The organism is Terrabacter sp. AAH1 (assembly GCF_054456855.1).
Window position 1 is genome coordinate 110,797 of the sequence record NZ_JBTJJV010000010.1, and the last position, 44,690, is coordinate 155,486.

The window sequence follows — 44,690 nt, forward strand, 5'->3', positions numbered from 1 at the left end:
GAGCAGGTCGGCCACGGCCTCGACGGGCGGGGTGCGCAGCCGCACGTGGCGCGAGCGCGAGCGGATGGTGACGATGACGTCCTCGAGACTCGGCGCGCAGAGCATCCAGACAGTGCGGGGCGTCGGCTCCTCGAGCGCCTTGAGCAGCGCGTCGGCGGGGGCGTCGGTGTAGGCGGTGAGGCGGTCGGCGTCCTCGATGATGATGATGCGCCAGCGGCCGACCGACGGGCGCAGCGCCGCCTCCTGCACGAGCGCCCGGGCCTCGGCGACCTTGATCGACAGACCCTCGGTCGCGACGACCTTGACGTCGGCGTGGCTGCCGTCGAGCGCGGTGCGGCACTCGCGGCACTCGCCGCAACCGCCCTGCGGGCACTGGAGCGCGGCGGCGAAGGCCCGCGCAGCGGTGGACCGACCCGACCCGGGCGGGCCGGTGAAGAGCCACGCGTGCGTCATCGCCGACTCGTCGGAGACGGCGCGCGAGAGCGTCTCGATGGTCGGCTCCTGGCCGACGAGGTCGGCCCAGACGGTCATGCTCGCCCCGAGGTGACGCGGTCGATGCCGTCGACCACCGCCGCGTGCAGGTGCTCGACGGGCTTGCTCGCGTCGAGCACGAGGTAGCGCTCCGGGTCCTGCGCCGCGAGCTCGAGGTAGCCCCGGCGGACCGCCGCGTGGAAGGCGTCGGCCTCGGACTCGAGCCGGTCGTGAACGTCGCCGCGCCGCTCGCGGCCGACCTCGGGCGAGACGTCGAGGACGATCGTGAGGTCGGGCAGCAGTCCGCCGACGGCCCAGTGCTGCAGGGCCGTGATCTCGTCGGCCCCCAGCTCGCGACCCGCGCCCTGGTAGGTGATCGAGCTGTCGACGTAGCGGTCGGTGATGACGACCTTGCCGTCGGCGAGCGCCGGCTTGATGAGCTGGTCGACGTGGTGCGCCTTGTCGGCGGCGAAGAGCAGCGCCTCGGCCCGGGCCGACACGTGGTCGCCGTGCAGCACGAGCTCGCGGATCTGCGCACCGAGGGGCGTTCCGCCGGGCTGGCGCGTCACGACCACCTCGCGGCCCTGCTGCTCGAGCACGTCGGTGAGCAGGCGCACCTGGGTGGACTTGCCCGCGCCGTCACCACCCTCGAAGCACACGAAGAGCCCGGGGGCGGTGTCGACTCGATGGGTCGCGGCCGCGAGGTTCTCCGTCACGTCCCGAGCCTATGCGACCCCGACGACACGAGGCCCCCCGTCCTCTCAGGCGCGACGGCGGGCGACGAGCTCCTCGGCGATCTGGACCGCGTTGAGCGCCGCGCCCTTGCGCAGGTTGTCGCCGACGACGAAGAGCACGAGGCCCTTGCCCTCGGGGGCGGCCTGGTCGGCGCGCACGCGGCCGACGAACACCTCGTCGCGGCCGGCGGCCTCGAGCGGGTTGGGCACGTCGGTGACGACGACGCCGGGCGCGTTCTTGAGCAGGTCCAGCGCCTCGTCGGGGGTGATGTCGCGCTCGAACTCCGCGTGGATCGCGAGGCTGTGCCCGGTGAAGACGGGCACGCGCACGCACGTCCCGCTCACCCGCAGGTCGGGGATGTGCAGGATCTTGCGCGACTCGTTGCGCAGCTTCTGCTCCTCGTCGGTCTCGAGCGAGCCGTCGTCGACGATCGACCCCGCGAGCGGCACGACGTTGAAGGCGACCGGCACGGCATACACGTTCGGGTCGGGCACGGCGACCGCGCGCCCGTCGAGGGCGAGCCCCGCGGGGTCACCGGCGGCGTACGCGCCCCGCAGCTGGCCGTCGAGCTCCTGCACGCCCTTGCCGCCGGAGCCGCTCACGGCCTGGTAGCTGGAGACGTGGAGGCGCACGAGGCCCGCCTTGTCGTGCAGCGGCTTGAGCGCCGGCATCGCGGCCATCGTCGTGCAGTTGGGGTTGGCGACGATGCCCTTGGGGATCGTGTCGAGGTCGGCCGCGTTCACCTCGGAGACGACGAGCGGGACCTCGGGGTCCTTGCGCCACGCGCTCGAGTTGTCGATGACGGTCGCGCCCGCGGCGGCGACCTTCGGGGCCAGCTCCTTGGAGGCGGCTCCGCCGTTGCTGAACAGAGCGATGTCGATGCCGGAGAAGTCGGCCGTCGCGGAGTCCTCGACGACGACGTCCTCGCCCTTGAACGGGAGCGTCGTGCCGGCCGAGCGGGCGGACGCGAAGAACCGCACCTGCGTGACCGGGAAGTCGCGCTCCTCGAGAAGGGCGCGCATGACGCCGCCGACCTGACCCGTTGCACCGAAGACACCTACTCGCATGCCACAAGGTTACGGCGAGGGAGGTCGCCCTCCCCCGCCGCGTTCACCTGTCGGTCGCCGCCCCGTGGCGGTCGGCGTTCGCGTGGATCGCGTCGCGCACGTATGCCGCGAGGCCGGGGGCGATGTCCTCGTACGTCTTCGTGAAGCGCGGGTCGGCGACGTACATGTCGGCGAGCCCGCGGTGGAAGGTGTGGTCGAGGTCGTAGAAGCGGTCGTGGATGTGGCGGCGGTGCTGCTCGGCGGCGTCCATCGCCGCCTCGCCCGTCGCGGGCTCGCCCGACTGCAGGGCCCGGACGAAGGCCGAGTTCACGGCCTCCATCTCGGCCTTGACCTCGGCCCAGTCGGCCTTCGTGTAGCGCTTGGTCCGGGCCGCCGACTGCTTCCACGCGTCGGACTCGCCCCAGCGCTCCTGCGCCTCCTGCTGGTACTCGTCGCTGAAGCCGTCGCCGAAGAGCTCCTTGAGGTCGTCGGGCGTGGCGGGTCGGTCGTTCATCTCTCTCTCCAGTGCTCGGTCGATGGCCGAGACGAGCTCGCGCAGCTCGTCCAGCCGGGTCATGACCGTCGCGCGCTGACGGCGCAGGTGGTCGGCCGCGTCCTCGCCGCCGTCCAGCAGGGTCGCGATCTCGTCGAGCGGCAGCTCCAGCCGCCGGTAGACCACGACCTGCTGCAGGCGGACGAGGTCCTCGTCGGTGTAGAGCCGGTAGCCCGCCCGCGAGCGCTCGCTCGGGACGAGCAGGCCGATCTCGTCGTAGTGGTGCAGCGTGCGCACCGTCACGCCGAAGAGGTCGGCGACCTGCCCCACCGTCCAGGTGGTCATCTCCTGCGTCCTTCCGGTCATGGCACCGAGCGTGTCGCCTCACGTCGCGTGAGGGTCAAGCCCATTCAAGACGAGACCGACCCGATGACGAGTGCGTATGCCGTGCGCCTCCTCCCGCGTGCAAGGCGCCCCCTGCCTCGAGCAAGGGGGGCGGGGGCGCCGAGCCGTCGGGCGGCGGCCGGGCCCGGGTCGCCCTACTCTCGGAACCGTGGAGCTCGAGGTCCGGCACCTGCGTGTCATCGCGGTGGTCGCGCAGCAGGGCAGCCTGCCCGCGGCGGCTGCCGTCCTCGGCGTGTCGCCGGCAGCCCTGGGCTCGGAGGTGGGCCGCATCGAGCGGGCACTCGGCTGCTCCCTGTTCCGCACGAGCGGTGACTCGGTCTCGTGCACGGCGATCGGCGAGCGGGTCGCGGCGCGGGCCCGGGCCGTCGTCAACGAGGTGGCGCTGCTCCGCGAGGACGTGCGCGGCCACCAGTCCGGCGAGGGCCCGCTGCGCATCTCGTCCGACTCGCTGCGCTACTTCACCTCGTTCGTCAGCCACGCCTATGCGACCGACATGCGGCGGCCACTGCTGCCCGTGCCGCCGCTCACCGGCACCACCACGACGGAGGCCATCAGCGACGGCCGCATCGACGTCGCCGTCGTCATCGCGCTGGCGGCCGCGCGCACGAAGGAGCGCGCGGACGTCGGCGAGCGCCTCATCGTCGAGCGCGAGCCGCTGCTCGTAGCGCTCTCCGCGACGCACCCGCTCGCGGCCCAGCGCTGCGTCGACATCCGGGACCTCGCGGACGAGGACTGGATCCTGCCCCCGGTCGAGATCGACCCCGGCTCCGAGGCGACGAGCTCGGTGCTCGGCGCGCTCGGCGTCACGCTCCGGTCGTCGTACGGGCCGCACGACCTGGGGCCGCTGTGGCCGGCCGTCGTGACCGGGCGCGCGGTCTCGTTCGCGGTGCCGACCGCCGCGGCCCCGCCCGGTGGGGTGCTGCGCCCGCTCTGCGACCAGCCGATCATCGCCCGGCGCGTGCTGCGCTGGCGGCTCGGTTCGATCGGCGAGGAGGACGTCGAGCGGTGCGTGCGGGCCGCGGGGTCGGCGTACCGGGAGCAGCTGACCCACACGGCACAGACCCAGGGGTGGTGGCCGACGGCGCGCTCGGAGGAGAAGCCGACGCTCGCGTCCTGACGGGCGACGAGCGCGCCCGGTCGGCCTCGTTCCGCCACCCATAGGGTGAGCGCGTGCATCGTCGCCTCGCGCTCGTCCGCCGCCCCTCGCCCCGACTCGCGGACGGGATCGTGACACACCTCGAGCGGTCGACGACGGTCGACGCGGACCTGGCCCTGCGGCAGTGGCAGGAGTACGTCGACGTGCTGCGTCGCCGCGGCTGGTCGGTCGTCGACGCACCGGCCGCCGACGACTGCCCCGACGGCGTCTTCATCGAGGACCAGGTCGTCGTCCACGGCGACGTGGCGGTGCTGTGCCGCTCCGGCGCCCCCGAGCGGCGGGGCGAGCGCGCCGGCGTGCGCGAGGCCGTCGAGGCACACGGCTACCGCACCGTCGAGATCGAGGGGCCCGGCACGCTCGACGGAGGTGACGTGCTCAAGCACGGCCACCACGTGTGGGTCGGGGTCGGCGGGCGCACCAACCACGACGGCGTCGCGCAGCTCGCCCGGGCCCTGGAGGGTCACCGCGTCGACGTCGTGCCGGTGCCGGTCTCCAAGGTGCTGCACCTCAAGTCGGCCGTGACCGCCCTGCCCGACGGCACTGTCGTCGGCCACCTCCCCCTCGTCGACGACCCCACCGTGTGGCCCCGGTTCCTGCCCGTGCCGGAGGAGCCGGGCGCCCACGTCGTGCTGCTCGGCGGGCAGTCCGTGCTCATGTCGGCGGCGGCACCCCGTACCGCCCAGCTCTTCGCGGCGAGAGGGCTCGACGTGACGATGGTCGACATCTCCGAGTTCGAGAAGCTCGAGGGCTGCGTCACCTGCCTCTCCGTGCGGCTGCGCGGCTAGCGGCATACGCCCTCGGGCCCCGGCCCCGGGGCCGTGCGACGGGTCGCGGTTTGCTAAGGTCGCTAACTGGATGAGCAATCTCCCGAGCGATCGAGGTGAGGGCATGACCACACGACCTGCACGACCAGCGCACGAGCGCGGGTTGACGCCGACCGACCAGGTGCGCCGCGCCACCGTCGTCGCTGCCGAGGTGTTCTGCGTCGTGGGCACGCTCGTGGGCCTCGGGGTGTTCGGCACCCGCGTCGAGGAGTCATCGGGTGGCGCACTCGCGGCCACGGCGACGCTCATCGCGCCGGCCACCCCGGCCTTCTCGATCTGGACGCCCATCTACCTCGGGCTCCTGGCGTATGCCGTGTGGCAGGCGCTGCCCACCAACGCCGTGCGCGCCCGGGTGCGCAGCACCGGCTGGCTCGCCGCGGCCTCGATGGTGCTGAACGCGGGGTGGCTCCTCGTGACGCAGCAGGGATGGATCTGGGTGAGCGTCGTCGTGATCGTCGCGCTCGCCCTGACGCTCGGCGTGCTGCTGCGACGCCTCACCGAGGCGCCCGCCGCCTCGCCGATCGAGACGGTTGTCGTCGACGGCACCTTCGGCGCCTACCTCGGCTGGGTCGCGGTGGCCACGTGCGCGAACATCACTGCGGCACTGGTCGACTCGGGCGTCGACCTCAGTGCCTGGCTCAACCAGGTCGCGGCCGTGCTGGTCCTCGCCGTCGCCGGCGGTCTCGGGGTGCTGTTCGCGCGTCGTCTCGGCGGTCGCTGGGCCGTGGCCGGGGCCATGTCGTGGGGCCTGGCCTGGATCGCGGTGGGACGCATCGCCGACACGCCCCGCTCGCTCGTCACCGGGATCGCCGCCGTGGTGGCTGCCCTCGTGGTGCTCGGTGCCGCGGCCCGCTGGCACACGCCCGCCGGGTCACGCGACACCCGCGACACCCGCGACCGCTCGGCGGCCCGGCTCCAGCCGGAGGGCTGAGCGCCGTGGACGCCGACGTCGTCGTCGTGGGCGCGGGCCTTGCCGGCCTGCGGTGCGCGGTGCGACTCGCCGAGCTGGGCCGCGAGGTGCTCGTCCTCGAGTCGGCCGATGCCGTCGGAGGGCGCATCCGCACCGACGTCGTCGACGGCTTCCGCTGCGACCGCGGGTTCCAGGTGCTCAACCCGGCCTACCCGGCCGTCCGTCGATGGGTCGACCTCGAGTCGCTCGACCTCAAACCCTTCGGCGCCGGGGTGCTGGTCCGCCGGCCCGACGGCCTCAAGGTGGTGGCCGACCCGGTGCGGGAGCCGCGCCGACTCGCTGCCACCCTGCGCAGCGGCTACGCGAACCCCGTCGAGCTGGCGGCACTGGGCCGGTGGGCCGGGCGCGTGATGGTCGACCCGAAAGGCGTTCTGGCGCAACAGGACTGCACGCTCGCCGAGTCCTTCGACCGCGCTGGTGTGACGGGACGGCTGCGCCGTGAGGTCCTCGAGCCCTTCCTCGCCGGCGTGCTCGTCGACAGCCACGGGCGATCCTCGGCAACCTTCACCAAGCTGCTCGTGCGGATGTTCGCGCTCGGTCGACCCTCGGTGCCGGCACTCGGCATGCAAGCCCTTCCCCGGCAGCTGGCCGAACGGCTGGGTGACCGCGTGCGCCTGAACCGTCGCGTCGAGGCGGTGGTGCCGGTCGAGGGTGGCACCGAGGGCAGGGTCGAGGTCCGGACCGGGGAGGGGGTCCTGAGCGCCCGCCGCGCCGTCGTGGCGACCGACCCGCTCGGCGCCTCGGCGCTCACGGGCCTACCCGAGCCGCACGTCCGGGGGCTGGTGACGTGGTGGTTCGACGCCCCGGAGGCGCCGCACGCGCTCCCCTTCGTCGCCGTCGACGGACGACGGTCCGGGGACCAAGCACCCGGGCCGGTGTGGAACGCGGCGGTCATGACCGCGGCGGCGCCCAGCTACGCCCCGCCCGCGCGGCACCTCGTCGAGGCCACCTGCCTGCTCGACCGGCCCGACGGCGACGCGTCCCAGGCCGACGTCCTGCGCCACGTCGGCGAGATCTACGGCTGCGACACCTCCGGGTGGCGGCTCGTGACCCGGCACCGCGTCGAGGCCGCGCTGCCGGCGATGGCGCCACCGCTGCAGGCACGCTCGTCCGTCGACCTCGGTGACGGCGTCTTCGTGTGCGGCGACCACCGCGACACCGCATCGATCCAGGGCGCCCTGGTCTCGGGACACCGCACGGCCGAGGCGGCTCACGCGTCCCTCTGAGGGGCGGTCGGCGAGACCCGCTGCGACGACCCCGTCGGGCGCGCGGCGAGACTTCGCGGAAAAAGATCGGCTCCGGTGCATCCGGGGCGGGTGTCCACCCGGAAGTAGGAGACAGACGGCACCCCACGCCGTCGACCGCGCACCTCCCCTCCTGGAACGTCCGCCCGACGAGAGCGACCCGGTCGCACTCGAGAACTCACACCGGAAAGGAACGACCATGAAGTCCATCCGCATCGCCGCCGCCGCTTCGCTCGCCCTCGCCCCCGCCGCCCTCGTCGCGGCCCCCGCACACGCCGCCGACGCCACCGTCTCGGTGCTTCACGGCGTGCCCGGTGCGACGGTCGACGTCTACGCCAACGGCAAGGCCCTGCTCACCAACTTCAAGCCCGGCACGCTCACCGACCCGCTGATGCTCCCCGAGGGCACCTACGACCTCAAGGTCACCCAGGCGGGGGCCGGCGCCGGCGGCGCCGCCGTCATCGAGGCCAAGGACGTGCAGGTCCCGGGCGGCGCCAACGTCACCGTGGTGGCCCACCTGTCGGAGGCCGGCAAGCCGGTGCTCACCCCGTTCGTCAACGACACCTCGAAGGTGCCGGCGGGCAAGGCCCGGCTGACGGTCCGCCACACCGCTGCGGCTCCCGCCGTCGACGTCAGGGCCAACGGCACCGCTGCGCTCAAGGGCCTGACCAACCCGAACGAGGCGAAGGCCGTCGTCGGCGCGGGCACCATCAAGGCCGACGTCGTGCTCGCCGGGACGTCCGACGTCGCGATCGGCCCCGCCGACCTCGACCTCAAGGAGGGCACGAACACCATCGTGTACGCCTGGGGCAGCGCCGCCGACAAGAACCTCAAGCTCGCGGTGCAGACCATCTCCGGCATGCACTCCGCTCCCGGCGGCGTGCCCGCCGGCGCGGGCGGACAGGTCGCCGCCGCGCAGCAGTCCTCCGACGTCGCCCGCTACTCGGCCGTCGCCGGTGCGGCAGCCGCGGCCGGAGCGCTCGTGCTCGTGACGCGTCGCCGGTCGGCACGCGCCGAGAGCTGAGCGGCCCACACCCGAGGAGAGCCCCCATGCCCGGCCCACAGCACCGGACGGCCGCCCGAGCCGGCTTCGTGACGCGGGACGACGTCGCCGACGCGCACGTCACCCCGTCGCGGCGCCGCGCAGCGGCCGGCGACCCTCCCGCCCCGTTCGCCGAGGGGCGGGAGGCCGGAGCCGGGGTCGGGACCGAGGGACCCGTGCCGGGGCGTGTTCGGGGGCACGTCCCGGCGGGGGCTCGGGGAGCCCGGACCGTGGCCGCCGCACTGGCGGCGGCCCTCCTGGCCGGGCTGGCGGTGGCGTGGCTGACGCGCCCGCAGCAGAGCGCACGCCCTGCCGGGAGTGAGGGGATCCGGTCGGTCACGGCACCGTCCAGCGCGCCCGGCGCTCCGGCGGCGCGTGCGCCCGCCGCCGGAGCGTCCCCCTCGGAGCCCTCGTCGACCCCGGTGTCCGCCAGACCCGCGACGGTTCCGGCCGTGCCAGCCGACAGTCGACAGGGCATGCCGGAGCAGCTGACCATCCAGCGCCTGGGCATCGACATGCCGGTCGTCCCCCAGGGGGTGGCCCGGGACGGCGAGATGGCGCTGCCCGCCACCCCGGCGCAGGTCGGGTGGTACCGCTACGGACCACGTCCCGGCGACCGCGCCGGTGCCACCGTCCTGGCGGCCCACCTCGACATGCCGGGCTACGGCATCGGCCCGATCGCCAAGGTCGAGGACCTGCGCGCCGGTGACGTCATCACCGTGCGCTCGGCGGCCACGACGCACCGCTTCCGGGTGACCGGCGTCGCGAGCGTCCGCAAGACCTCGCTCGACCTGGCCGCCCTTTTCGCCCGCGACGGCCCGCCCCGCCTGCACGTGGTGACCTGCGGCGGTGAGTTCGACAGAGAACGCCGGCGGTACGACGAGAACGTCGTCGTGACGGCCGTGCCGATGACGTGAGCGTGAGCCGACATGCCGTGGTTAGGTGTACTCGTGCACGTGCACGACGACCCTGATGTCGAGTCCGCCGAGCTCGCCGCCCGGTTGTCCGGCGGCGACCGCGAGGCGCTCGCCGAGATGTACCGCCGCTGGTCACCCCTCGTGCACACCATCGCGCTGCGTGCCCTCGGCACCCGTGAGGACGCCGAGGACGTCGTCCAGCAGGTCTTCGTCGCCGCGTGGCGGGGCCGGGCGACCCTGCGTCCCGACCGCGGCTCCCCGGCCGCCTGGCTCGTGGGCATCACGAAGCACCGGGTGGCCGACGTGCGGGCCGAGCGCTACCGGGCCCACCGCAACCTGCAGGCCGTCGCCTCCGAGGTCGCGACCGCACCCGACGCCGCCGGCGACTCGGACTGGGCGGAGCGGCTGCTGCTGGTGCACGAGCTGGAACGGATGGGTGACCCGCGCGCGACGGTGCTGCGCATGGCATTCATCGAGGACCGCACCCACGAGGACATCGCCCGGGCCCTCGACCTGCCCCTCGGCACGGTCAAGAGCCACGTGCGCCGGGGCCTGATGGCACTGAGAGATCGACTGAAGGAGGTGGAACGTGTCTCACCCGAGTGACGACGAGCTGGTCGACCTCGCCCTGGGCGAGCCGGCCGGCGACGTGTCGGCCCACGTCGCGCAGTGCGCGGCGTGCTCCTCCGCGGTGACCGACCTCCGCCGCACCGTGAGCCTCGTCTCCAACCCCGGCCCGTATGCCGGGTGGCAGGCTCCGGACGACGCTGTCTGGGCGAGGGTCGCGGCCCAGCTCGACACCGCCGAGGACGCGATACCCGAGGCTCCCGACGCTTCCGGAACGGCGCCCGCCGCACCGTCGGCACCCGTCGTCCGGCTCGATCGACCCGGTCGGCGGCGTACGGCAGCGTGGGCCGCCGCCCTCGTCGCCGCCAGCCTCGTCGTCGGGCTGCTCACCGGACGCGCCATCTGGGGCACGACGGAGGGCGGTCAGGTCGCCCAGGTGGCCCTCGCGACCCTCGACACCCGACGCACCGAGGGCGAGGCCACGCTCGTGCGCGCAGCCTCGGGCCTCGACCTGCAGGTCAGCACCGACACCGTCCTCGACGCCGGAGACGGCTACCTCGAGGTGTGGCTCATCAACGCCGACGGCAAGCGGATGGTGTCCGTGGGAGTCCTGCGACCCGGCGAACCCGGCTCGTTCCCGGTCACCCAGGCGCTGATCGACCAGGGCTACGTCGTCGTCGACATCTCCAAGGAGCAGTTCGACGACAAGCCGGCCCACTCGGGCGACAGCCTGCTCCGAGGGCAGCTGCCCGCCTGACGGCGCGACCGGCGGGACGGCATACGCCATGGGCCCCGAGCGGCCGGGACACGGACGGCACGGAAGGCACGGGCGGGTCGGGTGGGTCGGCCTCGCGGAGGTCGGGGTCGGTCGACGGGGCTCAGGACATGAGGTTGCGCATGGCGGCGGTCGCGCCGAGCAGGTAACGCTCGACGACGGCGCGGTCACGGTCGTCGAGCGAGGCGTCGAGGTCGGCGAGCGCCTCGAACATCGGGCGCATGCGGGCGAGCACCTCGGCGCGTCCGCTGTCGGTGATGACCACCTCGGTGCGCCGGCCGTCGCCCGGGTGCGAGCGACGCTCGGCGTGCCCCCGCGAGACGAGCCGGTCGACGACGCCCGACGAGGCCGCCGAGGTGACACCGAGCAGGCGTCCGATCTCGACGGGTCCGAGCGGTCCGCGCATGAGGTGGCGCAGCGAGTGCAGCTCCGTGGTCGACAGGCCGGCCTGGCGCGCGACGACCGCCGGCACCGTCTCGGACACCTCGACGAGCTCCTGGAGCGCAGCGAGGGTCGCGGTCGTGCGCCACTGAGGCACCCCGGGGACGAGCCCGAGCTCGGGGATGCCGGAGCGGACGGCGTCTCCCGTCGCGCGTGCGGACGCGTGCGGGGTGCCGTCGTCAGGGCCGTGGTCGCCGGGGGGTGCGTCTGTTGCGGATCGACGCTTCGTGCTAATGTCACTCACCAACTTAGTAATCATCTGAGTAACTGAGTTACTCATCCTAACCCGGAGGTCTCTCGTGCGGGGTCTGACCGACACCATCGTGCGGCGGTGGTGGGCCATCGCCATCGTCATTCTCGCGCTCGCCGGCGCCATGGGCGTCACGAGCGCCCTCGGCGAGGCGACGCGCACCGCTGCATCCACCGACCAGCTGCCCGTCGACTCCGACAGCGCGAAGGCAGCCCAGCTGCGCGAGCGCCTCCCGGAGGCGAAGGGATCCACCGCCGTCGTGCTCTTCACCCGCGAAGGCGGCCGGCTGAGCACCGCCGACGTGGCAGCCATCGAGACGCGGGCCCGTGAGCTGCCGGGCGGCGGGCGCATCCCGCTCCAGCGCAGCGACGACGGCAGCGCCGCCCTCGCCGTCGTGCCCGTCGCCGCCGAGAGCGCGACGGACACCTCCAAGGCCGTGGCCGACATCCGCAGCACCGCCAAGCAGGGCCTGCCCGACGGGGTCACGGCCCAGGTCACCGGCCCCGCAGCGGTCCAGGCGGACCTCGCGAAGGTCTTCGACGGCGCCAACACGCGACTGCTCATCGCGACCGCCTCGGTCGTCGCGCTGCTGCTCGTGATCACCTACCGCAGCCCCGTGCTCTGGCTCGTGCCGCTCGTCGTCGTCGGTGTGGCCGACCGCCTCTCGGCCGTCGTCGCAACCCACGTGCTCTCCGCCTTCGGCCTCGTCTGGGACGAGTCGACGATCGGCATCCTCTCCGTCCTCGTCTTCGGCGCCGGCACCGACTACGCCCTCCTCCTCATCTCGCGCTACCGCGACGAGCTGCGCCGCCAGGACGACCGGCGTGAGGCCATGTCCCTCGCCCTGCGGCGTACGGCAGAGGCCGTGCTCTCCAGTGCCGTCACCGTCGTCGTCGGCCTGCTGACGCTGGCCCTCTCGCTGTTCCCCGCGACCCGCGGCCTCGGTGTCGCCTGCGCCGTCGGCGTCGTCGTCGCCGCCGCCTTCGTGCTCGTGGTCCTTCCAGCCGCCCTCGTCTGCTTCGGCCGCTGGGTCTTCTGGCCGAAGGTCCCCCACGTCGGTGAGGACGCCCTCGCCGACGGCCACTCCTTCTGGCGGCGCGTCGGCGACCGGGTCGCGGCGCACCCGAAGCGCGTCATCGGCGTGACGCTCGTGATCCTCGCGGCGATGGCCGCCGGGCTCTTCGCGGTCGACACCGGGCTCAAGCAGTCCGACCAGTTCCTGCAGAAGCCCGAGGCCATCGCGGCCGGCGAGCGCCTCGCCCAGTCCTTCCCCGCCGGCAGCGCCGACCCTGCGGTCATCGTGACCACGGGCGACGCCGAGCGGGTGCGCACCGCGGCCGCCGGGGTCGAGGGGGTCGCGAGCGCCCGCGTCGTCAACACCGGCAGCGGCGTGACCGAGGTCGACGCCGTCATCTCGGCGGCACCCGGCACCGAGGAGGCCACCCAGGCCGTGCGCGCCCTCCGCGCCGCGGTCGCGCCCATCGCGCAGACGCACGTCGGCGGCACCGAGGCGGTGGCCCTCGACCAGGCCGAGGCGTCCTCGCGCGACCGGTTCGTCATCCTCCCGCTGGTGCTGGGCCTCGTCCTGCTGGCCCTGGGACTGCTCCTCCGCTCGGTCGTCGCGCCCATCGTCCTCGTGACGACCGTCGTCGCGACCTACCTGGCGAGCGTCGGTGCCTCGTGGTGGATCTTCACCAAGGTCTTCGACTTCTCGGCCCTCGACGACAGTGCGCCGCTCTTCGCGTTCGTCTTCCTGGTGGCGCTCGGCGTCGACTACAACATCTTCCTCGTCACCCGCGCCCGGGAGGAGTCGCGCACGCACGGCTCACGCGCCGGCATGCTGCGCGGCCTGGCTGCCACCGGTGGCGTCATCACGAGCGCCGGCATCCTGCTCGCGGCCGTCTTCGCAGTGCTCGGCGTGCTGCCGCTCGTGGTGCTGGCACAGATCGGCGTCATCATCTGCATCGGCGTCCTGCTCGACACCCTCGTGGTGCGCACCCTGCTCGTGCCGGCGATCGGCATCGTGCTCGGCGACCGGTTCTGGTGGCCGCGGCGGCCGCACCCCGTCGGCCCTGGCACGGCGCAGACGGGCGCCCCGGGCCCGGGGTCCGAGGCGTCGGACAGCGGCTTGGACAGGACCTCCAACCGGGCGGCGACCCGCGCGTAGGAGCAGCACGTCGACGGGGGCAGGCCGGGTTCGAACCCCCGGAGTCAACCCTCTACAAACTCTTGACAAACACTCGGCAAAGATCTTCAATCTCGGTGTCGGAAAGTTCGTGCCGACGTCTCGAGATCCGTCGACGAACCGTCCGGCGCTCCAACTGAAACGCCTGTCGACCCCCTTGTCCGCACTTCCTGAAATCCCCTCGGACGGACACCTCGCGGAGACCTGCTGACCCCCCAGGCGGGCCTCCGGCGTCTCGGCCGATCCCCCTCCCCAACCGGCCGAGGCGGGTGGGGCCGCGCGTCGGACTCCCTTCCGGCGCGCGGCCTCCTTCCTCCCAGCCGGGCTCCACGCTCGCACCGAGCGCGCGACTCCCACCGACAGACCGGTGTCGGTGGGAGTCGTTGCTGTGACCCGGGGGTGGACGGCTTCGGCTAGCCGGGCTGCCCCGGCTGCACGGGCCCGATCCGGAAGGGCCGCATCATCTCGTTGTCCTCGTGCTCGAGGATGTGGCAGTGCCAGACGAACTGGCCGGGCCGTTCGAAGTGCGCACGCAGGCGCGTCACCTGTCCGGGATACGAGGTCACCGTGTCCTTGACACCCGACTCCCACGGCTCGGGCCCCGTCGGCTCACCGACGACCACCATCGGCTGTACGACCTCCTCGCCCGCGAGGAGCAGCGGCTGCCGTTCGACGACCTCGAAAGCCACCTGGTGCAGGTGGATGGGGTGCGCGTCGGCCGTCGTGTTGTGGATCTCCCACACCTCCGTGTCGCCCACGCCAGGGTCCTCGGTCACCGGGTGCATCCACTCGTGCTCCATCGCCATCCCGTCGTGCACCACGCCCAGGGCGCCCTCGATGGGGCCCTCGACCTTGGCCCCGGTGGCATCCGCACCGACGTCGGCCAGCTCGATGAGCGCCAGCTTGCGCGACCGCTGCTCGGCGGGCAGCGCGGCCACCGCGGGCAGCTGCAGGTCCTCACCCGGGGTAGACAGGTCGGCGCTCGTGGCCGGCCCCACCCGGAACTCCATGACGAGCCCCGTGCTCTCGGGGTCGGCGACGTCGAAGTCGCCGGGCTCGTCCGGGAGGCTCGGCTCACCGCCACCGAAGGGCTCGTCCGGGCCGACGTTGCGCAGGACGTACCTGCCCGCCGGCACCCCGGTGAAGTCGACGATGAGGTCGGCGCGCTCGGCCAGACCCATGAGCAGGCGGTTCGCGTGGCCCGACGTCAGGTCGACCGGCAGGGCCAGGAAGCCGCCCTCGTTGCCGATCATCCACACCTTGATGCCCGGGATCTTCTGGAAGTCGAGGATCAGGAAGCGCGACTGGCAGCCGTTGAGGACCCGGAACCGGTAGCGCCGCTTCTCGACGTCCAGGTAGGGCCACGTGCGGCCGTTGACCATGAGCGCGTTGCCGAAGAACTCCGGGTTCCAGAACGGCGAGAACGTGCCCTTCGGGATGTACGGGCGCACGATGCCGTCGAAGAAGACGCGTGAGTCAGGGTAGAAGAGCGATCCGTCGGCGTTGAACGCCCGGTCCTGGATGGCGATCGGGATCTCGTAGTAGCGCTTCGTCGTCGGGAACCCGTCGGCCTTGCTCGGGGCCGGGCCGGGCAGCACCGCAGTCCTCCCCGTCCTGGCGTCGCGCACCGCTCCGTCGCCGTCCGGCCCACCGCGGATGAGGTAGAACCCCGCGCCGCCGGCATACACGTTGACCCGCGTCATCCCGAGGGTGTGGTCGTGGAACCACTTCGTCGACGCGCGGTCGGGGTTCGGGTACTGGAAGACGGAGTAGCCGGGACCCCACGTGGCGCCATAGCCGGCCTTCGCCTTGCCCGCGAAGAAGTCGTACCAGGTGCCTCTCGCGGCGTACCCGCTGGGAAGGTTGGTCGCGGCCGGCAGGAACCACGCCTCCGGGTAGCCGTCGCTCTCGTCACCGACGCCGACGGCCCCGTGCAGGTGCACCACCATCGGCACCGGTCCGGTGTACGGGCCCGGCGTCCGCTTGAAGACCGGTCGCGAGTCCCGGCCGGCCGTCCCGCCCGGCGGGTTCGCCCAGTGCAGGGTGGGGTCGACCGTGAGCAGGTGCGGCAGGTAGCGGCCCTGGCCGTCGACGAGCTCGTTGACCCACTTCACCCGCACCGGCCGACCGTGCTCCGCCTCGATCGTCGGGCAGGGCGCGTGGTGCAGCAGCACTCCCTGCTTGCTGTCCGACGACAGCGCGCCGTAGCCCCACACAGTCGTCGCGGGAAGGCCCGCGGGAAGGATCTGCTGCCTGAACTGCCGCAGCGAGATCTCGTAGTAGTCGACGGGCGGGCCCGAGGCCTGCTTGATGGTCCCCGCTCGCGCCATCACCGGTGGGATGACGAGCGGGGTGGTGAACTTCGGGATGGTGGCCGGGTCCAGGGTCCCCCCGGGCACCTGGGCCACGGCCACCTTCTCGCCTCCCGGCAGGTACGCGTACAGCGCGAACCCGATTCCTGCACCCCCGACTGCCTTGACGAACGTGCGCCTCGACACGCCCGCATCTGCCCCTCTGCGACCTCCCATGGCGAACTCTCCCCGCACTCAGCCACCCCGCCCCGGAGTCCCCCGGGGTGAACCAGTGGACCCCTCCAGAATGGGCGGGGACACCTCTCGCCGCTGGGCTTTCCTGTGCTTCCGCCATGAGCGGTGTTACGTGGAAACGCTTGCGCCCCAGTGCGTCCCGGTTCGTCCGAGCGTGATCTCGCTCACGCCGGCGGCGTCCGTCAGGAGTTCGTCATGCGCCCGTCATGAATCCGTCATCCACGCCACTCCTCACGGAGCAGCGCCCACGTGTTGTCGTCGAGCCACGTGCCGTCCTTGCCCAGCGACGTCGCGACGCTCGTCGACTCGAGCCGCATGCCGATGCGGTGCAGCACGCGGTTGGACGCGATGTTGTCGGCATACGCTTCGGCGGTGATCCGTCGCAGCCCCAGGTCGCGGAAGCCGATGGCGAGCAGCGCGGCAGCCGCCTCGGCGGCGAGGCCGCGGCCGTGCACGTCGGGGTGCAGCGCGTAGCCGATGGTGCGCTCCCACTCGTCGGTGACCGGGCCGATGCTGTGGCTCGGCTCGAGCCGGAGCATCACGTCGCCGACGACCCGGCCCGTCCGCGGATCCGCGACGGCGAGGCCGAGCAGTGGGTTCCCGGCGCCCGGGAGCCTCCGGGCGATGCGGTCGGCGATACGGGCCGTGACCTGCTCACGGTCGAGCACGCCGTGGCTCAGGTGCACCACGACCTCGGGCAGACCGCGGTAGGCCAGGACCGCGTCGACGTCGTCGGGCGTGAGCGGGCGCAGGACGAGGCGGTCGGTGCGCCGCGGCCAGGTCAGCGCGGACAGGTCGGGGCGGGGCACTATCGCCAACCGGCCTCGTCGACGCCGCCGGGCACGTCGGCCGCCGGGTCGTACGGGGTGCGCGTGAAGCGGAACGAGGCGAGGTCGAGGTGCGAGGGCGTGCCGTCGCCCGCCCGGACGACACGCAACGGCTCGCCGGTGTAGTAACCGTCGAGACCGACCCACTCGTCGGTGCCCGCCGGGGCGAACCTCGAGCCGCGCCCCTGCCCCGGCTCCCCGAGGACCAGGTGCTCCCCCACTGCCTTCGCGACCGACACCGACGGCCCCCAGTGCCACGTGCCAACGAGCTCGAGCACACCCCGGTCGCCCGCGGCGTGCCACGGCTGGGGTGTCAGCGGTTCGCGCTCGGCGAGCGCAGCGAGCAGGTCGGGACCGATGGTGCCCATGCCGGACGTCGAGTTGGCCATCACGACGACGCCGTCACCCGACTCGACCGCGACGCGCAGTCCGGCGAGGAAGCCGGGCATCGAGCCGCCGTGACCGGCATACCGGGTGCCCTCGAGGTTCCAGACCTGCCAGCCGAGCCCGTGGGCGACCGTCCACGGCAGGCCGGGGTTGTCGGCGACGGTGTGCGGCTCGTACATCTCGTCGAGCGTGCCCTTCGAGAGCACCTCGCCCGTGTCACCGCCTGCGAAGGCGGCCCACCGCGAGAGGTCCTGGACGGTCGTCCACAGCTGGCCGGCCGGAGCCATCGCGCCGGCGTCGTGCTCGGGCTCGGGCAGCAGGACGTCGGCGAAGGGGTGGACCGCGAGACCCTGCGCAGCCTTGCCCGTCGGCCGGGTCGTGGTGCGCGTCATCCCCAACGGTGCGAGCAGGTCGCGCCGGATGACGTCGAACCAGTCCGCACCGTTGGCCCGGGCCACGACCTCGCCGAGCGCCGCGAAGCCGACGTTGGTGTAGTGGAAGCGTCGACCGGCCCGGAAGCGTTGCGCCACAAGCGAACCTACGAGCTCGTCCCAGTCGCCGCCCGGCGTGCGCTCCCACCACGGGCCGTTCGTCTCGGCCTGGACGCCACCGCCGTGCGAGAGCAGCTGGGCGATCGTCGCGCGGCCGAGCTGTGAGCCGGGCACGTGGTCGTCGAGGTGGTCGGTGAGGTCGAGACGTCCCTGGTCGCGCAGCCGCATGACCGCGACGGCCACGAAGGTCTTGGTGATCGACCCCATGCGGTACTGCGTGTCGGTGTCGGCGGCCTCGCCGCCCTTCCTCCCGTCGAGGGTGCCCACCGCGTCGGACCACACGAGGCCGCCGCCCCGCACGAGGCCGGCCGCGACGGAGGGCAGCCGGTTCGATCGCTGCTCCGTGGCGAGGAGGTGGTGCAGGTGCCGCGAGGTGGACGGGTCGAGGGCCGGCGCGGGGTCGGCGGTGGGGGCCGGCTCGACGGCGCTGTCGGGGCTGGTGCTCACCCGCTCCACCCTAGGCCGGGCTCTCTGGCGTGGCGCAGAGCACCCCGGCAGGATGGGACGGCGGCCCCACGGCCGCGACCGATCCGTTATCTTGACATCAAGATTTATTCGGATCCTCTTCTCGGATCTCGGCACGACCCGCAACCCGAACGGAGCACCAGCGTTGGACTCGACAATCATCTACACGCACACGGACGAGGCGCCCGCCCTGGCCACGGCCTCGCTGCTGCCGATCGTCTCGGCCTTCGCCAAGCAGGCCGGCGTCGACGTCGAGACGCGCGACATCTCGCTCTCGGGCCGCATCATCGCCGGCTTCCCCGAAGCCCTGAAGCCGGAGCAGCGCATCGGCGACGCCCTGGCCGAGCTCGGTGAGCTCGCGAAGACGCCCGAGGCGAACATCATCAAGCTGCCCAACATCTCGGCCTCGATCCCGCAGCTCAAGGCCGCGGTCGCCGAGCTGCAGGCCGCCGGCTACGACCTGCCCGACTACCCCGACAACCCGACCACCGACGCCGAGAAGGCGGCCCGGGCGGCATACGACAAGGTCAAGGGGTCGGCGGTCAACCCCGTTCTGCGCGAAGGCAACTCCGACCGCCGCGCTCCCGCGTCGGTCAAGAGCTACGCGCGCAAGCACCCGCACTCGATGGGCGCCTGGACCGCCGACTCGAAGACCAACGTCGCCACCATGGGCGAGCACGACTTCCGCCACAACGAGAAGTCCGTCGTCATCACGAACGACGACACGCTCCGCGTCGAGCTCGTCGGCGCCGACGGGCAGACGACCGTGCTCAAGGAGTCGATCCCGGTCCTCGCGGGCGAGGTCGTCGACGCCACCTTCATGGACGTCGCGAAGCTGCGCGAGTTCCTCTCCGAGCAGGTCGCCCGCGCCAAGGCCGAGGACGTGCTCTTCTCGGTGCACCTCAAGGCCACGATGATGAAGGTCTCCGACCCGATCATCTTCGGCCACGTCGTGCGCGCCTTCTTCCCCGAGGTCTTCCAGGCGTATGCCGCCGAGCTGGCCTCGGTCGGAGCCTCCCCCAACGACGGCCTCGGCGCCGTCCTCAAGGCCGTCGAGGGCCTGCCCGCCGACCAGCGCGCCGAGGTCGAAGCCGCGGTGAAGAAGGGCTTCGAGGAGGGCCCGGCCATCGCGATGGTCGACTCCGACAAGGGCATCACCAACCTGCACGTGCCGAGCGACGTCATCGTCGACGCGTCGATGCCCGCGATGATCCGCACCTCGGGCCACATGTGGAACGCCGAGGGCAGCGAGGCCGACACGCTCGCCGTGCTGCCCGACAGCTCGTACGCCGGCATCTACCAGGTCGTCATCGACGACTGCCGCGCCAACGGCGCCTACGACCCGGCCACGATGGGCTCGGTGCCGAACGTCGGCCTCATGGCGCAGGCCGCCGAGGAGTACGGCAGCCACGACAAGACGTTCGAGATCCCCGCCGACGGCACCGTGCGCATCGTCGACGGCTCGGGCAACGCGCTCATCGAACACGCCGTCTCGGCCGGCGACATCTGGCGCGCCTGCCAGACCAAGGACGTGCCGATCCGCGACTGGGTCAAGCTCGCCGTCACCCGCGCCCGCGCCACGGGCTCCCCAGCCGTGTTCTGGCTCGACGCCGACCGTGCGCACGACGCCAACCTCATCGGCAAGGTCGAGGAGTACCTGAAGGAGCACGACACCGAGGGGCTCGACATCCAGATCCTCAAGCCGACCGACGCGATCGCCTTCTCCCTGGGCCGCATCCGCAAGGGGGAGGACACCATCTCGGTCACCGGCAACGTGCTGCGCGACTACCTCACCGACCTCTTCCCGATCCTCGAGCTCGGCACCTCGGCCAAGATGCTCTCGGTCGTTCCACTCATCAACGGCGGTGGCCTCTTCGAGACCGGCGCGGGCGGCTCGGCCCCGAAGCACGTGCAGCAGCTCGTCAAGGAGAACTACCTCCGCTGGGACAGCCTCGGCGAGTTCCTCGCTCTCGCAGTCTCGTTCGAGCACCTCGCCGGTGTCACGGGCAACGCCCGGGCCAAGGTCCTCGGCGAGGCCCTCGACCGCGCGACGGGCACCCTGCTCGACGAGAACAAGGGACCGGCCCGCAAGGTCGGGCAGATCGACAACCGGGGCAGCCACGTGTGGCTCGCCCTCTACTGGGCCCAGGAGCTCGCGAAGCAGACCGACGACGCCGCGCTCGCCGAGACGTTCGCGCCGGTCGCCCAGACCCTGTCGGACAACATCGAGACGATCTCCCAGGAGCTCGTCGACGCGCAGGGCCACTCCGTCGACATCGGTGGCTACTACCGCCCCGACGCCGACAAGGTCGCCACGGTGATGCGCCCGTCGAAGACGTTCAACTCGATCATCGACTCGCTCGCCTGAGCCACCTCCCGCTTGGCAGAGTGCCCACTCGGCTCACCCAGCCGAGTGGGCACTCTGCTGTCTGGACGCCCAGCGGAGATGGGGCCACGCGACGCGCTGGAGGCGTGGTGGCGACTACGCGTCCGGGTCGCGCAGGGCGTCGCTCGCCTCGGCGATGATCGCCTGCATCGCGGCGGACGCGGCGGCGCCGTCGCCCGACTGGACGGCCTCCGCGACGTCACCGTGGAGGCGCACCGCGACGGGGTTCGGCGTGCTCGGCATGAGGTCGTGGTGCGTGCGGCCGGCGAGCACCTCGCCGACGACGTCACCGAGCGCGGCGAGCATCTCGTTGCCCGATGCCGCGAGCAACGTCGCGTGGAACAGCTGGTCGGCCCGCAGGTACGCCTCGAGGTCCCCGGACTTCGCGTGCACCGCCATCTGCACCACCGCCCCGACCATCGCCCCGCACTGCTCCGGGCTCGCGTGCGCCGCCGCCAGCTCGGCCGCCACCGGCTCGATCCCGCGCCGCAGGTCACCCAGCGACAGCAGCTGCTCCTCACGCCCCGGGCCGTCCAGACGCCACCGGATCACCCGCGGGTCGAACACGTTCCACGACGAGCTCGGCAGCACGCGTACGCCCAGGCGCTTGCGCGCCTCGACCAGACCCATCGAGTCGAGCACCCGCACCGCCTCACGCACGACCGACCGGGACACGCCGTGGCGCTCGTCGAGCTGGTCGATGCGCAGCACCGTCCCGGCCGGCAGGTCACCCGAGACGATCTCGCGTCCGAGCGTGTCGAGGACGCTCGCGTGGAGCGCGGGGCGGGGGGCGTCGGGCACGGCCACAGCCTCCCACACGACCGCCGTGCTGCGACCGTTGCCGCATTAAAGATGCTTTGTTTGCCCACATGACTTGATAAGACGCCCTTCTTGCTGCACTCTGGCTCCTGCGACTCGACGATGAGAGCGATCGAGCCGGACGAAGGAGTCACGGACCATGTCGCAGCAGACGACATCGAAACCCCAGCACCACCCCCCGCCCCTGGTCGTCGTCATGGGCGTCTCGGGCTCTGGCAAGACCACGGTCGGCGCGGCCCTGGCCCAGCGCCTGCGCGTCCCCTTCGCGGACGCCGACGACTTCCACCCGCAGGCCAACATCGACAAGATGTCCGCCGGCATCCCCCTCACCGACGACGACCGCGGCCCCTGGCTCGCGATCATCGGAGAGTGGCTCGCCGCGCACGCCGATACCGGCGGCGTCGTCAGCTGCTCTGCCCTGCGACGCGCCTACCGCGACGTCCTCACGGCCGCTGCACCGCAGGCGTACTTCATCCACCTGCACGGCACGCCACAGGTCATCGCTGCCCGCGTCGCAGGCCGCCCCGGCCACTTCATGCCCGCGGCCCTCGTCGAGTCGCAGTTCGCGACCCTCGAGCCGCTCGAGCACGACGAGCGCGGCTCGGTGCTCGACGTCGACCAGGCGGTCGACGAGCTCGTGACGCAGTCGGTCGGCCTCGTGCAGCCCGGCCCCGCCACCGATCCGTCGAACCCCACCCCCACCTCCACCCCCACCTCCACGCCCAGCGCCGGCGGCGACGCCGACAACCCGGAAGAGACCCGCAGATGACGACCGACCTCCTGTCCCTCCTGCCCCTGTCGGCGGTCGCCGCCGACACCCCTCCTGACATCCCGGCGGGGCGGCTCGTCCCCGCAGCGCTGCTCGGCATCGCCGTGCTCGTCGTGCTCATCGTGCGCTTCAAGCTGCACCCGTTCCTCGCCCTGACGCTCGGGTCGCTCACCGTCGGCGGGGTGGCGGGCGTCTCGATGTCCGACGTGCTCGACAGCTACACCAAGGGCTTCGGCAGCACCGCAGCCGGCGTCGGCATCCTCATCGCGCTGGGCGCGATGTTCGGCAAGCTGCTCGCCGACTCGGGCGGCGCCGACGAGATCGTCGACACCATCATCGGGCGCAGCTCCGCCCGCAGCCTGCCGTGGGCGATGGCTGGCGTCGGCGCGATCATCGGCCTGCCGATGTTCTTCGAGATCGGCCTCGTGCTGCTCATGCCGGTGATCTTCCTCGTGGCCCGCCGCTCGGGCCTGTCGCTCGTGCGCGTCGGCATCCCGGCCCTCGCCGGCCTCTCGGCCATGCACGGCCTCGTGCCCCCGCACCCGGGCCCCCTCGTGGCCATCGACGCCCTCAAGGCCGACCTCGGCGTCACCCTGGGCCTCGGCATCCTCGTGGCGATCCCCACCATCGCCGTCGCCGGTCCGTGGTTCGCCCGCATCGCCGGCCGCTGGGTCGACGTGCCCGCCCCCGAGCTGTTCGAGTCGCGCGACACCGAGAACGGCCCGCGGCCCTCGTTCGGCGTCACGATGCTCACCGTCCTCACGCCCGTGGTCCTCATGATGGGCAAGGCCCTGGCCGACATCCTCGCGCCCAAGGACACGCCCGTCCGCGTCGTGCTCGACTTCCTCGGCACGCCGCTCATCGCGCTGCTCATCGCCGTGATCCTCGCGATGTTCACCCTCGGCCGCGGCGCCGGCATGGGCATCAAGCAGGTCGGCACGTCGCTCGAGTCCTCGCTCGGCCCGATCGCCGGGATCATCCTCATCGTCGCGGCCGGCGGCGGCTTCAAGCAGACCCTCGTCGACACCGGCATCGGCCAGCTCGTCGCCGACTGGATCGCCCAGAGCGGCCTGTCGGTCCTGCTGCTCGCCTGGCTCGTGGCCGTCTTCATCCGCCTCGCCACCGGCTCGGCCACCGTCGCCACCGTCACGGCCTCCGGCATCCTCGCGCCGCTGGCAGCCAACATGTCGACCACCGAGGTCTCGCTCATGGTGCTCGCGATCGGCGCCGGCTCGGTGTTCTTCTCGCACGTCAACGACGCCGGCTTCTGGCTGGTCAAGGAGTACTTCGGCCTCAAGGTCGGCCAGACCATCAAGACCTGGTCGGTGATGGAGACGATCCTGTCGGTGACCGGCCTCGTCCTGGTCATGCTCCTCGACCTGGTCGTCTAGCTGAAGTCGACGTGGGAAGGGCCGGTTCTCGCCACGAGAACCGGCCCTTGACACGTGGGCGAAGCGGCTAGTGGATGCGGACGCCGCTGATGGCGCGGGCGATGACGATGCGCTGGATCTCGCTGGTGCCCTCGAAGATCGTGTAGATCTTCGCGTCGCGCGACCACCGCTCGACGGGGTGGTCGGTGACGTAGCCGGCGCCCCCGAGGATCTGCACCGCCTTGTCGGTGACCGCGACCGCCACCTCGCCGGCCTTGAGCTTGCTCATCGAGCCCTCGGCCGCCGTGAACGGCTGGTTGGTGCGGCCCATCCACGACGCCCGCCACACGAGCAGCCGCGCGGCGTCGATCTCGGTGCGCATGTCGGCGAGGGCGAACGCGATCGCCTGGTTCTCGATGATGGGGCGTCCGAACGCGACGCGCTCCTTGGCGTAGTCGAGGGCGTACTCGTATGCCGCCCGGGCGATCCCGATCGCCTGCGCCCCCACCGTGGGCCGTGAGATCTCGAAGGTGCGCATCGCCGCCTGACCACTGGACGACCCGCCCTCGCGCGCCCGGGCGAGACGCTCGTCGAGCTTCTCCTTGCCGCCGAGCAGGCACGAGCCCGGCACGCGCACGTCGTCGAGGAAGACGTCGGCGGTGTGCGAGGCACGCAGCCCCAGCTTGCGCAGCTTCTTGGCGCCCACGAGCCCGGCAGTGCCCGGCGGCACCACGAACGCCGCCTGCCCTCGGGAGCCGAGCTCGGGGTCGACCACCGCGGTGACGACGTGGACGCCCGCGATGCCGCCGTTGGTGATGTAGGCCTTCTGCCCGTTGATCACCCACTCGTCGGTCGCCTCGTCGTAGCGGGCTCGGGTGCGCATGGCGCCGACGTCGGAGCCGGCCTGCGGCTCGGTCGTGGCGAAGGCGGCGAGCTTCGGGTCGTCGGCGTCGCCGTAGCACTGGGGCAGCCACTCGACCATCTGGTCGGGGGTGCCCGAGCCGTAGATGGCGGCCACCGCGAGGGTGGTGCCGAAGATCGACATGCCGATGCCGGCGTCACCCCAGAAGAGCTCCTCGTTGGCGAGGTTGATCGAGATGCCGGTGGGGTCGGACCAGCACTGGGCGAGGAACTCGAAGCCGTAGAGGCCGTTCTTCGCGGCCTCCTTGATGACCGGCCAGGGCGTCTCCTCGCGGGCGTCCCACTCCGCGGCGGCCGGGCGCACGACGTCGGCGGCGAAGCCGTGCACCCAGTCGCGGATCTCGGTCTGGTCGTCGTCCAGGGCGAGGGAGAACTCGGCCACGACCGGCGCCTCAGGCCTTGGGGATGTCGAAGAAGTTCGCGATGTTGGCGGCGAGACCGAGGTCGCCCTTCGCCTTGATCTTGCCGGTCATGAACATCATCACCGGGTTGCCGCTCTTGGTGATGACCTTGGTGAAGTCGACGGGCGACATCGCGAGCGAGAGGGTGGAGTCGCCGTCGTGACCGGGCAGCGTGGTGCAGGTGCCGTCGGCGAAGCGCACGGTCCACTCGTCGGCGCCGCCGTCGGGGCGGCCGGCGATGCTCCAGTGCGTGGTGGCCGTCGTCGTGCCTGCGCGGTCGGCGCGGAAGAGCTCGGGCATGCGCGAGAAGATCGCCGCGACGATCGGCTCGCGGTTGGCGCTCTCCATCACCTGCTTGACGTCCTTGTCGGACATCTCCTTGACGATGCGGATGAAGTCACCCGGCTCGACGGCGGCGAGCTCGTCGGCGCTGGCGGTGGTGAAGTCGATGTCGGGCATGGGTGGACCTCCGGTGCAGAACGGCGTTGTTACCGCGAGTAGGTTACCCGACGGTCTCGTTGTCGAGGAACCACCCGACGACCATGCCGTCAGGCCGGCCGGGCTCGATGTAGTGCTCCCACGAGAAGCCCTGGGTGAACCAGTCCTCGGGCATCTGGAGCATGCCCTGGGCGTCGGACTGGCTGGCGTGGGCCTTGAGCGCCGAGCGCTTGACCTCGAGGAACTCCCCGACGTCGCAGGCCCAGTGCAGCTCCTCCTCGAGGCTGCCGAGCGGGTTGCCGTCGTCCATCGGCGCGCGGGGGTCCCAGTCGCCGACGTCCTGCCCGGCCGCGAGCGCGGCCTCGTGCGAGCGGATCATCGCCGTGCGGTTCATCGAGCTCTCGAGGTAGCGCGGCGTGCCGGCGATCTCGGCCGCCCGCTTGGTGACGGCGTGCACCTTGACGTGGTCGGGGTGGCCGTAGCCACCGTGCCAGTCGTAGCCGACGACGACGTCGGCGTCCTCCTCGCGAAGGATCCCCGCGAGCCTCTGGGCTGCCTGCTCGGTGTCGGCGCGGGTGAAGCTCAGCTCGTGGTCGTTCTGGGCCCACCCGGTCATGCCGGAGTCGGCGTAGTCGAGCCACGCGACCCGGTGGGTGCCGATGACCTCGTTGGACGCGGCCGCCTCGGCGCGGCGTCGGTGGACGACCGTCTCGCCCTCGGCGAGGTCGTCGGGTGCGTCGCCGTGGTCGCCGTTCGTCGCGACGACGAGGACGACCCGGTGCCCCTCGCTGACGGCGCGGGCCATCGACCCGGCCGTCTGCGACGCCTCGTCGTCGGGATGGGCATGGACGAAGACCACGGTTGCCATGCCGTCAGCCTCTCACCGCCCGCCGACGGTCAGAGCGGCAGCCGGTAGACGAGGAAGCCGTCGCGCACGGCGACCTCGTCGTAGAGCCGTCGCGCGGTCGCGTTCGTCTCGTGGGTCTGCCAGTAGACGCGGCCGCAACCCTGTCCGCGCGCCCAGTCGGCGACGGACTCGATGAGCGCCCGCCCGACACCGCGACCGCGCGCCTCGGGAGCGGTGAAGAGGTCCTGCAGGTAGCAGACGTCCGGACCGGACGTGCTGGGGTGCACGAGGAAGTGGGTGAGGCCGACGACGACGCCGTCCACCACCGCTACGCGCGCGTGCATCCTTGCGCCGGAGACGAACTCACGCCACGCCCTGTCGTATGCCGCCTGGTCGAGCTCGCGCTCGTAGAAGGCGATGTACGCGCGGAACAGCTCCTCCCACCGCTGCCGGTCGTCGCCCTCGAGGGCTCGGATGGTGGTCACGACGTGACCGTAGCTCGAGGCCCGGGGGGACCGGGAGGGCCACTCGGCGGCATACGCAATGGGCCAATCCCCAATCCCCCGCGATCGAGAGAACGCCCCGTCCCACGGGGGACGGAGCGTTCTCTCGATCGCGAAGGCCGTGCGTCAGGACTTCTTGGTGGCGGCCTTGCGGGTCGTCGCCTTTTTCGTCGTCGCCTTCGCCGTCGCCTTCTTCGTCGTCGTCTTCTTCGCCGTCTTCTTCACGGCACGCTTGCGGGTGGTCGGGCCCTTGGCCCGCTTCTCGGCGAGCAGCTCGAACCCGCGCTCGGGCGTGATCGACGCGGGGTCGTCGTCCTTGCGCAGCGTCGCGTTCGTCTCGCCGTCGGTGACGTACGGGCCGAAGCGGCCGTCCTTGACGACGACCGGCTTGCCGCTGACGGGGTCGGCGCCGAGCTCCTTGAGCGGCGGGGCGGCCGCGGCGCGGCCACGCTGCTTGGGCTGGGCGTAGATCGCCAGCGCCTCCTCGAGCGTGATGTCGAAGAGCTGCTGCTCGGTGGTCAGCGACCGCGAGTCGGTGCCCCTCTTGAGGTAGGGCCCGTAGCGGCCGTTCTGCGCGGTGATCTCGACACCCTCGGCGTCGGAGCCGACGACGCGCGGCAGCGACAGAAGCTTCAACGCGTCGTCGATCGTGAGCGTCGAGAGCTCCATGTCCTTGAAGAGCGACGCCGTGCGCGGCTTGGCCTTGGCCGCCTTGCGGCCCTTCGGCTTGTCGCCCCCGGGCGCCTCGTCGTCGATGACCTCGGTGACGTAGGGGCCGTAGCGGCCGGCCCGGGCGACGATGTCGCGGCCGGTCTCGGGGTCCTGGCCGAGCACCTTGCCGTCGTCGGCCGCGACCTCGAGCAGCTCGCGTGCCTTCTCGGGCGTCATCTCGTCGGGCGCGATGTCGTCGGTGATCGTCGCGCGCCGCGGGGTGCCCGACACGTCGGCGCCGTCGGCGACCTCGCCCGTCGAGAGGTCGACCCCGGCGGGCGCGACCTCCTCGACGTAGGGGCCGTAGCGGCCGACGCGCACGACCATGCCCTCGCCGATCGGGATCGTGCTGATCTCCTTGGCGTCGATCTCGCCGAGGTCGTCGACGAGGCTCTTGAGCCCGGCGCCGCTCGTCGCCTCCTCACCGAAGTAGAAGCGCTTGAGCCAGGCGACCCGGCCCTCGTCGCCGTTGGCGATGCGGTCGAGATCCTCCTCCATCGAGGCGGTGAACTCGTAGTCGACGAGACTGCCGAAGTGCTCCTCGAGCAGCCGCGTCACCGCGAAGGCGAGCCACGTCGGCACGAGCGCCTGCCCCTTGGTGAAGACGTAACCGCGGTCCTGGATGGTGCCGATCGTCGCGGCGTACGTGGACGGGCGGCCGATGCCGCGCTCCTCCATCGCCTTGACGAGGGTGGCCTCGGTGTAGCGCGCGGGCGGGCTCGTCTCGTGGCCGTCGGCCTCGGCACGCACGACCTCGAGCGGCACGCCGGCGCTCAGCTTGGGCAGGCGGCGCTCCTCGGCGGCGGCGTCGGCCTTCGCGGCGGCCTCGTCGTCGCGCCCCTCCTCGTAGGCGGCGAGGAAGCCCTTGAACGTGATGACCGTGCCGCTGGCGCTGAACTCGACGGTCTGTGCGCCCTCGACGGCGGTGTCGACGGCGAGCCGGACGGTGGCGGTCGAGCCGCGCGCGTCGGCCATCTGCGAGGCGACGGTGCGCTTCCAGATCAGCTCGTAGAGCGCGAACTCCTCGCCGCGCAGCTCGCCCGCGACCTGGGCCGGCGAGCGGAAGCGGTCACCGGCGGGGCGGATGGCCTCGTGCGCCTCCTGGGCGTTCTTGACCTTCTTCTCGTAGCGGCGCGGGCTGTCGGGCACGTACTCGGCGCCGTACATGTCGCGGGCCTGGCTGCGTGCCGCGGTGGTCGCGGCGTCCGACAGCGTCGTGCTGTCGGTACGCATGTAGGTGATGTAGCCGTTCTCGTAGAGCCGCTGCGCGACGCGCATCGCGTTCTTCGAGCTCAGCCGCAGCTTGCGCGAGGCCTCCTGCTGGAGCGTCGACGTGGTGAACGGCGCCGACGGGCGACGGGTGTACGGCTTCTCCTGGACGTCGGTGACGCGGGCGCGCTGCGGCAGGCAGGCCTCGGCGATGCGGGTCGCGAGCGCCTCGTCGAGGTGCACGACCCCCTTGCCCGTCAGGCTGCCGTCGTCGGCGAAGTCGCGACCGGTCGCGACGCGGGCGCCGTCGACCGCCGCGAGGCGAGCGGTGAACTGCTGGCTCGCGCCGTCGGGCGTGAAGTCACCCTCGACGTCCCAGTAGGAGGCGCGGACGAACGCCATGCGCTCGCGCTCGCGCTCGACGACCATGCGGGTCGCGACGGACTGGACGCGGCCGGCGGAAAGTCCCTGGCGGACCTTGCGCCACAGCACCGGGCTGACCTCGTAGCCGTAGAGGCGGTCGAGGATGCGGCGGGTCTCCTGGGCGTCGACCATCGCGGTGTCGATCTCACGGGTGTCGTTGACCGCCCGCTGGATCGCCTCGCGGGTGATCTCGTGGAAGACCATGCGCTTCACGGGAACTCGCGGCTTGAGCGCCTCGAGCAGGTGCCACGCGATGGCCTCGCCCTCGCGGTCCTCATCGGTGGCGAGGTAGAGCTCGCTGGAGTCCTTGAGGAGACGCTTGAGCTCGGCGACCTTCTTCTTCTTGTCGGGGTCGACGACGTAGTAGGGCTCGAAGCCGTTCTCGACGTCGACGGCGAACTTGCCGAACGGGCCCTTCTTCATGTCGGCGGGCAGCTCGGACGGGTTGGGCAGGTCACGGATGTGGCCCACCGAGGCCTCGACCTCGAACTCACCTCCGAGGTAACCGGCGATCGTCTTCGCCTTCGCGGGCGACTCGACGATGACGAGCTTGCGGCCCTTGCCAGCGGCCATGGTGCACCTTCTACTTCCCGCATCACACGTGCAGCGGATTCGTCGCTGCTCCTGCGTGGACGCGGACCGACCGTAACAGCCCGCGCCGGGAAGGTCGCCCAGACATCCGCAGCGCGGCCGGTGCGACGGGACCCACCCGAGGCCGTATGCCGCCCTTCCGCCCGGTGCCGGCCCGCCCCGTCCGACGCGTGCGCGGGGTCGCGCAAAGCCGGCCGGACGGCATACGTGCTGGGGAATGATGGCGGGCAGGGCCACGTTGGACGTGATAGTTTACTGTTCAACCAAACGCCGGAAGGACCCCTCATGACCACCGCCCCCGTCCTCTACCTGAGCCACGGCGCGCCGCCGCTCGCCGACGACGAGCGCTGGACGGCCCAGCTCGCCGAGTGGTCCTCCGACCTGGACAAGCCCGAGAGCGTGCTCATGGTCTCGGCCCACTGGGAGGACGCGCCCACGACGCTCGGCTCCACGACCGGCGCCCCCCTCACGTACGACTTCTGGGGGTTCCCGCAGAAGTACTACGAGGTCACCTACGACGCACCGGCCGCGCCCGGCCTCGCCGACGACGTGACAAAGCTGCTCACCTGGCCCGGTCACCAGGTCCACCGCGACGAGGCCCGCGGCCTCGACCACGGCGCCTACGTGCCCCTCAAGGAGATGTTTCCCGAGGCCGACGTGCCGGTGCTCCAGATGTCGATGCCGACGCTCGACCCGCGCGGTCTCTTCGAGATCGGCCGCCGCCTCGCGCCACTGCGCGAGCAGGGCACGATGATCGTCGGCTCGGGCTTCACCACCCACAACCTGCGCTGGTTCAACCCGCGCGCCGGCGCCGACGCGCTGCCGCCCCGGGCGAGCGCCGAGTTCGACCACTGGGCGCAGGAGGCCATGAAGGCCAAGGACGTCGACAGCCTGCTCGACTTCCTCGACAAGGCCCCGGCCGCGCACGAGGCGCACCCGCGCACCGAGCACTTCGCACCCCTCTTCGTCACGCTCGGGGCCGCGTACGAGTCCGGCGGACTCGACAACAAGAGCGTCATCGACGGCTTCTGGTTCGGCCTGTCCAAGCGCTCCTGGCAGTTCAGCTGAACGTCCTCCCGACGCGCGCACCCCCGGTCCGGCGCGACGGGAACCCGCCGATAACCCCACCCGTTCCTCAGGTGTGGGTACCCACACCTCGGCCGTGGCGTGGAACCTCCCCTGACTCCGCGCCACGGTCACTCTCGCGCCTGCGGATTCGGAGCTTCGCCACCGCGTTGGCACCAGCGTCGGCACCACGTCAGCAGGGCGGCGGAACCGGTCCGATCGGCATCCCGTCGCAGGCGCACGGCACGTAGAGTGGCCGTACGCCCGACGAGCGCGCCGCAGGCGTGTGTGGTGCACGCGAGCAGTGCACCTGCAGGACGTGCCCCGGCACGTCGCGACGGGTGGGGACTTCGGTCGCGTCGCCGACGCGGCCGCACTGAGGGAAGGACCCGTTGGAGATGACTGACCAGCCCGCCGCCCAGGCAGCCGCACCCGCCCAGGTGGCCCCGCTCGAGCCGCCGCCCGGCGAGGCGTTCATCCTCACCGCCCCGGCCCCCACGGCGCCCGTCGCCGCGACCTCGGCCCCGAAGATGGCACCGGCGGTGCCCGAGGCGGCCCTGCCCGGGCTCGACGCCAAGGTCGACACCTACCTCGACTCCCTCCTCAAGGCCGCCGCGAGGTCGCCCGAGTGGGAGCACAAGGCCGCGGACGTGCGCTCGATGGGCAACGACGAGGTCCGCTTTGCCGCCGAGTCGAGCAACCGGATGCTCCAGATGCCGGTCAAGGCGCTCAACGAGGGGGGCCTCTCCGGCAACTCGAAGGTCGGCAAGACCCTGCTGGACCTGCGCCGCACCGTCGAGGACCTCGACCCCGGCCAGGCCACGGGCGCGAAGAAGTTCCTCGGCATGATCCCGTTCGGCGACAAGGTCACCGACTACTTCCGCAAGTACCAGTCGGCGCAGAGCCACCTCAACGGCATCCTCCACTCGCTCCAGTCGGGCCAGGACGAGCTCGTCAAGGACAACGTCGCCCTCAACCTCGAGAAGAAGAACCTCTGGGAGTCGATGGGCCGGCTCAACCAGTACGTCTACGTCGCCGAGAAGCTCGACGCCAAGCTTGCGGCCCAGGTCGCGACTCTCGAGGCCGGCGACCCCGAGCGGGCCAAGGCGCTGCGCGAGGACGTCCTCTTCTACGTGCGCCAGAAGCACCAGGACCTGCTGACGCAGCTCGCGGTCTCGATCCAGAACTACCTGGCCATCGACATCATCATCAAGAACAACATCGAGCTCATCAAGGGCGTCGACCGCGCCACGACGACCACCGTTTCGGCCCTGCGCACCGCCGTCATCGTGGCCCAGGCGCTCAACAACCAGCAGCTCGTGCTCGACCAGATCACGGCCCTCAACACGACGACGTCCGGCATCATCGAGCGCACGTCCGAGGCTCTCAAGCAGAACTCGGCCCGCATCCAGGAGCAGTCGGCGAGCTCGACCCTGTCGATCGAGTCGCTGCAGAAGGCCTTCGCCAACATCTACGAGACGATGGACACCATCGACCAGTTCAAGGTGCGGGCCCTCGACAACATGGCCGCCACCATCGGCACGCTCGAGACCGAGGTCGCCAAGTCGCGCAGCTACCTCGACCGGGTCGCCAAGCAGGACGCCCGCCGCACCGAGAACTCCGCGCCCGGCCTGCTCGACCTCGGGTCGGGGCGGTGAGCCCACTGGGCTGAGAGGGGTCCGACGGCACACGAGAGACGGGTGGACGGCGCGTGACGCGCCGGTGAGGTGAGCAGGGTCGCCGACGAGCGGCCCGTGCTGCAGGATGTGCGGGGCCGACCAGCGGTCGGCCCCGCGGACACCAGAGGGGACAACGCAGTGGGAATCCGGTCGTGGTTCGGGTTGGGCGAGCCCGAGGCACCCGAGCCCGCGCGCCCGGGGCCGCCGACCACGGAGCAGCTGCTCGAGGCGCTCGCGCTGATCGAGCAGCAGGCCCGTGACGGCAAGGTGCCGGGCGTCGTGCTCTCCCGGCTGCTGCGCGTCACCCGCATCGTGCGCCAGGCCCTCCCCCGGCTCGACAACCTCGGTCTCGGCAGCAGCCAGGGCTTCAGCGTCATGGCGACGGTCACCGACTACCTGCCCGTCGCCATCGGCAACTACCTGCGGCTGCCGCGCGACTGGGCCGACACCCGCCCCATCGCTGCCGGCAAGAGCTCGGTGATGCTGCTCGTCGACCAGCTCGACCTGCTCGGCACGACGATGGACAAGGTCTACGACGCCGTGAACCGCGCCGACGCCGAGGCGATCATCATCCACGGGGCCTTCCTCGAGGAGAAGTTCGGCCACGCCTCGGCCGGCGGGGTGCTCGGCCTCGGGCCCGACCCCGTCCAGGTCGCGCCGCCACCCGCTCCCGGCACACCGTCGCCCGCTCCACTGGCGCCCCCCGAGTGAGGATGCACGACGCATGAGCAGTCACGAGCAGTCATGAGCAGTCATGAGCAGTCATGAGTACTGACGAGTCCCGTCTCGCCGAGAGCCTGCAGCAGCTGACAGACGTCGCGGCCGAGGCCGGGCTCGACCCTGCCGCCGCCCGCGACGAGGGGCTCCGGGTGGCGGCCGCCCTCGCCGAGGCGGTGCCCGGTGCCGCCACCGCGTGGGCCGAGGTCGCCCACCCGGGTCTCACCGACCTCGCCCGCGTCAACGAGGTCTTCTTCGACGCCGCCTCGCGCGGACGCCGGTGGCGCGCCGCACCCACCGACCTGCTCGACACGCTCGTCGCCTCCCGCCACGACCTCGCCGACGAGTACGCCGAGGCGCTGACCGAGGTCGCGTCGTCGGCCGTCATGCTCGGCACCGCCCCGATCTGGGTCATCGCGAACGCGTCGGCCGCGTCGGGCGCCTACCTCGCTGCCGCACGGGTGCCGACGCACGGGGTCCCGGCGTTCCCCGGTGCCGAGCGAGCCGGCATACCCAGCCTTTCCGGGGTGCCCGGCTTCGGACTCGGCTCGCCCGACACGATGCGACCCCCCGTTCCCGGCCCGATGGACCCGTCTGCCGCACAGGGGAACCCGGCTGACGGCACCGTGGCCGAGGCGCAGCCCGCGACGCCCGAGCCCGAGCCGGAGCAGCCGGCCGAGCCCGAGAAGTCGGTCGAGGAGCTGCTCGCCGAGCTCGACGCGATGATCGGGCTCGAGCGGGTCAAGAAGGAGATCCACCGCCAGGTGGCCCTGCTCACCGTCGAGAAGATGCGCACCGAGGCCGGCCTCAAGGCCCCGAAGATGAGTCGCCACCTCATCTTCGTCGGCAACCCCGGCACTGGGAAGACCACGGTGGCCCGCCTCGTCGGCGCCATCTACAAGGCGCTGGGGCTGTTGCCGAAGGGCCAGCTCGTCGAGGTCGACCGCAGCGAGCTCGTCGCCGGCTACGTCGGCCAGACCGCGCTCAAGACCGCGGAGGTGTGCGCCAAGGCCGTCGGCGGCGTGCTCTTCATCGACGAGGCGTACGCCCTCACCGGTGACCAGTACGCCCAGGAGGCGGTCAACACCCTCGTCAAGGAGATGGAGGACCACCGCGAGGACCTCGTCGTCATCGTCGCCGGCTACCCCGACCCGATGGTCGGCTTCATCGCCCAGAACCCCGGGCTCGCGAGCCGCTTCACGACGACGATCGAGTTCGACGACTACTCCGACGACGAGCTGCTCGCGATCCTCGATTCCATCGCCGGGGGCAGCGACTACGAGCTGACCGACGACGCTCACGAGCGTGTCCGCCACATCTTCCAGGCGTCCCCGCGCACGCCGGCCTTCGGGAACGGCCGCTTCTCGCGCAACCTCTTCGAGCACGCCGTCGGCCGCCACGCCTGGCGACTCAAGGACGCGACGGAGCCGACGCGCGACGACCTGCGTCTACTCACCGCAGGCGACTTCACCGACCAGCCGGACGACGAACCCGACGAGCAGCCCGACGAGCAGCCCGACGGGCAGCCCGACGGGCAGCCCGAGAGCTCGGGGACCGACCCGGTGCCGGTCAGGGAGGACCCTGATGGTCCCGCGGCCGTCGATGAGGCAGCCTCGGACGACGAGCACCACCACAGCGACGAGGACACCGCATGAGCGCACCGACGACGAACATCCCCGTCGCTGTCACGGCCGGAGCGGCGTCCGGCACGTCCGGCGGCCAGCAGCCGCAGCCCCGCACGATCGCCGGCAGCCTGCCCAGTGCCCGGTCGCTCGCGAGCCGCCTGCTGCACGGCACCCCCGGACGGATGCGGCTCTTCGGGCTCCTCGGCGTCCTGGCCGCCGTCCTCCTCGGCGCGATCAGCGCGAACGCCCTGCTCGCCTCGCAGGCCGCGGTCGAGCGGGCGGCCAACAACACCGAGCAGGTCGTCCGCGTCCAGTCGATCCACGTCGACCTGCTCCGCGCCGACGCCGTCGCCACCAACGCCTTCCTCGTCGGCGGCCTCGAGTCCGCCGACTCGCGGCTGAGGTACGAGCAGGCCCTCTCGCGCGTGGCCACCAGCCTCGCGAAGGCCGCCGCCGCCCAGCCGGCCGACGGCAACGCCCTCGGTGCCCTCTCCGTCAAGGTCCAGGCGTATGCCGCCCTCGTCGAGCAGGCCCGCTCCAACAACCGCCTCGGGCTGCCCGTGGGCGCCCAGTACCTCACGCAGGCCAGCGCCGGGCTGCGGGCCGACGCGATCCCGATCGTCACGCAGATCGTCAAGGCCAACGAGGACCGTTCCCGCAAGGAGTTCGAGCGCAGCAACTCGAGCCTGCAGCTGCTCGTCGGCGTCGTCTCGGTCATCGGGCTCGTCGCCCTCGCCGTGTGGCTCGCCCGCCGCACGCACCGCTACCTCAACCGCTCGCTGAGCGGCGCCATCGTCCTGCTGCTCGTCGCGCTCTTCGTCGCGGCGACGCAGATCAGCGGCATCGGCACCGCGACGGCGGATGTCTCGCGAGGGAACTTCCAGCAGGCCGTCTCGCTCGCGAACGTCACGACCGCCGCCAACGACGCACGGTCCAACGAGAGCCTGACGCTCATCCGCCGCGGCTCGGGCGCCTCGAACGAGGCCTCGTGGAAGGCCGACCGCGACGCCGTCGAGAAGGGTCTGGACGGCATACGCGACGGGGCCGGGCTGAGAGGCCTGTGGGCCGCCTACGTCGTCGCCCACGAGCAGGTGCGCAAGCTCGACGACGGTGGTCGGTGGGACGACGCCGTGAAGGCCTCGACCAACACCACCGCCGCCGGGGCCGCCGGCACGTTCGACGAGTTCGACCAGCGCGTCGCCCAGGCCCGAGACACGGCTGCGAAGGCCACCGTCAGCACGCTGCAGGGCCTCGGCGGCAGCGCCCCCCTCTACGCCGTCCTCGTCGCCCTCGCCGCGCTCGTCGCGTCGTGGCTCATCGTGCGGGGAGTCGGCCAGCGGATCGAGGAGTACCGATGAGCACGCAGGGCTGGCGCCGTCGCACCGGCGCCCTGGCGACCGTCGTGGGCATCGCCGCCCTCGCCGGCTGCTCGGGCGTCACCTACGCGGAGACCCCGCTCCCGGCCCCGGTGGCGGCGAAGCCGACCACGGCCGCGCCGGCGACGAGCGCCCCGACCTGCTCGAACGCGACCCAGTCCTACGACCCGCTGCCGAGCCTGCCGAGTCGCGCCGAGATCACGGACCAGAAGATGCGCGACCTCTACACCAAGGGCTACCTCACCGTCGGGGTCTCGGCCGACACCTACCTCTTCGGCGCCCGCGACCCGTTCACGAGCTCGCTCGAGGGCTTCGACATCGACATGTCGAAGGCAGTCGCGAAGGCGATCTTCGGCGACCCGAGCAAGGTGCAGTTCCGCGTCATCACGGCCGCCGAACGGTTGCCGCTGCTGCAGTCGAAGCAGGTCGACATGGTCGCCCGAAACATGTCGATGACCTGCGCCCGGTGGAACGACATCGCCTTCTCCGCGGAGTACTACCGTTCCGGCCAGAAGGTCCTCGTCGGCAAGAACCTCCCCAACGCGGCGAACCTCGGGCTGGCCGACCTCAAGGGCAAGAAGGTGTGCGCGCCCACCGGCACGACGTCCCTGACCAAGCTCCAGCAGGTCGCCGCGCAGAGCAGCGGCGGCCCCGAGGTCGTCACGGCGCCGAACCACACGGGCTGCCTCGTGCTGTTCCAGCAGGGCAAGGCCGACGCCATCACCGGCGACGACACCGTGCTGGCGGGCCTGGCCGCCCAGGACCCCAACACCGTCATCACGAAGGCCAAGGCCATCACGGCCGAGCCGTACGGCCTCGGGTTCAACAAGGCCGACACGTACCTGGCGCGCTACGTCAACCGGGTCATCGCCGACCTCGAGGCCGACGGCGAGTGGAAGGCGATCTACAACCGCTGGTTGGCCGCCCCGCTCGGCCCGGCGCCCGCACCCCCGACCCCGGTCTACGGGCGATGACGGCAGTGCCCCAGCAGCATCCCGACCCCGGTGTCGTCGCGCCCGCGGCGCCCGGGCGGCTCGGCGTGCCCGTCCAGGCGCCCGAGGCCCAGACCTACCTGGGCGCCCTGCGCGAGTGGGTGGCCCAGCGCCGCGCCGACCTCGGCGAGGTCGACCGCGCCGTGCTCAAGCTCTCGCAGGCCGAGCAGGTCGCCATCACCAACGACCTCACCGTGGCCCTCACCTTCTGGAAGGCCGTCAGCGACCGGCTCACCCTGCTCGAGACGACCTTCGACGGCGGTCGTGTCGGGCCGGTCGAGGCCGAGCGGCTCTCCACGCTCATCCACGGACGTCTCGACTCCAACACGACCGAGCACCTGTCGCTGCCCTCGAGCGGGTCGCTCGCCGTGAGCCTGCCCGAGGCGTGCCGGCTGCTCGACTCGCTCACCCGCACCCTCCAGGCCCGCGCGTCGCTGGCTCCCGGAGCCGCCGAGGCGACCCAGCGGATCACTCTGGTGCGCGCGGGGATCGAGCGCACGCGCGACCAGATCCCGCTCGTGCCGGCGGGATCGCAGCGAGACGACGCGAGCGAGAAGCTCGCCCGGCTCGACCGACGCATGGACGACCTCGTCGATCGAGCCCGCCGCGGCGCCGACGTCGGGGGCATCATCGGGCCGCTCGAGATCGAGGTCGCCACCCTCGAGCGCGACCTCATCGTCGCCGCGGCCGAGCGGGCCTCCGCCGCCCGCAGCCGGGTGCGCACGCAGCAGCAGGTCGAGGAGCTCGACGCCCGAGCCGCGGCGATCCGCGCCCTCGAGCGGGCGTGCCTCGAGGCCATCACCCCCGCGCCGCACCTGGCCATCCCCAACGTGCGCGCGCTGGGGCCCGTGCCGCAGGCGGCGGCCGAGCTCGCGGCCTACCGCGACAAGCTCGAGCGGGTGTCGCGGGCGCTCGACCTCGCCCACGAGAGGTATGCCGCCGGGCTCGCCGAGCGCGACGAGGTCGTCGGTCTCGCCGGCGCCGTCGGTGCCATGGCCGCGGCCGCAGCCGCGACGCTCGGACCGGAGGTGCAGGCCGACGTCGCCGACCTGCGCGCCCGCCTCGACGAGACGCTCGCGACGAAGCCGCTCCCCCTCGGGCGCGCGCGTGCGCTCGCGGCGGCCTACCAGGCGTACGTCGACGCCGCGACGAGAGCCGTGACCCGACCCGGCAGCAGGTCGACGACCCGACCCGCCGCCCGCCCGTCCGCACCCCGAACGCAGAGGCCTCGCCCATGAAGTGCACCCAGCCCGGCTGCTCCGGCACCGTCGTCGACGGCTACTGCGACGTCTGCGGCATGGCCGCCGGCTCGACTCCGGCGCCCCTCGCCGCCGCCTCGAGCAGCGCGGCAAGCAGTGCCACCGCACCCACCGGAGGGGCGACTGGCTCGGCCGGCACGGGCGGGGCGTCGCTGCCCGTCCCCCCGGCCCCGTCCAGCTCCCTCCCCGGCGGCCCCGGCATCCCCGAGGGCGGCGCGTGCCAGCAGCCGGGCTGCTCGGGGACCATCGAGGCCGGCTACTGCAACGTCTGCGGCACCCCGGCCGACCAGCAGGGCGTCGCGGCGTATGCCGGTCCTCCGACCCCCGAGCCCGGCGGGACCAACGGTGGCGGCAGCAACGGCAGCGGCAACGGGACCGCCGGGGTCGGGCCCGAGATGTCCACCCGCTCGGCGGCGTCGAGCAACCTCGCCTCGGCAGCCCTGGGCTCCAAGCGCGCCCGCGAGTCCGGTTCGGTCGCGACGCGTCGCACCAGTGGTTCGCAGCGACTGCGCTCGGCGCGACTCGGCGGCGGCATCACGACCGTCCGCCCAGCGCCCGAGATCGACGCCGGGAAGGCCCTCCTCAAGGACCCCACCGTCCCCGAGAACAAGCGCTTCTGCCCCAAGTGCGGCGAGCCCGTCGGCCGCGGCCGCGACGGCAAGCCCGGTCGCACGACCGGTTTCTGCGCCAAGTGCCGCCACCCGTTCTCGTTCGACCCGAAGCTCAAGGCCGGTGACCTCGTCGCCGGGCAGTACGAAGTGGCGGGCTGCCTCGCCCACGGCGGTCTCGGCTGGATCTACCTCGCGCGTGACAAGAACGTGTCCGACCGGTGGGTCGTGCTCAAGGGCCTGCTCAACTCGGCCGACCCCGACGCGCTCGCCGCGGCGATCGCCGAGCAGCGGTTCCTCGCCCAGGTGTCGCACCCGAGCATCGTCGAGATCTACAACTTCGTCACCCACGACGACGCCGGCTACATCGTCATGGAGTACGTCGGTGGCACGTCGCTCAAGTCGATCCTCAAGCAGCGGCTGCAGGCCGCCGGCAGGTACGACCCGCTGCCCGTCGACCAGGCCCTCGCCTACCTGCTCGAGATCCTCCCGGCGTTCCAGTACCTCCACGACCTCGGGCTCGTCTACTGCGACTTCAAGCCCGACAACATCATCCAGGTCGGCGACGAGGTGAAGCTCATCGACCTCGGCGGCGTGCGCCGGGCCGACGACGAGGACTCCGCGATCTTCGGCACCGTCGGCTACCAGGCCCCTGAGGTCGCCGAGCTCGGGGTCTCGGTCGCGTCCGACATCTACACGATCGGCCGCACGCTCGTCGTGCTGACGATGGAGTTCCGGGGCTACCAGACGACCTACCTCAACACGCTGCCCGCGCAGGACACCGTGCCGGTCTTCCAGCGCTACGACTCCTTCTACCGGCTCGTCGCCAAGGCCTGCGCACCGAACCGCGACGACCGCTTCGTCTCCGCCGACGAGCTGCGGTCTCAGATGGTCGGTGTGCTGCGCGAGGTCGTGGCGCTCGACCGCGGGTCGGGCGCGGCCTCCACCACGGTCAGCTCGCTGCTCTTCGACGTGCCGACGCCCGGCGTCGAGCCCGACGACTGGCGCAACCTCCCGGCCCTGCGCCGCGACCCGCACGACGCGCTCGTGGGCTGGCTGCAGACCGTCAACGGCACGCCGACCGAGCGCCTCGACCGGCTCATGAACCCGCCGAAGAGCTCGACCGAGGTGTTGCTCGAGCGCGGCCGCACCGCCCTCGAGGCGGGCAAGCGCGACGTCGCCGAGGCCACCGCGGGCGAGCTGCTCACCGCCGACCCGTGGGAGTGGCGCGCCGTCTGGATCCAGGGCCTCGCCGCCCTCGAGCGTGGCGACGCCCGCGCGGCGCAGGCGGCCTTCAACGCCGTCTACGGGCAGGTGCCCGGCGAGCTCGCCCCCAAGCTCGCGCTCGCCCAGGCGTGCGAGCAGGCCGGCGACGACGCCGTCGCCGAGAACCTCTACGTCGCCTGCGCCCGCACCGACGCGACCTACGTGCCGATGGCCGCCTTCGGGCTCGCCCGCATCCGCGCGGCCCGCTCCGACGTCGACGGCGCCGTGTCGGCGTACCGGCTCGTGCCCCCGCAGTCGAGCGCCTACCGCACGGCGCGAGCGGGCCTCGCCGAGCTGCTCACCAAGGCCAACCGCGGGCTCCCCGACCTGGCCGAGGCGCTGCGCACGCTCGACGACACCTCGCTCTCGGCGCGGCGGCGGGCCGAGCTCACGACGCTCATCTACCGTGAGGCGCTCGAGACGGTGGAGAAGACCGGCAACAAGGCCGACATCCGCCTCGGCACCCACAAGGGCACCCCGCACGGCCTGCGACTCGGGCTCGAGGACGCCCTGCGCGAGCTGGCCAAGCGCACCCCCGACCTTTCCGAGCGCGTGCCCCTCGTCGACGAGGCGAACGCCATCCGACCCTGGAGCCTCTGGTGACCGACACCCCGACGACGGGATCCCCCCAGCCCGAGGCGACGGCCCCGGCCACGCAGGCGCCCTCCCGCACCTGCCGCGCGTGCGGCACCGCCAACCCGGCCGAGTCGAGCTTCTGCGAGGCGTGCGGCGCCGACCTGGTCGTCCTCAACGCTCCCGCCTTCCCGGGAGGCACCGCCGGCGACCTTGCCGGCGGGGCTGCCGCTGACGGCACCGCCGTCTCCGACGGCACGCTGCTCGCGTCGGCGACGCCGCAGACCGCCCCGGCGGGCGAGGAGTCGCCGCTCGACGTCGGCTGGACCGGCGCCGTGCCGTCGGCCGTCGTGCCGCCCGCTCCGGCCGACGACGACCTGCTCTGTCGCGTGTGCGGCCAGGGCCACATCGTCGACGGCTACTGCGACCAGTGCGGATCCCCACCGCCCGACCCGCGCGACCACTTCGCCGAGGCGCCCGCGCCCTGGGTCGGTGGGGTGTGCGACATCGGTCGGCGCCACGCCCGCAACGAGGACGCCATGTCGCTCAGCGCTACCGACGCACCCGGCTCCCGGGCCGTGCTCGTGGTCTGCGACGGCGTCTCGATGGCGACGGACTCGCACATCGCCTCGCTCGCGGCCGCCAAGGCGGCGAGATCGGTGCTCGACCAGCCCTTCCCGAAGGGAGTGGGCACCCCGGGCGCGTGGGCCGCTGCCGCGGGCCGCGCCCTCACCGTCGCCGTCGCGAGCGCCAACGAGGCCGTCGCCGAGTGCGTCCACGAAGACGTGCCCAACCCCCCGTCGTGCACGATCGCCGCCGCCGTCGTCGAGGACGACGTCGTCGTCGCCGGCAACGTCGGCGACAGCCGCGTCTACTGGCTGCCCGACGCGTCGGAGCAGCCCGCATTGCAGCTCGGCCGCGACGACTCGTTCGCCCAGGAGCAGATGGTGGCGGGCGTGCCCCGGGTCGAGGCGGAGAACGGCCCGCACGCGCACTCGATCACGCGCTGGCTCGGCAAGGACGCTCCCGACGACCTCACCCCGCACCTGACGACGCTGCAGGCCACGCCGGGGTGGCTCATGGTGTGTTCCGACGGGCTGTGGAACTACTGCTCCGAGGCCGAGGACCTGCGCACGCTGCTGCGCGAGGCGGCCGCGCGCCTGCAGCAGTCCGGTGCCCACGAGTCGGGTGCCGACGAGCCTGCCGCCCACAAGTCGGGTGCCGGGGACCCGGCCACGAGGGCCATCAACGCCAGCACGGCCGCCGGCACCACCGCCACTCCCACCCCGACGGCGCTGGCCCAGGCACTCGTCGACTTCGCGAACGAGCAGGGTGGACGCGACAACATCACGGTTGCCCTCGCCAGACTGGCTGGGCGAGGATCGACCACGAGCGAGGCGACCGCTGCCGCGGCGCCGATGGAAGGGGACCCGATCGATGGCTGACTTCACGGCAGAGGTGTTCCAGAACGAGTTCCTGCCCGACGGCGGCACCGACGTGCACGCCATCGTCCGCGTGACCTCGACCGGCGCCTCCGCGGGTGCGTCCGGCGTCGGCGCGGTCGGTCTGGCCGACCCCGGCTCGGCGGCCGAGGTGATCCTCATCGACACGTCGGGCTCGATGGGCCGGCGCGGGGTCGCGGCCGCCGGTGAGGCCGCCAAGGCCGCCCTCGCCGAGATCGTCGACGGCACGCTCTTCTCGATCGTGTCGGGCAACGGCACCGCCCAGATCATCTACCCCTACAGCCACCAGGGCGCGCTCGTGCCGATGTCGTCGCACACGCGCGGCGAGGCCAACCGGGCCATCGAGGGGCTGCGCGCCAACGGCGGCACGGCGATGGGCACGTGGCTCACGCTCGCGCGGCAGATCTTCGAGACCGTCCCGCACGTGACCAAGCGCCACGCGATCCTGCTCACCGACGGCGTCAACGAGGGCGAGACGCCGGCGTCGCTGCAGGCCGCGGTCCGCAGCTGCGTCGGGGCCTTCCAGTGCGACTGCCGCGGCGTGGGCGACCAGTGGCGTGTCGACGAGGTGCGCGGCATCGCCTCGGCCCTTCTCGGCACGGTCGACCTCATCCCGGCGCCCGAGGAGATGGCCGCCGAGTTCCGGTCGATGATGCGCGCCTCGATGTCGCGCGGCATCGCCAGCTCCGAGCTGCGGGTGTGGGTGCCGCAGGGCGCCGAGCTGCTCTTCGTCAAGCAGGTGTCTCCGACCCTCGAGGACCTCACCTCGCGGCGCACCGTCGTCAACCCGCTCACCGGCGCCTACCCGACCGGCGCATGGTCCGACGAGAGCCGCGACTACCACGTCGCCGTGCGCCTGCCGGCGCGCACGCTCGGCCAGGAGCAGCTCGCGGCCCGGGTGCAGTTCTCCCTCGGCGGCGACCCCGTCGCGCAGGCTCTCGTCAAGGCCAAGTGGAGCAACGACGACTCGCTGACGACGCGCATCGACCCGGCGGTCGCCGCCTACACCGGCCAGGCCGAGCTCGCCACGGTGATCCAGGAGGGGCTGGCCGCGAAGGCCGCCGGCCAGGACGACGTTGCCACCTCGAAGCTCGGGCGTGCGGTGCAGCTGGCCGGGATGACCGGCAACGACGAGATGACCTCGCGCCTGCGCAAGGTCGTCGACATCGACGACGCCGACACCGGCACGGTGCGGCTGAAGAAGGGGGCGTCGAAGATCGACGAGATGTCGCTCGACACGGCCTCGACGAAGACGAGCCGGGTGCGCCGGTGAGCGCGGTCTGCCCCAACGGGCACACCTCCGAGGCCGAGGACTACTGCGACACCTGCGGTTCCCCCATCGACGTGAGCGCCCAGCCCGCCGCCGGCGCGGGCGGCTATCCGGCCGCCTCCGGGTCCGTTGCAGCCGCCGGCGCGGGTGGGTCGCGCTCGTCGCTCGACCTCGACCCAGCAGGTATGCCGTCCGGCTCAGCGGGTGCCCCGGCCGAGACCGCGCCGGCCGAGACCGCGTCGGCCCCGGCCGCGCCGACGTCGCTCGAGTGCCCGAACTGCGCCACGGAGAACCCCGACGGTGCCCTCTTCTGCGAGGCCTGCGGCTACGACTTCACGACCGGCGCGATGCCGCGCGACCCCGCCGCCGGGCCGGGCGACCTCGACGACACCCAGCCCGACAACGAGCCGGTCACCCTCGAAGGAGCCGCCGCAGCCCGTGCGAGTGCCGCCGCGTCTGCGGCGGGCACCGCTGGGGCCGAAGGATCCTCGGCCGAGGCCGGCGCCGGCGGGGCCGCGTTCGAGTGGCTCGCCGAGGTGTGGGTCGACCCCGACTGGTACCAGACGCAGGAGGCCGACGACCCGTGCCCGTCGCCCGGCCTGCCGACGATCATGCCGCTGCGTCACCGCAGCGTGCTGCTCGGCCGGGTCTCCACGAGCCGCAACACCCACCCAGAGATCGACCTCTCCTCAGACCCGGGCGTGAGCCGGCGGCACGCGCAGCTGACGACCGACGGGTCGCGCTGGTTCGTCGAGGACCTCGGCAGCTCCAACGGCACCTTCGTCGGGCCCGCCTCCGGCCCTCTGCCCGACCGCGCGATCTCCGTCGGGCCCAAGACCGAGCTCGACGACGACGACCGCCTCTACGTCGGCGCGTGGACGCGCGTCGTCGTCCGGCGGGCCACTCCCGACGAGGTCGAGGCGTACGCCTGAAAGACGAGAGGAACTGAGCACTCGACCGCGGGTCCCCGTCGAGTGCCCGGTTGCCGACGGGCGGATTCAGGCGGTGGGTGCAACACCGTTGATGTCGTGCTCGGAGAGTAGCCGGTCGAGGACTTCGGCCGGGGTGGCCCACTGGTGGCGTTTGCGGGGTCGTCGGTTCATCTCGGAGGC

At 72.4% G+C, this 44,690-nt stretch carries 37 protein-coding genes (1 of these 37 running past the window's edge); 23 read left to right on the forward strand and 14 right to left on the reverse strand.

Translation table 11 applies throughout. From position 1 onward, the window contains the following. The 4 genes in view from ACXR8F_RS15575 to ACXR8F_RS15590 are tightly spaced (at most 45 nt apart) and all read right to left on the reverse strand, a layout consistent with a single transcriptional unit that may run on beyond the window. Positions 1 to 531: the beginning of a DNA polymerase III subunit delta' gene (locus ACXR8F_RS15575; protein WP_045193151.1), read on the reverse strand. It extends 630 nt beyond the left edge of the window; only the first 531 of its 1,161 coding nucleotides appear in the window; it begins with the start codon at positions 529 to 531; its stop codon lies off the left edge, out of view. Continuing rightward, entirely contained in the window at positions 528 to 1,187 is a 660-nt protein-coding gene (tmk, locus tag ACXR8F_RS15580) for a dTMP kinase (RefSeq protein ID WP_045193152.1), read from the reverse strand. Before tmk ends, ACXR8F_RS15575 begins: the two co-directional genes overlap by 4 nt. A gap of 45 nt (positions 1,188 to 1,232) precedes the next feature. Then, the gene (locus tag ACXR8F_RS15585) at positions 1,233 to 2,273 is read right to left on the reverse strand and encodes an aspartate-semialdehyde dehydrogenase (protein ID WP_458801807.1); all 1,041 of its coding nucleotides are present in this window, start codon (positions 2,271 to 2,273) and stop codon (positions 1,233 to 1,235) included. Positions 2,274 to 2,316: 43 nt separating this feature from the next. Further along, positions 2,317 to 3,111: a MerR family transcriptional regulator gene (locus tag ACXR8F_RS15590; protein ID WP_458801809.1), complete on the reverse strand. Its 795-nt coding sequence runs from the start codon at positions 3,109 to 3,111 to the stop codon at positions 2,317 to 2,319. 187 nt (positions 3,112 to 3,298) lie between these two features. Here ACXR8F_RS15590 and ACXR8F_RS15595 point away from each other — a divergent pair, with 187 nt between their 5' ends. The 8 genes from ACXR8F_RS15595 to ACXR8F_RS15630 all read left to right on the forward strand — a co-directional run bounded on the left by ACXR8F_RS15595 (position 3,299) and on the right by ACXR8F_RS15630 (position 10,627). Further along, positions 3,299 to 4,267, forward strand: coding sequence for a LysR substrate-binding domain-containing protein (locus tag ACXR8F_RS15595; protein WP_458801810.1), 969 nt, complete (start codon positions 3,299 to 3,301; stop codon positions 4,265 to 4,267). Between the two features lie 53 nt (positions 4,268 to 4,320). Further along, entirely contained in the window at positions 4,321 to 5,091 is a 771-nt protein-coding gene (gene ddaH / locus ACXR8F_RS15600; RefSeq protein WP_458801812.1) for a dimethylargininase, read from the forward strand. 103 nt (positions 5,092 to 5,194) lie between these two features. After that, a complete protein-coding gene (locus ACXR8F_RS15605; protein ID WP_458801814.1) occupies positions 5,195 to 6,061 on the forward strand; it encodes a tryptophan-rich sensory protein in 867 nt (288 codons plus the stop codon). Positions 6,062 to 6,066: 5 nt separating this feature from the next. Next, positions 6,067 to 7,326: an NAD(P)/FAD-dependent oxidoreductase gene (locus ACXR8F_RS15610; protein WP_458801816.1), complete on the forward strand. Its 1,260-nt coding sequence runs from the start codon at positions 6,067 to 6,069 to the stop codon at positions 7,324 to 7,326. Between the two features lie 217 nt (positions 7,327 to 7,543). Further along, positions 7,544 to 8,368, forward strand: a complete 825-nt coding sequence (locus ACXR8F_RS15615; RefSeq protein ID WP_458801818.1) for a DUF4397 domain-containing protein — start codon at positions 7,544 to 7,546, stop codon at positions 8,366 to 8,368. 470 nt (positions 8,369 to 8,838) lie between these two features. Further along, a complete protein-coding gene (locus tag ACXR8F_RS15620; protein ID WP_458801820.1) occupies positions 8,839 to 9,303 on the forward strand; it encodes a class F sortase in 465 nt (154 codons plus the stop codon). 33 nt (positions 9,304 to 9,336) lie between these two features. After that, positions 9,337 to 9,909 (forward strand): RNA polymerase sigma factor, encoded by a 573-nt coding sequence (locus ACXR8F_RS15625; RefSeq protein WP_052677522.1) that lies wholly within the window; start codon positions 9,337 to 9,339, stop codon positions 9,907 to 9,909. Beyond that, entirely contained in the window at positions 9,893 to 10,627 is a 735-nt protein-coding gene (locus ACXR8F_RS15630; RefSeq protein WP_458801822.1) for an anti-sigma factor, read from the forward strand. The genes ACXR8F_RS15625 and ACXR8F_RS15630 overlap by 17 nt, the downstream gene beginning before the upstream one ends. Positions 10,628 to 10,748: 121 nt before the next feature. Here the strand turns inward: ACXR8F_RS15630 and ACXR8F_RS15635 are convergent, their stop codons facing one another. Further along, a complete protein-coding gene (locus ACXR8F_RS15635; protein WP_458801824.1) occupies positions 10,749 to 11,330 on the reverse strand; it encodes a MarR family winged helix-turn-helix transcriptional regulator in 582 nt (193 codons plus the stop codon). 55 nt (positions 11,331 to 11,385) lie between these two features. Here ACXR8F_RS15635 and ACXR8F_RS15640 point away from each other — a divergent pair, with 55 nt between their 5' ends. Next, complete coding sequence (locus tag ACXR8F_RS15640) at positions 11,386 to 13,503, forward strand: MMPL family transporter (protein WP_458801826.1); 2,118 nt, start codon at positions 11,386 to 11,388, stop codon at positions 13,501 to 13,503. A 431-nt stretch (positions 13,504 to 13,934) separates the two neighbouring features. Here the strand turns inward: ACXR8F_RS15640 and ACXR8F_RS15645 are convergent, their stop codons facing one another. The 3 genes from ACXR8F_RS15645 to ACXR8F_RS15655 all read right to left on the reverse strand — a co-directional run bounded on the left by ACXR8F_RS15645 (position 13,935) and on the right by ACXR8F_RS15655 (position 18,279). After that, positions 13,935 to 16,019, reverse strand: a complete 2,085-nt coding sequence (locus ACXR8F_RS15645) for a multicopper oxidase family protein (protein ID WP_458801828.1) — start codon at positions 16,017 to 16,019, stop codon at positions 13,935 to 13,937. 263 nt (positions 16,020 to 16,282) lie between these two features. Then, complete coding sequence (locus tag ACXR8F_RS15650; protein WP_458801866.1) at positions 16,283 to 16,876, reverse strand: GNAT family N-acetyltransferase; 594 nt, start codon at positions 16,874 to 16,876, stop codon at positions 16,283 to 16,285. Further along, the gene (locus ACXR8F_RS15655; protein ID WP_458801830.1) at positions 16,876 to 18,279 is read right to left on the reverse strand and encodes a serine hydrolase domain-containing protein; all 1,404 of its coding nucleotides are present in this window, start codon (positions 18,277 to 18,279) and stop codon (positions 16,876 to 16,878) included. The genes ACXR8F_RS15650 and ACXR8F_RS15655 overlap by 1 nt, the downstream gene beginning before the upstream one ends. Positions 18,280 to 18,442: 163 nt before the next feature. Between ACXR8F_RS15655 and ACXR8F_RS15660 the strand changes: the two genes are divergently transcribed. Continuing rightward, positions 18,443 to 20,665, forward strand: coding sequence for an NADP-dependent isocitrate dehydrogenase (locus ACXR8F_RS15660; RefSeq protein ID WP_458801832.1), 2,223 nt, complete (start codon positions 18,443 to 18,445; stop codon positions 20,663 to 20,665). Positions 20,666 to 20,779: 114 nt separating this feature from the next. Here ACXR8F_RS15660 and ACXR8F_RS15665 read toward each other — a convergent pair whose 3' ends face one another. Beyond that, positions 20,780 to 21,484, reverse strand: a complete 705-nt coding sequence (locus tag ACXR8F_RS15665; RefSeq protein WP_458801834.1) for a FadR/GntR family transcriptional regulator — start codon at positions 21,482 to 21,484, stop codon at positions 20,780 to 20,782. Between the two features lie 157 nt (positions 21,485 to 21,641). On the opposite strand from ACXR8F_RS15665, the gene ACXR8F_RS15670 reads away from it, so the two are divergent. Both ACXR8F_RS15670 and ACXR8F_RS15675 read left to right on the forward strand, forming a co-directional pair. Next, positions 21,642 to 22,271 carry a gluconokinase gene (locus ACXR8F_RS15670; protein WP_458801836.1) on the forward strand — a complete coding sequence of 210 codons (630 nt, stop codon included), beginning with the start codon at positions 21,642 to 21,644 and terminating at the stop codon, positions 22,269 to 22,271. Then, the gene (locus ACXR8F_RS15675) at positions 22,268 to 23,662 is read left to right on the forward strand and encodes a GntP family permease (RefSeq protein WP_045190606.1); all 1,395 of its coding nucleotides are present in this window, start codon (positions 22,268 to 22,270) and stop codon (positions 23,660 to 23,662) included. Before ACXR8F_RS15670 ends, ACXR8F_RS15675 begins: the two co-directional genes overlap by 4 nt. A gap of 67 nt (positions 23,663 to 23,729) precedes the next feature. Here ACXR8F_RS15675 and ACXR8F_RS15680 read toward each other — a convergent pair whose 3' ends face one another. From ACXR8F_RS15680 to topA, 5 genes are all read right to left on the reverse strand, one after another. Then, positions 23,730 to 24,944, reverse strand: coding sequence for an acyl-CoA dehydrogenase family protein (locus ACXR8F_RS15680; RefSeq protein ID WP_458801838.1), 1,215 nt, complete (start codon positions 24,942 to 24,944; stop codon positions 23,730 to 23,732). Positions 24,945 to 24,954: 10 nt separating this feature from the next. Continuing rightward, the gene (locus tag ACXR8F_RS15685) at positions 24,955 to 25,422 is read right to left on the reverse strand and encodes an SCP2 sterol-binding domain-containing protein (protein WP_458801840.1); all 468 of its coding nucleotides are present in this window, start codon (positions 25,420 to 25,422) and stop codon (positions 24,955 to 24,957) included. A 43-nt stretch (positions 25,423 to 25,465) separates the two neighbouring features. After that, a complete protein-coding gene (locus tag ACXR8F_RS15690; protein WP_045190610.1) occupies positions 25,466 to 26,269 on the reverse strand; it encodes a PIG-L deacetylase family protein in 804 nt (267 codons plus the stop codon). Positions 26,270 to 26,298: 29 nt separating this feature from the next. Next, positions 26,299 to 26,733, reverse strand: a complete 435-nt coding sequence (locus ACXR8F_RS15695; protein ID WP_458801843.1) for a GNAT family N-acetyltransferase — start codon at positions 26,731 to 26,733, stop codon at positions 26,299 to 26,301. Positions 26,734 to 26,877: 144 nt separating this feature from the next. Continuing rightward, the gene (gene topA / locus ACXR8F_RS15700) at positions 26,878 to 29,667 is read right to left on the reverse strand and encodes a type I DNA topoisomerase (RefSeq protein WP_458801845.1); all 2,790 of its coding nucleotides are present in this window, start codon (positions 29,665 to 29,667) and stop codon (positions 26,878 to 26,880) included. A 303-nt stretch (positions 29,668 to 29,970) separates the two neighbouring features. Here topA and ACXR8F_RS15705 point away from each other — a divergent pair, with 303 nt between their 5' ends. The 11 genes from ACXR8F_RS15705 to ACXR8F_RS15755 all read left to right on the forward strand — a co-directional run bounded on the left by ACXR8F_RS15705 (position 29,971) and on the right by ACXR8F_RS15755 (position 44,510). Then, positions 29,971 to 30,753 carry a dioxygenase family protein gene (locus tag ACXR8F_RS15705; RefSeq protein ID WP_458801847.1) on the forward strand — a complete coding sequence of 261 codons (783 nt, stop codon included), beginning with the start codon at positions 29,971 to 29,973 and terminating at the stop codon, positions 30,751 to 30,753. 395 nt (positions 30,754 to 31,148) lie between these two features. After that, entirely contained in the window at positions 31,149 to 32,408 is a 1,260-nt protein-coding gene (locus tag ACXR8F_RS15710; protein WP_045190615.1) for a toxic anion resistance protein, read from the forward strand. 159 nt (positions 32,409 to 32,567) lie between these two features. Further along, positions 32,568 to 33,140 (forward strand): hypothetical protein, encoded by a 573-nt coding sequence (locus tag ACXR8F_RS15715; RefSeq protein ID WP_045190617.1) that lies wholly within the window; start codon positions 32,568 to 32,570, stop codon positions 33,138 to 33,140. Between the two features lie 53 nt (positions 33,141 to 33,193). Next, positions 33,194 to 34,801 (forward strand): AAA family ATPase, encoded by a 1,608-nt coding sequence (locus ACXR8F_RS15720; RefSeq protein WP_458801849.1) that lies wholly within the window; start codon positions 33,194 to 33,196, stop codon positions 34,799 to 34,801. Next, the gene (locus ACXR8F_RS15725) at positions 34,798 to 36,129 is read left to right on the forward strand and encodes a hypothetical protein (protein WP_458801851.1); all 1,332 of its coding nucleotides are present in this window, start codon (positions 34,798 to 34,800) and stop codon (positions 36,127 to 36,129) included. The genes ACXR8F_RS15720 and ACXR8F_RS15725 overlap by 4 nt, the downstream gene beginning before the upstream one ends. Further along, positions 36,126 to 37,121, forward strand: coding sequence for a glutamate ABC transporter substrate-binding protein (locus ACXR8F_RS15730; RefSeq protein WP_045190621.1), 996 nt, complete (start codon positions 36,126 to 36,128; stop codon positions 37,119 to 37,121). Before ACXR8F_RS15725 ends, ACXR8F_RS15730 begins: the two co-directional genes overlap by 4 nt. Then, positions 37,118 to 38,377: a hypothetical protein gene (locus ACXR8F_RS15735; protein ID WP_045190622.1), complete on the forward strand. Its 1,260-nt coding sequence runs from the start codon at positions 37,118 to 37,120 to the stop codon at positions 38,375 to 38,377. The genes ACXR8F_RS15730 and ACXR8F_RS15735 overlap by 4 nt, the downstream gene beginning before the upstream one ends. Continuing rightward, positions 38,374 to 40,875 (forward strand): serine/threonine-protein kinase, encoded by a 2,502-nt coding sequence (locus tag ACXR8F_RS15740; protein ID WP_458801854.1) that lies wholly within the window; start codon positions 38,374 to 38,376, stop codon positions 40,873 to 40,875. The genes ACXR8F_RS15735 and ACXR8F_RS15740 overlap by 4 nt, the downstream gene beginning before the upstream one ends. Further along, positions 40,872 to 42,290, forward strand: a complete 1,419-nt coding sequence (locus tag ACXR8F_RS15745; protein ID WP_458801856.1) for a PP2C family protein-serine/threonine phosphatase — start codon at positions 40,872 to 40,874, stop codon at positions 42,288 to 42,290. Before ACXR8F_RS15740 ends, ACXR8F_RS15745 begins: the two co-directional genes overlap by 4 nt. Beyond that, on the forward strand, positions 42,283 to 43,581 hold the full coding sequence (locus tag ACXR8F_RS15750; RefSeq protein ID WP_458801858.1) for a VWA domain-containing protein: 1,299 nt from the start codon (positions 42,283 to 42,285) through the stop codon (positions 43,579 to 43,581). Before ACXR8F_RS15745 ends, ACXR8F_RS15750 begins: the two co-directional genes overlap by 8 nt. Beyond that, positions 43,578 to 44,510: an FHA domain-containing protein gene (locus ACXR8F_RS15755; protein ID WP_458801860.1), complete on the forward strand. Its 933-nt coding sequence runs from the start codon at positions 43,578 to 43,580 to the stop codon at positions 44,508 to 44,510. The genes ACXR8F_RS15750 and ACXR8F_RS15755 overlap by 4 nt, the downstream gene beginning before the upstream one ends. Positions 44,511 to 44,690 lie beyond the last annotated feature (180 nt).

Bases quoted from the DNA above. Each gene is read 5' to 3' on its own strand.
- ACXR8F_RS15590 (WP_458801809.1), bottom strand. From the start codon at position 3,111: ATGACCGGAAGGACGCAGGAGATGACCACCTGGACGGTGGGGCAGGTC.
- ACXR8F_RS15675 (WP_045190606.1), top strand. From the start codon at position 22,268: ATGACGACCGACCTCCTGTCCCTCCTGCCCCTGTCGGCGGTCGCCGCC.
- ACXR8F_RS15725 (WP_458801851.1), top strand. From the start codon at position 34,798: ATGAGCGCACCGACGACGAACATCCCCGTCGCTGTCACGGCCGGAGCG.
- ACXR8F_RS15605 (WP_458801814.1), top strand. From the start codon at position 5,195: ATGACCACACGACCTGCACGACCAGCGCACGAGCGCGGGTTGACGCCG.
- ACXR8F_RS15730 (WP_045190621.1), top strand. From the start codon at position 36,126: ATGAGCACGCAGGGCTGGCGCCGTCGCACCGGCGCCCTGGCGACCGTC.
- ACXR8F_RS15690 (WP_045190610.1), bottom strand. From the start codon at position 26,269: ATGGCAACCGTGGTCTTCGTCCATGCCCATCCCGACGACGAGGCGTCG.
- ACXR8F_RS15735 (WP_045190622.1), top strand. From the start codon at position 37,118: ATGACGGCAGTGCCCCAGCAGCATCCCGACCCCGGTGTCGTCGCGCCC.
- ACXR8F_RS15585 (WP_458801807.1), bottom strand. From the start codon at position 2,273: ATGCGAGTAGGTGTCTTCGGTGCAACGGGTCAGGTCGGCGGCGTCATG.
- topA (WP_458801845.1), bottom strand. From the start codon at position 29,667: ATGGCCGCTGGCAAGGGCCGCAAGCTCGTCATCGTCGAGTCGCCCGCG.
- ACXR8F_RS15740 (WP_458801854.1), top strand. From the start codon at position 38,374: ATGAAGTGCACCCAGCCCGGCTGCTCCGGCACCGTCGTCGACGGCTAC.
- ACXR8F_RS15615 (WP_458801818.1), top strand. From the start codon at position 7,544: ATGAAGTCCATCCGCATCGCCGCCGCCGCTTCGCTCGCCCTCGCCCCC.
- ACXR8F_RS15710 (WP_045190615.1), top strand. From the start codon at position 31,149: ATGACTGACCAGCCCGCCGCCCAGGCAGCCGCACCCGCCCAGGTGGCC.
- ACXR8F_RS15685 (WP_458801840.1), bottom strand. From the start codon at position 25,422: ATGCCCGACATCGACTTCACCACCGCCAGCGCCGACGAGCTCGCCGCC.
- ACXR8F_RS15705 (WP_458801847.1), top strand. From the start codon at position 29,971: ATGACCACCGCCCCCGTCCTCTACCTGAGCCACGGCGCGCCGCCGCTC.
- ACXR8F_RS15670 (WP_458801836.1), top strand. From the start codon at position 21,642: ATGTCGCAGCAGACGACATCGAAACCCCAGCACCACCCCCCGCCCCTG.
- ACXR8F_RS15750 (WP_458801858.1), top strand. From the start codon at position 42,283: ATGGCTGACTTCACGGCAGAGGTGTTCCAGAACGAGTTCCTGCCCGAC.
- ACXR8F_RS15720 (WP_458801849.1), top strand. From the start codon at position 33,194: ATGAGTACTGACGAGTCCCGTCTCGCCGAGAGCCTGCAGCAGCTGACA.